This window comes from Flavobacterium sp. PL12 (genome assembly GCF_039123485.1).
GTDB classification, from domain to species: Bacteria; Bacteroidota; Bacteroidia; order Flavobacteriales; family Flavobacteriaceae; genus Flavobacterium; species Flavobacterium weaverense.
In genome coordinates this window covers 1-53,645 of record NZ_JBANDI010000028.1, presented here as the reverse complement: position 1 = coordinate 53,645, position 53,645 = coordinate 1, and the positions used below count along the sequence as shown (strand labels likewise).

Sequence of the window (53,645 nt, the reverse complement as noted above, 5' to 3'; positions counted from 1 at the left end):
TTAAAAAAGCGCTTTAATTTAATTATCGCACAGACACTAATTACTAATTTGTCATTCCGGAGGAATCTCAACAATTACTTATTTACAAAAATCAAAAGCAATGAGATGCTTCCAGCGTGACAAACTTTATAGATAGAATTTTTTTTTAAAGTATTTTACTTAGTTACCCAAGGTAATAAACTGGACTAATTTGTCATTCCGGAGGAATCTCAACAATTACTTATTTACAAAAATCAATAGCAGTGAGACGCTTCCAGCGTGACAAACGTTGTAGAGAAACTCTCTTTATAAAAGCGCTTTGATTTAATTAGCTGAGTTACAAACTAGACTATTATGTCATTCCGTAGGAATCTCAACAATTAAATTTTCATAAAACTCTATAGTAATGAGACGCTTCCAGCTTGACAAACGTGATAGAGAGAGTTTGTTTAAAAAAGTATTTTAGTTAGTTACCCAAGGTAATAAACTGTACTAATTTGTCATTCCCGAGGAATCTCAAAAATTACATATAGACAAAAATCAATAGCAATGAGACGGTTCCAGCGTGACAAACGTTGTAGAGAAACTCTTTTTAAAAAAGCGCTTTGATTTAATTAGCTGAGTTACAAACTATACTATTTTGTCATTACGGAGGAATCTCAAAAATTAGATATATACAAAAATCAATAGCAATAAGATGATTCCAGCGCGACGAACGTGATAGAGAAAGTCTTTTTAAAAAAGCGCTTTAATTTAATTATTGCACAGACACTCATTACTAATTTGTCATTCCGGAGGAATCTCAACAATTATTTATTTACAAAAATCAATAGCAATGAGACGCTTCCAGCGTGACAAACGTGGTAGAGAGAGTTTGTTTAAAAGTGTGCTTTAGTTAGTTATCCGAGGTGATAATCTGTACTGATTTGTCATTCTGGAGGAATCTCAACAATTACTTATTTACAAAAATCAAAAGCAATGAGACGCTTCCAGCGTGACAAACGTGGTAGAAAGAGTTTGTTTATAAAAGTGTTTTAGTTTAATTATCGCAACGACAAATTATCCTCTTTTTTCATTCCAGAGAAATCTCAACAATCACTTACTTGCAAAAATTATACTAAGACAACTAAAAAGTTATAATTACAATGAAAGAAAAACGAATTTCGATCTAAAACCTTACTTCTCTCCTTCCCATTCTGCGTAAAATTGAGATAAAAATCCTTGCATATAACGATGTCTTTCAGTAGCTATTTGCTTTCCAGTCTCAGTATTCATTTTATCTTTAAGTAAAAATAACTTCTCATAGAAATGATTAATCGTAGGTGAAGCACTCTTTTTGTATTCTTCCTTAGTCATTTTAGTATTCGGTGCGATTTTAGGATCGTAGATTGCTCTATTTTTGAAACCTCCATAATTAAACATTCTAGCTATTCCAATAGCGCCTAAAGCATCTAATCGATCTGCATCTTGAACAATATCTAATTCTTTAGAGTGGAACTCCTTTTCAAAATTTCCTCCTTTAAAAGAGATGTTTTCAATGATTTTTATAACATGATCAATTGTAGGCTGATCAGTATCTTCCGCTTTTAAAAATTCACGTGCTATTTTTGGACCAATAGTCTCATCACCATTATGAAATTTACTGTCGGCAATATCATGAAGCAACGCTCCTAATTGTACTACAGCAGTGTCACAAACTTCATTTTTAGAAATCAGTATTGCATTTCTATATACTCTTTCGATGTGAAACCAGTCATGACCACCTTCGGCATTTTCTAGTTTCGCTTTAACGAAAGATATTGTTTTACTTATTAAATCAGACTTTATCATTATTTATGTACTCTTAAAAAAAATGTTGAATTCTAAAGCTATTACTTTAAAATTCAACACTTAAATATTTATTTAGAACTCTAAAATTTATCTTATTACAGCCGGCTCTACCCATTTAAAAATATGAGATTCTTGCGGAATCACTAATCTTTCTGAAACTCTTGCCATTCTCGCTGGTAATTTCATTAAATAATCACGCGCTTTCTCTGCTTCGTCTGTTAATCCGCTCATTTTATCGATTTCCCATTTGTCAATCAACTTTTGCATAATATCAACATAATCTGCAGCGGTGTAAACACCAATTCTTTGAGCCGAATCAGAAAACTGTTCGAATGCTGAACTTATTTTCTCACCTGATTCTCTTAAGAAATGAGCAGGCATTACGATTTTAGCTTTCATCATATATTGAAAAGCAAGCATCATTTCACTTGGATCTACTTGAAAAATACGAGTTACAAATTCGCTATATGCATGATGATGGCGCATTTCGTCACCAGCAATCATTTTACACATTTTAGATAATTTGTTATCACCATATTTCTTAGCCATTTGTGCTACTCTATTATGAGAAACGTAAGTCGCTAATTCTTGAAAACTAGTGTACACGAAGTTTTTGTATGGATCTCTACCGGTTCCAATATCAAAACCATCATTGATAAGATGTTGCGTAGTCATTTCGACTTCACGCATATTGACACGACCAGACAAGTACAAGTACTTGTTTAATAAATCACCGTGACGATTTTCCTCACCAGTCCACTGTCTGATCCATTTAGACCAGCCGTTTCTTTCCACATTATCAATTCCATCAACATCCATTAACCACGATTCGTATGTTGGCAATGCTTCTTCAGTAATAGTATCTCCTACTAAAGTTACCCAGAAATCATATGGTAATTCTTTTGCAATTTCACGTAATTCTTTTACCTCATCAAAAAAAGTATCACTCTGAGAATCAGGCAAAAAATCTGTAGGCTGCCATATTTTTTCTACTGGGATTAGATACTGATCGACAAAGCTATCTACGTTTTTTTCTAAAAACTGCATTACTTCTAATCGAATATTTTTTATTGACATTATGTGTATGTATTAAATTTTTATTCCTTGAACAACTGCTTTTTCCGTAATTTCCATCAATTCAGAAAATTCATAATCTTTAACCGCAATTGGTTTATGTACTACAAAGGTAAGGCGATTTCCTAAACCTAAAGGGAAAAACCCATATTTTACTACTTTCCAGGAATTATTAATACTAACTGGAACAACATAAGCAGATGGAGCATATTTACATAAAATTTTCAAACCACTTTGTGCAAATTCTTTGGGTTTCCCGGTTTTACTTCTAGTTCCCTCTGGAAAAATAACTGCCGAACGATTATTAACTTCTATATATTCACCAAGACCTTTTATCGCTGGAATCGCTTGCTTAGGATCTTTTCGATCAATAAGAACTGATCCACCGTGGCGTAAATTAAATGACACACTAGGTATACCGCTTCCTAATTCTTTTTTACTTACAAATTTACAATGAAAACGACGAAAAAACCAAATCATGGCAATTATATCGTACATACTTTGATGATTTGAAACAAAAATTAACGGTACGTTTTTAGGAATACTTTCTATATTCTCAAATTTGTAGGTAGTGCCTAAAATATTAGTGCATCTCAGCAAGAAAAAATTAAGATAATCGACACTTACTTTGTGTGCGTGATAACCAAAAACATTAAAACAAACCCACTGAATTGGATGAAAAACAAGCAATGTCAGACCGAAAAATAAATAATAAATTACGGAAATAGGATACGAAATTATTTTTTGCATGCATTAAAAATTAACTGCAAAAGTAAGAAATATATTTTTAGCGCTATTTAAATCCAAAACAATATATCGACTCAGCGTTTAATTGTAACTTTGCTTTTCAAAAATTACGCCTTTTTTCTATCAAAATGAATTTCAAGTACCCAAAAAACGAAAAGCTAAAAAGTAAAATCACTATCGGTTTATTATTTACTGAAGGGAAATCAGTTTCAAAATATCCTTTGCGTTTAGTTTATAAGGCAGGTACTTTTGGCGAAGGCGAGAAAATTAAAATGGGAGTTTCAGTTTCAAAGCGAAACTTTAAAAAAGCAGTCGATCGCAATTATTTTAAGCGAATTCTCCGCGAAACTTATCGACTTAACAAACATTTATTGATTGACAATTTAGATCAACCTTATTCTTTTATGTTTTTTTATCAAACGAAAGACAGATTGTCTTACGATGAAATAAATACTAAAACGATTCAACTCTTTGAGAAATTCATAACTCAAAACTGTACTAAAAACTCTTTACAGAGCGAGCCGATTCCAGAAATCTAGCCAATCATTTATTACAATATCTAAGCATCTTAATTTGCTCGTTTCTTGGGCAAAATTATTCGTGATTTATTTCTAATTTAGTGTTTTCTAATTTAGTCCATAAAATCATGAATTTCTCCTTTCCAAAAAAAGTCATAATACCTATCGTAGCTTCTGGATTTCTATTTATAGGCACTAGTTTCAAAGATGATTTTTTTGAGATAGCTAAGCAAATCGAAATATTCACTACGCTATTTAAGGAATTAAATAAGAATTATGTAGATGAGACTAATCCCGGAGATTTAATGGACAAGGCAATCAAAGGAATGTTAGCAAGTCTAGATCCGTACACGGTTTATTTCAACGAGCAAGATGTAATGCGATTTAAAATAAATAATACAGGAGAATACACAGGCATTGGTGCTGTTTTATCTCGAAAAAAGGAGCAACTTATCATCAAAGAAGTTTACAAGAACTTTCCAGCAGACAAAGCAAGTCTAAAAGCAGGAGATGAGATTATTCAAGTAGGCGATATACTTTTATCAGAATATAAAGATGAGGCTTCAAATCTATTCAAAGGGACGAAAAACACTAAAATAGATATTAAATACATTAGACAAGGAAAAGTAAATACAACTCAAATTATTCTTGATGAAGTAGAAATAAAATCAGTTCCTTTCTTTGCAAAAATCGACGATAAAACGGGTTACATCGTTTTAGCTCGTTTTAATAAAAAAGCATCGCAGGAAACTAAAGATGCTTTGGAGCAATTAAAAAAAGAAGGTGCTGAACGAATTATTTTAGATGTAAGAGATAATCCTGGTGGATTGTTAAACGAAGCTGTGAATATTTGTAATTTATTTGTTGCAAAAAATGAAACCATTGTGACAACAAAATCGAAAATTGAAAAACATACTAGCACTTACAAAACTACTAAGGATCCTGTTGATACTCAAATTCCGTTAATTATACTTGTCAATGATCGCAGTGCTTCAGCATCAGAGATTGTGGCTGGTGCTTTACAGGATTTAGACCGTGCTGTTGTGTTGGGAAGTCGCAGTTTTGGAAAGGGATTAGTACAAAGACCAGTTGATTTAACCTTTGGTACCCAACTCAAAGTAACTATTTCGAGATATTACACGCCATCGGGAAGATGTATTCAAGCATTGGATTATTCGAAAAAAGATAAAAATGGTATGGCTATTAAAACTGACGAGAAGAATTTTAATGCTTTTAAAACAAGAAAAGGACGAACTGTTTATGATGGTGGCGGAATCCAACCTGACGTGGAACTTGAAGAAACTAAATCAAGTCCGATCACCAATGCATTACTCAGAAATGACGGAATTTTTAATTATGTGACCAGTTATTATTATAAAAATCCAAATCTAGGCGCTAAAATTCCCGTAATAACTGACGCTGACTATTCTGATTTTAAGCAATTCCTAAAAGCTCAAAAATTCTCTTTTGATACTGAAACGGAAATAGCATTGAAGAACACTTTGGCTGTAGCCAAAAAAGAAAAACTAGACGAATCCATTCAAGCCGAATACCAACAGCTATTATCAGCGCTTCAAAAAACTGAAAACAGTTTACTAGATAAAAATCAAAAGGAAATCAAAAATTTAATGGTCGATGAAATCATAAAAAGATATCAATATCAAGAAGGCTTATACCAATATTACATTCAAAACAATGCGGAGATTAAAAGAGCAACTGCACTTTTAGGAAATACTAACGCTTACAATACGATTCTCAAAATATAAAAATTATTCCTTGATCATCTCTATATGAGGAATATCATCTTCTAAATACATTTCGCTGGTTTGGACAAAGCCGTGACTTTCATAAAATTTTTTGAGGTACAATTGTGCGCCAATAGTAATTGCGCTTACACCAAAGTGATTTTGAATTCCTGCTATAGATTCTCGCATTAAATCGTGACCCCATTTTCTATCTCTGTAATTGGCAGCAACGGTAACACGACCTATTGATGCATTATCAAAACTAATACCGGGTTTGAATAGTCTGGCATGGGCAACAATTTTACCTTCAAATTCACCAGTAAGATGCAAAGCTAATTTGTCTTTACCATCAAGATCTAAATAAACACAGTTTTGCTCAACCACAAAAATTTCGCTTCTTAGTTGTAATAAATCATATAGTTCGTGAACAGAAAGTGCATCGAAAGGTTTAATGTTCCACTGTATAGCCATAGGTAGGTTGCGTTATAAAATGCAAATTAAAGAAATTTATAATTACCTTTTATTAATAGCAACTGATTTTATAATGGCTTCTAATTCATGCATTAAATCTCTCTTATCCTTTGAAGGGGCATAGCAAAAACCTTCTAACACTAAGATTCGATTATATTCAGGATCAATTATAGCATAATTAATAAAAGGACCAGACATGAAATCATTGTTTAATTGCCAAGTTCCTTTTGTTTCATAAGCTTCTTTTCCATCTTGATTGCTTTTAAAAAGGTACGGTGCATACGCTTCTTCAGTAAGCATATTTGTATTCGGTTCTTTGCCACTTATATATAAATTCCCAATAGAATCGCGCATTTTAACGATGCAGCTAATTAAATCTCCTTTACGATTAATAGTGTTTAGCGGAACTTGATAAATTAAAATGCTGTTATTTCCACCTATTATTTCCTTCTTCAACCACATGAAATTACTTTTTTGAAGAACATACACGTAACCAGTTGGGATTTGTACTGAAATATGAAACTTATTACCAATCACTTTAGGATCTATCAAAGTTTGGCTGTTGATTTTTTGGGTTTCCAAAATTTCACCTTCCTTAATAATCTGAATCATTTTTGGAGCGTTCTTTTCGATACAACTTATAATATCTGCTCCCGTTTTCCCTGAGATATGAAACACATTTTGAGGTGATGCGTATTGATCTTTACGGATTTCAAACTTGTTCTCTTCGGCTTTCTTCACAACGATTATTGCTCGCGTGTCAGTCATGAATCCTTCGAGTAGTTTTGTTGGATACTGATTGATGTTGAATAATGGTTCTTCTTGAGGCAAACCAATTACTGGTGAAGCAAATTTATTTCGAATGCTATCGCCAATATCTCCATTCCATAATTGATCATCAATGATGACAGAAATGGTGTTTATTTTTCCAACTGTTTTGCGAGGTAGCGCTTCATTTTCTTTTTTACAAGAAAATAATAACAGCGAAACAAAGAAAAATATAATATGGGTTTTATTCATAACTAATTTGCTAATAGATAAAACCCAAATTTATAGAAGTTTATTCTATTATCCGTTAATTTTCAACTTCATTCCAGGTTTAATGTCTTCACTGCGAATATCATTCCATTTTTTTAAGTCGGAAATAGTAATTCCAGGATATTTTTTAGCAATACTAAATAAAGAATCTCCTTTTTTAACGTAATAATCTGTTGCTGCTTTATTTGAAGCCGTTGTATTATTCGCTTTAGTTTTGAATGAATTCACTGTTGCTTTATCAGTTATAATTACAACCTCATCCTTAGCAACAATTAAATTTTTACCGACAGAAATAGTGTTATCCCGAAGTTTATTCCATTGTCTCAACTCTGCTAACGAACTTCCAAATTTAGTAGCGATTCCCCCTAAGTTGTCACCTTTTTGAACGGTATACTCAATATCTTTTCGCTCTTGAACTATTGCGATATCTTCTTTAGGACTCAACTCCTTTTTTGCTACTTGCAACGAAATTCCAAACTGCACATTTTCATTTGCGAGATTATTCCATTCTTGAATTTCAGCTACAGTAACATTATATTTTTGAGCAATACTACCTAAATTATCACCTTTTTGAACTACATAAACAGAAGCTAAATCTGCTGATGTAGCAATAGTTTTTTCTTCTTTGTTAGATTTTGATGCTACAGCTTGATTTTTCGAATTAAGCTCTGACGACGCATTATCAATTTTTATATCTTTATTGATAACTTTACTTGTAGTTTCTGTGCTAATAATTTTCAAATTTCTACCGTAAGCAATTGAGTTACTTTTAAGATTATTCCATTTTTTCAATTGAGAAATAGATACATCATATTTGTTTGCTACCGCACCCAAGTTATCACCTCGTTTAACTTTATAAAAAGTAGTTTTTGAAACCCTATTATTTTGATTTGAAGCGCTAGTTTTATTTCTTGAAGCAACTGCTTTGCTTGCTTGAAATGGTCTTTCGCGACCTTCTAATTGATATTGAGCATAGGCATAAATCTGATCTTCATTAGAAGCAAAAATCGCAATTTTATCTTGCGGCAATCTTAAATAGTGGTTCTGCTCTTTGTAAGATGGTACAACATTCAATTTATAAGACGGATTTAAAAGTTGCAATTGTGCAATGGGAACATCTAGTAAATCTCCTATTTGTTTAAAGGACATTTGTTGCTTGATCATAATAGTATCGGTCGCAAAATGTTTTATTGCTGCTCTTTGAGGTACAATCCCGTGTTCTTTATGGTATTCGTAAAGATACATCGTGGCTAAAAAAGCAGGAACGTATCCTTGAGTTTCCTTGGGAAGGTTTTTTCTAATGTTCCAATAATTTTTTTGTCCTCCAGAACGTCTTATGGCTTTAGATACATTTCCTGGACCTGAATTATAAGAAGCCAAAACTAAATCCCAATCGCCGAACATTTTGTACATATTAGTCATGTACTGAGTTGCGGCTGCACTAGATTTCAAAGGATCACTGCGCTCATCGACATAAGAATCAATTTTAAGACCGTATTGCTTTCCTGTATGATACATAAATTGCCATAAACCAGTAGCGCCCATTTTAGAAACTGCTTTTGGGTTTAAAGCGGACTCAACAACAGCAAGATATTTTATCTCTAATGGAACATTTTGTTTTGCTAATGCTTCTTCAAATATTGGGAAGTAATATTCTGAGACACCCATAAGTCGCTCAAAAGATTTTTTTCTATTCTTCAAAAATGATTTGATGATATTTTCTAATCCTTGATTGTATTCTATATTAAAAGGTGATTTAGCATCCATTGCCGCTAATCTTTCTTTTAAAAGATCTGTTGGTAATTCATAGTCAACGGAAGCATCAATATTTACGTTTTGAATATCCTCAGAAATGGAATTAAATAAATCTAAACTTACTAATTCGTTCATCCACAAACTGTCTACTCGAGAAGCTAATGCATTGTTTACAAAGGAGTTCTTAATAGAATCTAAATAGGATAATTTTGTTTCAAATTTCTCAGATACTTTACTTTCATAGCTTTCTTGCGAAAATAACTGTACTGATAACAATAGAAAAAACGATAGGGTGGTATTTTTTATACTCATAGTTTTACGATCAATGATCTATATTTCAAATGATTACAAAGCTCAATTTTTACAAACTTAGTAGCTTAAAACTAAAAATTTCTTTATTTATTGTTAAAAATGTAATATTTCGTTTATTTGTGCAGAAATTTCGACTGATTCTCTATAAAAATGTCATTAAACGAATAATTCAATATGTTTTTGAACGAAAAAACCTTAACAACAGAGTTATTGTTAAGGTTTTAAGAAACGTTTATGTAATTTATACTTTAAGAGCGCTATTTTTAAGTTTCTAAAAAGTAATTTGTGATTTCTTTTATAATTAATCTAAAATAGCTGCTATTCCAGGAAGTACTTTTCCTTCTAGCATTTCTAGCATTGCGCCACCACCTGTTGAAACATAGCTTACTTTATCTTCTAAACCAAACTGTTTTACTGCTGCCACAGAGTCACCACCACCCACAAGTGAGAAAGCGCCGTTAGCAGTTGAATCTGCTATAAAGTTTCCTAATTTAATTGTTCCATTAGCAAAATTTTCCATTTCGAATACTCCTAAAGGACCGTTCCAAAGAATCGTTTTTGAATCCATTATCACTTTTTTAAAGTTCTCTAATGATTTTGGACCCGCATCTAAACCTTGCCATCCGTCAGGAATTTTATCTACAGCTACAATTTGAGTTTCTGCATCGTTAGAAAAAGCATTGGCTGCAACAACATCAACAGGAATATGAATTTCAACTCCTTTTTCCTTGGCTAATCGCAAAATCTCTAGCGCTAATTCTTGTTTGTCATCTTCACAAATAGAATTACCAATTTTTCCTCCTAATGCTTTCACAAACGTAAAAGTCATTCCACCACCTATTATCATGTGGTCCACTTTATCTAGAATATTTTCTATTACAGTAATTTTAGAAGATACTTTTGATCCTCCTAGAACTGCTGTAACCGGTTTTTGACTGTTTTTTAAAACCTTATTTAAACTCTCAATTTCTTTCGACAATAACAATCCAAAACATTTTTCTTTTGGAAAAAACTGTGCAATAATAGTTGTTGAAGCATGTGCTCTGTGCGCAGTTCCAAAAGCGTCATTTACGTAAATGTCACCTAGCGACGCTAACTCTTTAGCGAAAGCAACATCTCCAGCTTCTTCTTCGGCATGAAAGCGTAAGTTTTCTAACAATAAAACTTCTCCAGATTTTAAATTTGAAACAGCACTTGAAGCTTCTTCACCAATACAATTTGAAACAAACTGAACTGGTACTCCTAATATTTCTGAAGTTGTTGATAAAATATGTTTCAATGAATACTTTTCCTCTACTCCTTTTGGTCTGCCTAAATGCGACATCAAAATTACACTTCCTCCCTGCGCAAGAATCGCATCGATAGTTGGTTTTGCCGCTTCAATACGTGTTGTATCTGTTACTTTGAAGTTTTCATCCAAAGGAACATTGAAATCAACTCTTATTATAGCTTTTTTATTTTTGAAATCGAAATCACTTAAAGTTTTCATTGGTTTGTTTTTTAGTTTATTTTCTTAGAAAGAGCAACAAATATAGAACTTTTAAATTATTTCATAAATTAAGGAAAAGCGTAATGAATACTTTTATTCAATGAAACAGGTTTTACTTAATTAACACACTTTGATAGTATCAATAAACCTGTTTTTAATTTAAAGAAAAGCTAGAGAAAACCTCATCAAATATACTACTCGAAAATCCATTCTCTGAATATTAAGCATACCTAAACTTTGGCACTAAAAATTTTAGACTAAGCCATTTTCTTATATCTTTGCTTTATGCAATTTTCAGAAATTTTAGGGCAAGAACACATAAAAAGTCATTTGACAAAAAGTGCAGATTTGGGAAGAATTCCACACGCACAATTGTTCATTGGACCTGAAGGGAGTGGTACTTTACCTATGGCGATTGCCTATGCACAATACCTTATTTGTGGAAATCAAAATTCTGAAAACTCTGGTTCGAATGCTGCCTGTAATCTAAAATTTGAAAAAACTTCACATCCAGATTTGCACTTTGTTTATCCTACAGTAAGTACTGAGGGCGTAAAAACTAAACCCAAAAGCACTGATTTCATTGCAGAATGGAGACGGTTTTTAGAATTAAATATTTATGGGAGCTTGTTTGATTGGTATCAAATTCTTGATGTAAAAAACAAGCAAGGTCTCATTAGAGTAGAGGACGCACAGGAGACCTTAAAATTATTAGCTTTAAAATCCTTTGAGGGTGGATATAAGGTAATGATTATTTGGATGGCCGATAAATTGAATATCGAAGCGTCCAATAAACTACTGAAACTGCTAGAGGAACCAACAGATAAAACTGTTTTTATACTTATTTCAGAAAGTGAAGAAGATATAATTCAAACCATTCGTTCCCGTTGTCAGGTTTTGCATTTCAATGGACTTCCTGAGAAGGTGATTGCTGATGCCTTAGTTTCTAATGAAGGAATAGATGCTAAAACTGCCTTAAAAACTGCTCACCAAGCACAAGGAAATTATAACAAAGCGTTGCAATTATTACAACCAGATAGCGAATCAACATTTTTTGAGAAATGGTTTGTGGATTGGGTTCGTGCTGCTTTTAGAGCTAAAGGAAACGCCGCAGCAATTCAAGACTTAATCCAGTGGAGCGAACAAATCGCTAGTTTAGGGAGGGAAACTCAGAAAAAATTCCTTCATTTTTGCATCGATATGTTTCGCCAAGCGCTGCTACTAAATTATCAAACGCCTAGTTTGGTTTATATTGAACCACAAGTAGAAAAGTTTAAGTTAGAAAATTTTGCACCATTTGTAAATGGAAATAATATAAACGATATTTTTAAAGAACTTTCTGATGCGATGTATCACATAGAACGCAACGGAAATGCCAAGATTATTTTAACCGATTTATCAATCAAACTCACTAGATTAATTCACAAAAAATAAAAAAATGAACAACATTACTTCCATATTGATTTTAATTTTTTTGGCTATTACCTTTTTACAATCCGGTTACGACAAACTCTTTAACTGGAAAGATAACGTAGATTGGTTAAAAGGTCATTTTTCAAAAACACCGTTAAAAAATCAAGTTCCTTTGGCTTTAGCCAACATTTTAGTTTTAGAATTAATTTCTGGGATTTTATGTGTAGTGGGATGTATCGAACTATTTGTTAATAACGGAAGAATTTTTGGCTTTTACGGAGCAGTTTTCTCTTGTATAACTTTATTAATGTTGCTTTTTGGACAGCGAATAGCTAAAGATTATGACGGCGCTAGAACAATTGTTATCTACTTCATACCAGCAATTTTAGCCGTTTATTGGTTAAACTAAAAATAAAATTAGAAAATAAAATAATTACATTGACAACTATAATGACACCAAAACATCCTTCAGATTCATTGACTATATTGACTGATTTAGTTTTACCAAGTGAAACAAATCCATTAAACAATCTTTTTGGCGGCGAGTTATTAGCCCGTATGGATCGTGCCGCTAGTATTGCTGCAGGAAGACATTCTAGAAGAATTACAGTTACAGCATCAGTGAATCATGTTGCTTTTAATAGAGCAATCCCTTTGGGAAGTGTGGTAAATGTGGAGGCCAAAGTTTCCCGATCTTTCAAGAGTTCGATGGAAATTTACATTGATGTTTGGGTAGAAGACAGACAATCCGGAAATCGTACTAAGGCTAATGAAGCAATTTACACCTTTGTTGCTGTAGATGATACCGGAAGACCAGTTGAAGTGCCACAATTAATCCCGCAAACAGAACTTGAAATACAACGTTTTGAAGCAGCCTTGAGACGCAAACAACTTAGTTTAGTACTTGCTGGAAAAATGAATCCGCACGATGCTACTGAATTAAAAGCTTTGTTTCTATAGCGTTCCCAAAGTAAGATGTTATATTTAATTTAAAAAAAATTTAAAGATATTTTTTGATTAAAAAAAGAAGTATTTTTACGAAAATATACGTTAATACACAATTAGAATTTTCAGGACAAATATTCATCCTGTCAGTTTCTTACAGTTATAAAATTATACAAAGAGATGAAAGAAAAGGTAAAAGAGAAGATGAGTACAGAAAAAGAATCAAAATTAAAAGCTTTACAACTAACGCTTGATAAATTAGATAAGACGTACGGAAAAGGTACTGTAATGAAAATGGGGGATAAAGCGATTGAAGAAGTAGAAACTATCTCTTCAGGATCTTTAGGAATCGATTTGGCATTAGGAGTTGGTGGATATCCAAGAGGAAGAATTATTGAAATATACGGTCCAGAATCTTCTGGAAAAACGACTTTGACTTTGCACGCAATTGCTGAGGCTCAAAAAGCAGGTGGAATAGCGGCTTTTATTGATGCTGAACACGCTTTTGATAGAAATTATGCCGAAAAATTAGGAGTAGATATTGAAAACCTAATTATTTCTCAACCAGACAACGGTGAGCAAGCTTTAGAAATTGCTGAAAACTTGATTCGTTCAGGCGCTATAGACATCGTAGTAATTGACTCGGTTGCTGCTTTGACTCCAAAAAGTGAAATTGAAGGAGAAATGGGAGATTCTAAAATGGGTCTTCACGCTCGTTTAATGTCACAGGCGTTAAGAAAATTAACGGGAACGATTAGCAAAACTAATTGTACGGTTTTCTTTATCAACCAGTTGAGAGAGAAAATTGGTGTAATGTTTGGAAATCCAGAAACTACAACTGGAGGAAACGCCTTAAAGTTTTACGCTTCAGTTCGTTTAGATATCCGTCGTTCTACTCAAATTAAAGATGGAGACAACGTATTAGGAAACAGAACAAAAGTGAAAGTGGTGAAAAATAAAGTGGCTCCGCCATTTAAAATCGCTGAATTTGATATCATGTACGGTGAAGGAGTTTCAAAAACTGGAGAGATCTTAGATCTTGCTGTTGAATTTGAAATCATTAAAAAAGCAGGTTCTTGGTTCAGCTATGGAGAAACTAAATTAGGACAAGGTCGCGACGCGGTAAAGTCTTTAATTAAAGATAATCCTGAATTAGCTGATGAATTAGAAGTAAAAATTAAAGATAGAATTAAAGAATTAGCAGAAGCGTAATAGCCTTTGAATGTTCATATTACAAAATGCTCGGAAAATTTCCGAGCATTTTTTTTGTCTTATTTTTCTAAAAAATTAAGGAAAAAGCATACTAATGAAGCAACCTTTCAATCTTGTAGTCATCTTCATTATGATTATTAACCTATAAATTTAAAAAATGAAAAATTTAAGATTAAAAGCAGTAGCATTAGTATTATTTGTAACGGCTGGTTTAGCTTCATGCTCAAACGACGATGAAACAGCGATTGTTACAAAACAAACTTTGGTAACTGAAGTAACTGGACCTACAGTAGCAAAAGTGAATGAAGAAATCACATTAGAGGTAACTTATGCTGTAGAAAGTAATTGCGATGTTTTTAATAATTATGTTGAAAAAACAGCTGAAAACACGACAACTATCGCAGTAGAAACTAGACTGGAAGGAACTGCATGCGAGAAGACTCCAGCAACAAAAAAAGCTACTTATAAATTCAAAGCTACAAAGGAAGGAACTCACATTATGAAATTCAAAAAATCAGAAACTGAATTTGTAACACAAACAATAATTGTAAGAGTTGCTTCATAATTCTCTTAAAGGAGGTTGTTATGTAATTAACAGCCTCCTTTTTTTTAAGACCTTTGCAAATTATATCACGTTCGAATTTTTTCTATAAAAAAGTATTTATTTGGCGCAACCTTTTATATGAAAGTACATCTATAAAAAACTGGGACCAATATTTTTCGAATAAACTCCCTTATTTATAAAATCTTAAATTAATAAAAATGAAAAAAATCGCACTACTTTTAGTATTAATCACAACTCTAGTAGGTTGTAGCCTTGACAATGGAGATAGAGATACGTACACTTACAGCGTACTTCCAATAGAAACTTACGAGCTTCCTGCTGCTTTTAAATTAGGTCAGGCGTATACTATTAAGTTAACCTATCAAAAACCTTCTGCTTGTCACATCTACCAAGGTATTTATTATGCCAAAGAATTAAATAAAAGAACAATCGCTATACAAGCAGCCGTAAAAGACAATCAAAGTTGCACTTCTGAAGTTCCCCCAATTTCTGAAGCTTCTTTTAATTTTACAGCGACTGCAACAGGTTCCTACATTTTCAAAATATACAAAGGAAAAGGTGCAGACGATAAAGATCTTTTTGAAGAGGTAGAAATTCCTGTTATTCAATAATTATAGTAGCATTCAGTGGCATTAGAAAAAATAATTGCAGATTGTAAAAAGAATCACCCCAAAGCTCAAGAACAATTGTACCAGTTGTTTGCTAAAAAGTTTTTTGGGGTGTGTCTTAAATATTCCCGTAATTATGATGATGCCCAAGACATACTACAAGATGGTTTTATAATTATTTTTTCAAAAATTTCACAATATAGTGGAAAAGGTTCTTTTGAAGGTTGGGCTAAAAGAATACTCATAAATACGGCCTTACAAAGATTTAAAGAAATTCGTTTTCTAGATGTTCTCGATGATTCTATCGCTGAGGTAGAACTAGAGTTAGATGACGACAAAATATCCCTTGATTATTTACTCCAAATAATCCACGAGCTTCCAGATCAATACCGAATTGTTTTTAGCTTATACGTACTTGATGGTTATTCACACAAGGAAATAAGTGAAATGCTAAACATCTCCACTGGTACAACAAAATCTAATCTTTATCGAGCACGATTGATTTTGAAAGAAAAAATTGAAAAATTAACAGAAGTTAAATTCGAATCATCGGCAAAATGAAAAACAATAAAAATATAGACCGATTGTTTCAAGAAAGATTTAAGGATTTTGAAACAGAACCTAATGAGCAGACTTGGTCAACGATTCAAGCGCGCTTAAATGATCAGACAAAAGAACGCAAAATAATTCCGTTTTGGTTTAAACTAGCGGGAATCGCTGCCGCACTCATTGTTGGCTTTTTTGTTTTGAACACTTTTTTCAGCACTACTATCATTCCTGAAAATAAAATCGTTTTAGATCCTGCAGCTATAAAGTCTTCTATTGATACTAGTGGCAGCGCTTCTGAGTCTTTAAAAGACAAAATTAAATCCACTCCTATTCAAAACAATTCTGACATTGTCGTAAACCAAACTAAAAACTTAGAGAAAGATGAAAACGAAACTGCAACAACTTTACAGGAAAAAATCATCTATGGTAAAAAGAAGAATCAAGCGAGTGCTACGGTTTATATCGGTAAAAATAATCCATCGTTAGGAACACTTTATATTACTACAAAATTAGGAGGTAAAACAAATACGCTGATTAGCGAAAATTCTGAAAAGATTTTAGATCAAAATTCTGAGAATGTTCTTAGAAATAAAAAAGGAAATTTGGCTACAGCCAAAACAGAACTTAATGAACAAAAGAACAATAAAGAAGAGCTTCCGAACGAATTAGAGGCTATTTTAAAGCTCAAAGAGAAAAAAGATATAAACGTAGTTACTGAAGTAAAAAGTAAATGGGAAATAACACCTAATATTTCAGCTATGTATCCCAATGCAAAAGTTGCAAACGTAGATCCACAATTTAATGAGAATGCTAAAAGTACAGAGAATATTATTGGTTTTGGAATTGGTGTAAATTACGCAGTTAGTAAAAGAGTCGCTATACGATCCGGAATTAATAAGTTTACACTTGGATTTAATACTAATAATGTCACTTACTCTCCAGGTCTAAAAAACACTTATTTAGCTAATGTATTTTACACTACCAATGCGATGATCGAAGTTAACAGCGTTGCAAGTGCTAATTCTTTAATGACATTTGAAAAAGATTTACAAAAAACAAACACAGGAACAATCAATCAAAAAATGGGATATTATGAAGTTCCTCTTGAAATTTCCTATACCATTTTAGATAAAAAACTAGGAATAAGTGTAATAGGCGGTATTAGTACTTTATTTTTAGATGAGAATAAAATATCATTGATCTCACCAGAAACAAATCTAAAATTAGGCGAGGCTAATAATCTAAATAAGGTCAATTTCAGCAGTAACATTGGACTTGGATTCAAATATAAGTTTGTAAAGTCATTTCAATTGAACTTTGAACCGGTTGTCAAATACCAACTCAATACTTTTTCTAACAATTCTGGTAATACTAAACCATTACTTATTGGTTTATATTCCGGAATTAGTTATCATTTCTAACAGATTCAAATTGTAATAATTGCTTAAATATTACCTCACGAACTTCTTCTCTGATTATTTTTCGATCGGCAACAAAACCCGCAGTTTCTATATGCTTGTGCATTTTAACACGCATTAAGCCCGGACTTCCGCTTAAAAATGTGTAGGAGAATCTTTTTTTATTATCTCCAAAAGTTATTGGAGCAATAGGAATTTTATGCTCTACTGCCAGACGAAATGCACCATCTTTAAAAGTATCTAACAGTATAGACTCATCATCAGGAACACCACCTTCTGGAAAAATACAAATGCTAAAGCCTTGATTAATTCTTTTTTGTGCGCGTTCAAAAACTTGCATTCTACTTTTAGAAGAACTTCTGTCCACTAAAATACAAGTGCGCTTGTAGAAAAAGCCAAATAGTGGAATTTTAGATAATTCTTTTTTACCTACAAAAACGAAAGGATTTCTCGTCACAGCGAGCATCAACATAATATCAGCCATAGAAGTATGATTAGCAACAATCATGTAACTTTTAAGATATTCCATGTCTTGCTCTTTATCTATTGTATAGCGAAAACCCATTCCAAATAGAATGAATTTTGCCCATATTCGAGCCATTTTAAAAAAGTAAGGATAACCACTTTCAGTTAAAATAGAAAGTACGAGAAAAGGAAACATAATAAGTATGGGAATGGTCATCAAAATATAAAACCAAATGCGCCAAAGTGTCCAAAAAATAATCTTGATTCCTCTCATAACGCCAAAAGTAAGAAATCAGAATATATAAAAGCACAGATTTTTAAAATTAGCGAATTTGCGGTAAAAATTAAAAAACTTCACGAACTTTGCGAATTAGAAAAATTTACAATGGCAAAAATACTTACAGGCGTTCAGAGTACAGGAACTCCACATTTAGGAAACTTACTTGGCGCAATCATTCCAGCAATAGCATTATCAAATAAACCGGAAAATGAATCGTTTCTTTTCATCGCTGATTTACATTCGATTACTCAAATAAAAAACGGTGAAACTTTACGTGACAACACGTATAGCACCGCAGCAGCTTGGCTTGCTTGTGGTCTTGATGTTAATAAAGTAGTTTTTTACAGACAATCTGATGTGCCACAAACAGCAGAATTATCGTGGTATTTAAGTTGTTTTTTCCCTTTTCAACGCTTGAGATTAGCACATTCCTTTAAAGATAAAGCTGATCGTTTAGATGATGTAAATGCAGGTTTGTTTTCTTATCCAATGTTGATGGCTGCGGATATTTTGCTTTACGATGCAGAATTTGTTCCAGTAGGAAAAGACCAATTGCAACACCTTGAAATTACTCGTGATGTAGCATCTCGTTTCAATCATCAAATGGGCGAAACATTTGTAATTCCTGAAGCCATTGTACAACAAGATGGTTTGCTAATTCCAGGGACTAATGGTGGAAAAATGAGTAAATCAGCTAACAATATTATCAATATATTTCTAGATGACAAATCGTTACGCAAACAAGTAATGAGCATAGAAACGGATAGTACGCCACTTGAAGATCCTAAAAATCCAGAAACTTGTAATGCTTTTGGAATATATAAATTGTTAGCGACCGAAGAACAATTAGCAACAATGACAGCAAACTATCTTGGTGGAAATTATGGTTATGGTCACGCCAAACAAGCTTTGTTTGAGTTAATTTGCGAAAAATTTAGAACCGAAAGAGAAAAATACAATTACTATATCAACAACCGTCCTGAGGTTGATGCTTTATTGAAAATAGGTGCTCAAAAATCAGCGACTATTGCTAATGGTGTTTTAGCCAAAGTTAGAGAGAAATTAGGTTACGAAAATTAATTTATAGCAATTTATGAGAATCCCTTTTTAGTATAAAAACTGGAAAGGGATTTTTTTGTAAATATCATTAAAAGTGGGTATTTGTTATGCGAATTAGATAGTATATTTTTGATAAAAAATGTTTTTAAAAACATTAACTTTAACAATTAAATCATGAAACAAACCACAAACCACAAACCACAAACCACAAACCACAAACCACAAACTATTAAACTATTTTGGTAAAACTGCATTATTTGTTTTAATATTATTTACAACAAGTAATTGTCAAGTCGAGGAAGAAGATTTACTTATATCTTTGCCTCAAAATATAAGTAACGCTAAAATTTGGTTAGAACAACATACTAATTTGCCACTTAAAACTAACCGTTTTTACAAAGGTGATATAGATTGGAGCGGAGCTTTTGAATTAGAACAAAATATTTACGTCCCACTGTTAAACTCAAATATAGTATTATCAAAAGATAACAATGTAGAATCTGAAAATAAATTTCCCTATTCTTTTCTCGTTTTTAATCAGGATGAAAACAAGAATTATAAAGTAAACTTAAAAGTATATGTTTCTAATGATGCTTTCAAAAAAGAAAAGTTACAAATATTATCATTACCTTCCATAACATTTGACCAACAAAATAAAGTAGTACCCAAGCTATTAAAAAAAAATACTACGTCAGCAAACTATAGATATGATGTAGCCCCAGAACCCGTATGTGAATGGTATGGATATTATGAATATTCTTATGACCCAAACACAAGGGAAACTACAAAAACGTTGTTACACGCATTTAAAATATGTAGTAGTGATTGGTCATGGGAACCTAATGTCGGTGGTGGTGGGAATAGTGGTGTCACAAAGCCGAATGATATAGCTATAGAAGATAAAATTGATGATTCTGAACTTAGCGGAAAAGCAAAATGTTTAAATGATTTACTTAATAAAAAAGGTGATTCTTTCGTTAAAAAATTATTAGCAAATTTTGAAGGAAAATCAGAATTTGATATTAAAATTGTTTCACAAGAAAAAGTTTTTTCTAAAGACGTGGAGGTTAACGGGAGAACATTTTATGACCCTAGTATAAGCAATGTAATCAACATACAAATTAGTATCAGTAGAACCGAAAATTATTCAGCATTAGAAAACGCGAGGATAATACTCCACGAATACATACATGCAGATATTACTCGAAAACTTTACACTATAAATAATCCGCCTGAAGACCAACCCGATTTTAAACAGACATTTGAAAGTTATCATAACCAACATAGTGCTATGGCAAATTTATATATAAATAGCATGGCTACTGCTTTGAAAAATTTCCATCAAAATGTGTTAGTTAATGATTATAACAATTATACCAAATATTATGATGAAGAGCCAAGTGAAGATTTTTACAACGCGTTTGCCTGGGGAGGTCTTAAAAATTCTGATGTAAAAGCTTGGATAGATTTAACAAATGAACAAAAAACAGCAATAAATACATTGGCAGAAAGGGCAACAAAATTATCGGGCATGTCCCATGTCTTGAACAATAATTCTAATTAATATGAAGCAATTAATAACTACAATCGTTTTTATAATTTCAATTTATTCCTACAGTCAAAATAAAGACACTTTGTTTTTCGCAATAGATTCAAATTATACGATTTCGCCAACTGTAAAAGCTAATATGCCTAATCTTAAATATAACGAATATATGGAAAAGATTAAAAAACAGAAAGAACTTACTCAAACAAACGGTTATATTTACTTTATTGGTAATGGTGTTTTAACAAAAGGTTTAAAACCCAAAAAAATTCATTCGATCAAGGAGTATATTGAAAACAGAAAGTTTTATTACGATGGCAAGTATAATGAAATAATTAATAAGTGGAAATTGCAGGATTCGTTGACGAATAAATTCATAATTTTATTCGTAAATGGTGAAGAATTCATACAGCCAAGAATACTTGAATACAAGTCGTACTTTCCAATAATTGAAAAAGAAAACCGAATTTTCAATAATAATAAAGACACTCTGTTTTTTAAACTTGAAAACGAAACGCTATATGAATCTAAGCATGAAGCAAAAAAAATTTACCTAAACCGATATCATTACCAAGGAGATGAAGTCTTTTATTTTAAAAAAAATAAAGAAATAAAAAACATGAAAATAAAAAAAACAATATCGTTTGACAAATTTGTAAAGTCATCTCAATTTTATAGTAAACATAATAATATGAATCTAAATGTTTATGGTCTTATTGAATATCTAAGCAATTATGTTATCATACTAGTCAATTCAAACAATAAAAAAACAGAATATATTCAAGTAGTCTCAGGATTTGAAATCGAATAAAATGTGAAAATTATTAAAAAACTATTAACCGTTTTTAATCTTATACCAATGATAGTATTCTGAGGTTAAAAAATAAAATACAATTACTAATAACCTTCCTGAAGTTGATGCTTTATTGAAAATAGGTGCTCAAAAATCAGCAACAATTGCTAATGGTGTTTTAGCCAAAGTAAGAGAAAAGCTAGGTTACGAAAATTAAGTTATAGCAACTTATGAGAATCCCTTTTTAGTATAAAAACTGGAAAGGGATTTTTTTGTAAATATCATTAAAAGCAGTTATTTACTGGGCGATATAGATTGTATACATTTGCTAAGCATTTTTAAGAAATAACATTAAATTTAACAATATAACAAATAACAAGAAATGAAAATACAGTTAATTTTTTTCGGTTATTTATTCTTTTTTATGGTTAGTTGTATATCGATGAATGATAAAAGTAGAATAACAGATGATAAACCAATCATCATTGTAAATGATTCCATAAGTGATAAACTGGTAGTGATTAATGATTTTTTAGACAAAAAAATTAAAAATTCTCCTCGTAAAATTATGTTAATGAGTCAGAAAATAAATACAGACATGACTTTACGAATACTGCGAGTTAATGATATTTATGCTGTGGACTCCTTAGCTAGAATTGTTGAAGATGACAAAACATTCTATAAAGAAGAAGAATGGGAAAAATCAAGAATAAAATACAGTAAGAATACTACTGCAGATATAGTAGATGTTAAAGGCAGAAGTAATGAATGTTGTTGGACAGCGGGTAATTTCAATGATAAAAATTTAGTTTTTGAAGAATTGAATATAGGTTCTACGGAATTTGGTAAAAAATACATTAGTAATCCAAATTTTTATTATTACTATTTCTCGGAACCGATATATTATCAAAATAAAGAATATCTTATTTTTACTATTTACGACGGATTTATATTTGATGGTTTGAGTGGTAGTTCAAAAATCATAATATATAAAAAGAAAAATGGAAAATGGATTCAAACTCATGAAGGCCTGCCTAATTGGTTTAGTTGAAAATATTATGTCTAGTAATTATTTAAAAAAATAATTGTTTCAACTACGATTTTGTGGAAAATCCCTTTTTAGTTTAAAAACTGGAAAGGGATTTTTTTGTAAATATCAGTAAAAGTTGGTATTTGACAAATCATATTTATAACTTATTTTTATCACAAACTATTTACTTAAATGGTATTAAATTAAACCTTAAATAATGAAAGAAATCACAAACTATTAAACTATTTTGGTAAAAGTGTTCTATTTGTTTTAATACTATTTACAGCAAGTAACTGTCAAGTCGAGGAAGAAGATTTAAGTATATCTTTACCTCAAAATATAAGTAATGCTAAAATTTGGTTAGAACAAAATTCTAATTTGCCACTGATAGTTAGTGCAGACAGAATAAGAATAGAAAATAATCGTATTGCCGAAGACAGTAATACTTCTAGAGGAACTGCCAATCCACAAGGAACTCCGTGTAAATAAAACTTTACGTATTATGAAAAATATAATCTATTTGATCTTTAGCATTTTATTACTATCCTGCTCGTCTTCAAAAATAGAGAAACAGGTTCTAAACGATTTCATGAATGAACAATTTATAAATAACTTCTCTTTTAGGGTTGTCATAAAACAACCAATTAGCCGCATCTTGCCTTCAGAATTTTATGAAAAAGCCTATGAAGATAGAAATATTCGTTTAGGAGATATGATAAGAATCCGTCCAGAGTCAAACCCTCCATTCGAGTGGCCTGTTGATACTATAGAATTAAAAAATTTAATTGAAAAATATAAAAATAATTCGATTAATCAATTGTGGATGAAAAGAGATTTTCATAGACCAAAATTCGAGTTAATTGACTCGAAAATAATCCAAGCAAATAGAAGTTCTGTTCTGGAGAGATATTTTGGAGATAATGCGTTGGAAATTTCTAAACCTATAGTTACTACAAACAAAAAATATGCATTTTTATTTTTTCGAATTTTTAATGTCGGAATTTATTTTGGTCATACAACATATAGTGCCATATTGATGGAAAACAAAAACAATAAGTGGAAAAAGATAGAAACTTATTCAGAATTTAACATAATTAATTAGAGAAAATCCAAAAGCAATCTTGGAAAAATTAAAAAACACTACAAACAATCATATTGCAGTTATTTTAAGAAACTATTATGCAAATAAAACTTGCAGTATAAGTTAAGCGACATTTTTGTAATTAACTTATAGCAACTTATGAGAATCCCTCTTTAGTTTAAAAACTGGAAAGGGATTTTTTTATATCGCCTCAAACAATTTTCCTGGTAATGGTCTAATTACTCCTTTCAATTCCATATTCAACAACATCCCTGAGATTTTATAAATTGGAAAATCGCAGCGCAAAGCAATAATATCCATTAGTTCTTTCCCTGTTTTCAACAAGTAATCATATACTTTTTGTTCATCATCTTCTAATGTTACAAACAATTGTTTTTGAACTGGCTTTGTTTTCTGTTCAATATCCCAATTTAAAATATAAACCAAATCTGCAGCGCTGGTGAGTACATTTGCTTTTTGGGTTTTAATCAAATTGTTGCAACCTTGACTGTATTTGTCGGTTACTCGACCAGGAACAGCAAACACATCACGATTATAATCATTTGCGATATTTGCGGTAATCAAGGAACCACCTCTATCGGCTGACTCTATCACGATAGTTGCTTCGCTCATTCCGGCAACAATACGGTTTCTTTTTACGAAATTCTCCTTATCCGGATTTGAAGAACTCCAAAACTCAGTCATAAAACCACCATTTTGCTCCACCTTTGCAACGTACTTTTTATGCGTTTTAGGATAGATTTGGTTTAATCCATGCGCCACTACTCCTATCGTTTGTAGATTATTTTCCATGGCGAGTTGATGGGCTACAATATCAACACCGTAAGCAAATCCGCTAACAATTATGGGATCTAATGGAGCCAAATCTTCAATTAGTTTACGGCAAAATTCAGTTCCATAAGAAGTAATTTGGCGCGTTCCTACAATACTGATTATTCTTCTATTTTTTAGGTTTATATTTCCTGATGTAAATAATAAAAGTGGTCCATCAATACAATGTTTTAAGCGTTCAGGATAATTTTCATTTTGAAAATGCGCTACATTGATATTATTGGTTTTTATATATTCCAACTCTAAATTCGCTTTATCGAAAACGGATTGATCTTTTAAATTTTTAAGAAGTACTGAACCTACTCCATCAATTCCAGCTAGTTGAGAAGATTTAGCTTTAAAAATAGCTTCGGCAGTTCCTAAATGTGTCAAGAGTTTCTTAGCCATAATGTCACCGACTCCATCAATTCTCTGCAACGCTAATAAATAAAATAGATCCTGCTCGTTCATGCTAATTATTTGAGTGTGAAATGTATAAAATTTTACGTGAATTGTTAATAAAAATTGTGAATAAAATTTTGATAACTATTTTGGTTGGCTAACTTTGTCAGTATGAAAATCGAACTATACATCGCGCAGCTATTATACCGTTATCAATGTGTAACTGTTCCTGGTTTTGGAGCATTTTTGACTGAGATTCAATCAGCTCAATTAAATGAAAGTTCGAATTCTTTTTCTCCTCCAAAAAAGAGAATTGCTTTCAATACTAATTTGAAAAGTAACGATGGTCTACTTGCCAATCATATTGCCTTAGCAGAAAATACGTCTTATGATTATGTTTTAAGCGCTATTCAGCATGAAGTTTTTAATTGGAAAAAAACATTAGAAGAAAATAGTGTGCTTGCGATAAAAAACATTGGAGATATTAGTTTGAATGCTGATAAAAACATGATTTTCACACCGTATGATCAAGCGAACTATTTGACGAGTTCTTTTGGTTTAGCTCCATTTGTTTCACCGCTAGTGAGAAGAGAAATCTTCGAAAAAGAAATTGAAGCAATTGAAGATGCTACTACAATAAATATGGTTCCTGAAGAAACAAGAACTTCAAATCCATACTTAAAATATGCAGCTATTTTTGTACTAGCACTTGGAGTTGCTGGAAGTGTTGGTTACCCAATGTACCAAAACCAAATAGCATCTGAGACAATTTTAGTAAAAACTGCAGTACAAAAACAAGTTCAAAATAAAATTCAGGAAGCAACTTTCTTTATTGAAAGTCCAGTTCCTGCTGTTACTCTTTCTATAAAATCTGATAAAGAAGGTAAAATGCCGTATCACATTATGGCTGGAGTATATAGAGAAGAAAAAAATGCCAATAGAACATTGAGAATTTTGACCCGTTTAGGTTACGATGCAAAACGCATTGCACCTAATAAAAATGGTTTTTATCCTGTTTTATATGGTAGTTATCCAACATTTTCGGAAGCAGAAAAAGCAAAAAAAGAAATTAACATCAAGCACAATCCTGAAGCTTGGATATTGATCGAATCGTTATAGTATATAAATTACAATTTAAAAACACCCCAAATAGCATTTAGCTTTTTGGGGTGTTTTTTTAGAATAAAACTTAGAGGAAGATTCAATTATTCATTTTATCATTAGAGAATATTAAAATGAATTACGATTTGCACTTTGTTATTGCCTTTAAAACATGTTAGTTCTTTTAAAATTTTAAATCCTAATTCAAACTCGCTTTATACATTCTCGCTTCGTTCCACGTGAATTTATCACTATTTTTCTCCATTAGTGCATTCAGCGATTCTTCTCTATAACCTTGAAATGCTTGCACCAAAGTCTGAATTTTATCCTCAGGTAAAACTTCAGATATAGAGACTGCTTTTGTCTGTATTAATTGCACAAAATGGGAATAAATAGTTTGCTTAGTCAGTACTCTAATGGTTGCGATATCATCAATAGATTTTTTATCCACCCACAATTCATAAGTTTCTTGAACGGTAGATTTTTTAGGAGCTTTTGCTTTTGTTTTTTTAGAAGTGTAGCGCTCTATATCTTTATCATCATCAATCAAAGTTATATTCACTTTCTTGAATTGCTCTTGAATAGAAGAGGTTTTTCGGCTGATGTATTTCTTAATCTCGTCGGATGTCAGCTTCTCTTTCGAAATAGTTTCTCCAGCTACGACAGTTTCGATTAATAACTTGGCTTTCATTAATTGTAAAACAGCTTTAGTTTGCCAATCTTCTAAAACAACCAATTCATCGTAATATGATTTAGCTTTCTTGCTTCTTTGCACTTCTTCAATTTTCCAAAGTATTTCAAATACTAATTCGTCCATTGGTTTAAAAAAGTAACTAAAAGCTGCATCAATACGTTCTGACACATGATGTAAGTCGACAGTTTCTTGACTAAACAGTTTGTTTAATTGTGCAATAAATTTTTTAGATGGATCCAGAAGTTGTGCCATAATATCCATTTGCTTTGCAGCCCAAAGCGCCTGTTTAGATTTTACAGAGCTTTCACTATTTTCATTGTAACTAAATTTATGATTGCGCCATTCTTGGGCTAAATCAGTCCAATTAAAACTACTAATCAAATAGTTATGAATAAAATTCTTAGTTTCAAAATGCAGCGCATTCGCTAAAAAGTCATCAGTAGCTTTATTAAGCGAATAGTCCATTACATCTTGATCATTTGAAATGCCGTTCATTCGAAGCGGAGAAAGCAAAATAAGCCCTTCTAACGAGCGCAAACGAGAAAGAGCAACATATGCTTGTCCGGGAAGAAAAACTTGAGAAACATCAAGCGCTGCTTTGTCAAAAGTTAATCCTTGACTTTTATGCACCGTAATAGCCCAAGCTAATTTAATAGGATAATGAACAAATGTTCCTAAAACTTCTTCTTCAATTTCCTTAGTAGTTTGATCTACTTTGTATCGAATGTTTTTCCATTCATATTTGTCAACTTCGATAGTTTTATTCTCTTCTGGAAAATGAACTAAGATTTCCTGACTTGCTAGAGACTTTATAAGTCCCATTTTACCATTGAAGTAGTTTTTATCTGCGGATAAATCATTTTTAACAAACATCACCTGCGCTCCTACTTTCAATTGTAATTTTTCTTCTACTGGGAAAATTTTCTCCGGAAAATCACCAACGATATCTGGAGTATAAAAAACTAAATTTCCTTGTAAATCTTGCAAAGCCTGCGCATTCATCGTATCCGCTTTGTTATTATGCGTGGTAAGCGTAATATAACCTTTATTAGCTTTTAAATCAAAGTCGGGTTTTACATATTTATTTAACGTTTGAATATCTTGTTGCGAGATCTGGTTGTTCCTTAGATTGTTCAACACCGAAATAAAAGTATCATCCGTTTGTCGGAATATTTTAGATAATTCTATATAAAGTGGAGGGTTTTGTTGTACAACATGTGAATGAAAAAAGAACTTTCCACGATAATAGGTTTTCAATGTTCGCCATTCTTCATCGCGAATAACTGGTGGCAATTGCAGTAAATCACCAATAAATAAAACTTGAACGCCACCAAAAGGCATAGGTTTCTTGCGTACCGATTGCATCATGTAATCCATGGCGTCTAGTAAATCAGAGCGCAACATACTAACTTCATCAATAATTAGTAATTCCATATTCCGAATCACTGATTTCTTCAATCCACTCATCTTAAAATGACGGCGCAAAGTAGCTTTAGTCTCAAATTTAGTACTATCAGAAAATTGTGGAGCAGAATTATCAGGAATAAATCCACCGAATGGGAGTTGGAACATAGAGTGAATAGTCACTCCACCTGCGTTTAAAGCAGCGATTCCTGTGGGTGCAACAACTACAGTGTTTTTATGTGTAGTTTGGATAATCTCCCTTAATAAAGTCGTTTTTCCCGTACCTGCTTTTCCAGTAAGAAAAACAGAACGATGTGTTTGATTGATAAAACGTAAAGTGTAAGCAGCGGCTTCTGAAATTGTTTGCATTAGGCGTGTAGATATGTAGCTAAAGTATTGAAAATTAGATTTAAAACTTTCTTTTTACCAAAATAATTCTGTTGTAACTGAAATCGACTTAGCCCCGATAGTCCCGAAATTTCGGGAGAAATCCTTGAGCTTTTAAAATTGAATTTTTCTAGCCAGAAAAGAGCGACTGAAGGAAGCTCCTTTTATGGGTTAGAAAAAACAATTTTTAAACGAAAGATTGTAATGCATAGCGGGAAATAGCTTCAAAAAAAAACCTTCAATCTAAAATTAGATGAAGGTCTTTTTACGAATTAATATAAAAACTTATTTTTTTACTTCTTCTTTTTTCTCAGCTAACTTGTATTTGTCGTTCAAAGACTTAATTACTTCTTTTGTTATGTCAAATTTATCTTCAGCATATAGAATTGAAGCAGCGTCACCAGTACCGTAGATGTATGCATATCCTTTTTCTTTACCGTATGATTTGATGAATTTTTTCACACCGCTCACTAAAGAATCCATTTCTTTACCGCTTTCTTGTTGCAATTCTTGAGATAATGCTTGCTGAGCATATCCTAATTGTTGCTCTCTTTTTTGCAATTCAGCACCTTTCTTTTGAGCCCATTCTTGACCGTTTGCTTGTGCTTGCGATTGAAAGCTTGCTGCTTCTTGCTTGAATCTTTTTATCTCAGCATCAAGTTGTCTTCCTTTTTCTTCAGCCTTAGACTTATATTTTGCTTCAAGGTCTTTTGCCTCTGTATATTGTTTCATTAATTCAGAAGTATCTACGTAAGCAGTTTTTACTTCTTTAGCTGCTTCTGCAGGTTTGTTACAAGCAACCATTGAAATTGCTAATGCGATAAATAATAATGCTTTTTTAGTCATGTCTTTAATATTGAATTTTTGGTAATCTTAAATTTAATTTTCTTGCGTTTTGGTTTTTTGTACTTGTGACAAAAATATAAAAAAATAGACAGTATTGGTTAAAACTTTAAAAAATGCTATTTATTTATCATATAAGATTTTATTATCAGTTTAATTGATATTATCACTTTTTGCTATTATAAATGGCTTTAATATCCTTAGAATAAAGAATTATTTTAAAAATTCCAACCAATAACTTGTTTAGCGCTATAATTACTTCTTAAATGCTTTTAAAATACGTTTTATTTGTTTTTAAGAACGTAAATGTGTGATGAATACTCAAAATTCTGTTTTGCCTTCCAATTTGACTGTAATCCAATAAAAAATGCTTTTATAAAATTCATTCTTCCAGTTTTGTATTTTTCTGAAAGTAGGCTCACATAAAAAGAATCAAATTTCATAGGAAGTACTTTTACTAATTCCATATCCTCTTTAACGAATAATTTTTTTATAGCCGTTTTAGAGAAATGCCAAAAGTGAATTGGTACATCGTAAGCAGCCCAGAATTTTCCATATTGTTTTGCATCGAAAGATTTGAAATTTGGAACAGCAATTATAAGACTTCCATTAGGTTTCAGTAAACGTTTCAATTCTTTAATTTGACAGTCTAAATTAGGAACATGTTCCAAAACATGCCACATTGTAATTACGTCAAAAGAATTGTTTTCCAATTCACTTGTTTCCTCTACAAATGATACTCCTTTAACTTTCGCAATTTCTTTAGCTTTTTCACTTGGCTCTAATCCTACTATACTCCATCCATTTTCTTTAACAACTGATAAAAAATCTCCCGTTCCGGCACCGATATCCAAAATACTTCCTTTAGAAGGTTGCAATGAATTAACCAAATTTAATTTATTTTTTAAAGCGATAGTCTTAATAAAATGATAACATTTTTCAAATAAAGTTCTTTTACTATCCGTGTGCGAAATATAATCAACGCTCTCATAATACTTTCCCAAGTTCTCTAGACTTGGCTGCGGATAAGTGATTAACATGTCCATCTCTTCATCGTGATACAATTCAAATGTCTCTTGAGATACAGAGTAATCTTTAACCGTTAAAAAATGTTTCTTATTTGAAGTGTCCATTAATTAATATTACTTTTTATAAATTTATTTTAAACTAAATCCTTAACAAAATTTAGTTGCGTTCGGGATTATTTTTCTTTTATTTTCGAATCTTGTAGCAATACCTAGGGTTAACGCAGTAGTTTCACGTGGAACAAAAATCAGTCAGCAGTGCTCAGTAGAAAGTTTTCAGTAAATATTGCCGCAAATTCTATTTTCATTATGCAGATTCAAATTCATTGTAATTAGATACAATAAAACTGCACACTACAAACTGAACACTGAACTCTTACTATCTTCCCATATAAATCAACAACACTGAAACGTCACTTGGCGACACTCCACTTATTCTTGAAGCCTGAGATATTGTCACTGGACGAATCTTGCTCAACTTTTGCTTTGCCTCTATTGACATCGATTTTATTTTATCGTAGTCAAAGTTTTCTGGAATTTTTACATCTTCAAGTCTCAACAACTTATCAGCATTATTTCTTTCCTTCTCAATATAACCAGAATACTTCACCTGAATTTCTGCTTGCTCAATTATCTCCTGGTCTAAGTCATTTTCAGCGATGTAATTTCTAACTTTATCAAATTTCAACATATCGTCTATATCGATCTGTGGACGGGAAAAAACTTTAAACATTTTATCTCCTTGAGTAATTAGTGCTGTTTCTTTAGCTTCTAATATCGGATTTGCTTCGGCAACAGACACACTAGTGTTTTTGAAAAATGAAACCATTTTTTCCGATTCATTCAATTTGTGCTCCATACGTCGTAAACGCTTTTCAGATGCTAAACCAATTTCGTAAGACATAGGAGTCAATCTAAAATCAGCGTTGTCTTGACGAAGTAAGGTTCTATACTCAGCGCGAGAAGTAAACATTCTATACGGCTCTTCAGTTCCTTTAGTAATTAAATCATCGATCAAAACCCCAATATACGCTTCATCTCTTTTTAGAATTAGTGGCGCTTTTTCATTCACTTTTAAGTGTGCATTGATTCCAGCCATTAGCCCTTGGGAAGCTGCTTCTTCATATCCTGTAGTTCCATTTATCTGCCCTGCAAAATATAATCCTTCAACTAGCTTTGTTTCTAATGTATGTTTTAACTGCGTAGGTGGAAAGTAATCGTACTCAATTGCATATCCTGGACGAAAGAATTTTACGTTTTCGAAACCAACAACCGTTCGCAATGCTTTAAATTGAATATCCTCTGGAAGCGAAGTTGAAAATCCATTTACGTATACCTCACAGGTTTTCCAACCTTCAGGTTCTACAAATAATTGATGTCTTTCCTTATCTGCAAACCGATTAATTTTATCTTCAATGGAAGGACAATATCTTGGCCCAAGACTTTTGATTCGACCATTAAACATAGGCGAACGATCAAATCCTTCTCTCAAGACATCATGAACGGCTTGAGAAGTATAGGTCATATGACACGACCTTTGGTGAATCAATGGTGATGTTACATCTGAATACGAAAACTTATCTGGTCTCGCATCGCCTTTTTCTTCATTCATTTTAGAATAATCCAAAGAACGACCATCCACTCGTGGAGGTGTTCCTGTTTTCATTCTACCAGATTCAAAACCCACAGTCACTAAATCCTCGGTAATTCCGTAGGCAGCACTTTCACCTGCTCTACCTCCACCGAATTGTTTTTCACCAATATGAATTAACCCATTCAGAAAAGTTCCATTAGTTAACACAACCGATTTTGATCGAATTTCCAATCCTAATGAAGTGCGAATACCTTTTATTTTACCATTATCAATGATAAGTCCTTTTACCATTTCTTGATAGAAATCTAGATTTGGAGTTCCTTCTAGCATCATTCTCCATTCCTCAGCAAAACGCATTCTATCACTTTGAACTCTCGGAGACCACATTGCTGGACCTTTGGATTTATTCAACATCTTAAACTGAATTGCAGTTCTATCTGAAACAATTCCTGAGTAACCACCAAGCGCATCAATCTCTCTAACAATTTGCCCTTTTGCGATTCCACCCATTGCTGGATTACAAGACATTTGAGCAATATTTTGCAAACTCATTGTAACCAATAAAGTTTTTGAACCTAAATTTGCGGCTGCCGCCGCAGCCTCTGAGCCAGCGTGACCGGCGCCAACGACTATAACATCATATTCCTCTAAAAACATCTTCTTGTATAGTTTAACCCTTGTGAATTGTACGGGTTGTAATTTTGAAATCTAAATCATTTGTTCCACGTGAAACAAAAATATGTAGTGTGAAAATTGAATGATGTTCCACGTGAAACATCACTTGTGCTATTTCCGATTTTAGGACTATTGTTCCACGTGGAACAGAGCGATTTTTTCATCTTCCTTCTTTCGCATCAGCGCTTCTTCGTCTTCTCCTTTATCTTTATAACCGCAGTAATGTAAAATGCCATGTGCTAAAACACGCTTAATTTCTTCCTCAAAAGTTACGTTAAAGTCAATGGCATTGTCCTTAACTCTTTCGACAGAAATAAAGCAATCACCGCTTATCTCATTTCCCATTGTGTAATCAAAACTAATTACATCTGTAAGTGTGTCATGATTAAGATACTCAACATTTATCTTATGTAGATATTCATCATCACAAAATATGTAACTTATCTCTCCCTCCTTTTTATTCTCTGATGCAATAACAGCAGATAACCATGAAGCAATACTTACTTCGTTTTCTAAAATAAAATCTGTTTCGTAATTAAAATTGATCATTTTTTATTGAAATATTCTTGAACCTTTTGATTAAAATTCGAGCGCAAAGGTAACGATTGTCTGTTTAATATTTCTATACTGTTTAAATAATCTAACAATGCAGGTGGCAATGTATTAGATTGATTGTTAAACTCCTTTCTATTACTTTCAGATTGTCTTTTATTTTCCTCCCCTTGCTGCTGTAATGCTGTATTTAATTTTAATAAATCCTGCTTGACATTTAGCATTCTCTGAAGCGTTTCGTTTTTAAATCCTTTGTTCAAAAGCTCCTTTTCTATTTGTTTCATTTGCTCCAAAGCACTTTGCCCATTTCCACCAATTCCTTGTTTGTTTAGCTCTTTTTGCAATGCCTCCCGCAATTCCTTTTGCTGCTTATAGATTTCCATGATTGCCTCAGCATCTCCTTCTCCGTCAGAGCCGCCTTTTCCATTCTCACCTTGCTGACCTTGTTTGCCTTTTTCTCCCTTCTCACCTTCACGCGGTTTCTGACCTTTTTTCATTCCATCCTTCATTTTCTCTTCTAATCCTTGCTGTTTCTTAATGATATCTGGCAATTGCATACCTTGCCCCTGTCCAGGTTTAGGACTACCTGAACTTTTACTAGACATTTGCATCTGCATATTATTTAAGATGTCACTTAAGAAATCTGCCAACTTATTAGCAGCAGAAATCGTGTACTGTTGATGTGATATGCCTTTAGGTACTTGCGCATCTGTCAAGCTAGATAAAGATTTAACAACATTGTAAATAACATTACCTATTTCCTTAGTTATATCTTCCGCAATCTTCGGGTTTCGTAATGACATCGTAAATAAACTATCATCAACGTGTTTAAACTGCAGCTTTAAATCTTGCTGGATTTTAATGTTTTTATTAAATGCTGGCGAACCTGATCTAAACTTTTTAAACTGTTTCATTAAATCCTCTTGCGATAACGAAAAAGCTAATAGATTGTCGAGAACTTGACGCAGCATTGCAACATCTTCTTGCAACTGTTCCATCTCTCCTGCATCCATACTTTCAGCCATTTTTTGAGCTATTTCCTTCATCTTCTTAGCGGCACTTTTCTGGCTAGGCTTCGCTTTATCTTTTCGATCATTTTTTAATTCCTCACTAGCTTTCTTTAAATCTTCTTCTACACTTTTTTGTTTATCATTATCATTCGGTAAATCAAGTGGTGCTTTTAAATCTTTGTTGTCTTTCTTTAAATCCTTTAACTCTTCTTGAATCTTGTTAAATGCGGCATTAATCTCGTCTTGCTTATCGACCTTATTATTTTGTTCACTGTTTGATAATTCCTCCTGCTTTTTAGAAAGTTCATCTAACTTTTTACCAACTTGTTCCGCCTTTTTCTCGACATAAAACTTCTTAGTTAATTCTACTAGCTGCTCTAAATTCTTACTTTGGTTTTTACTGTTTTGTTTAAATTTCTCCAACTTAGACATTAGTTCTTCGCTTTGAATTTTATCATTCAGTTCTTTTAATTCATCTAGAAGTTTTTCATTTTTTTCTAAATCTTGTTCAGATTTATCCATTCTGTTTTTAAGCTCCTCCTTCATTTCATCCTTAGGAGTAGTTTTAAATTTGTCTAAATTCTCATTCATTTTTTTTGCAAATTCTTTCATCATTCCATCTTGCTTCAACTGACGTTTAATGAAATCATTTACTTTTTGTTGATCTTTAAAATCTAAAATTAATTTCTCCTTACCGGTTTTTTGCAACTTCTCCATTTCTGAAATTTGCTTGTCTTGATTCTTCAATGACTTTTCCATACTATTGATGTTGTCGTTTTGCTGTTGCAGCAATTCATCTTCTTTTTCAACATCAGTAGAAATTCGATTGGAAAAAATAGTTGACTTACTACTTTTATAATTATGTATCACATCATTATCAAAAACTTCAAAATAATAGTCATATGAAACACCCTGCTCGACTGGCAGATTACTTGGAAAAGAAAATACAAACTGATCAAAAGAACTATCCTTTATTGCAATTGTTCCACGCTTTACTGATTGTGGTTTACCACTTTGATAATAAACAACTTGCAATTTTGAAAGACCATAGTCATCAGCAACTTGACCTAACACATAATTCTTAGCAACCTTTAAACTGTCGGGAGCATTGTTTGCAGTAATCGTTGGATATTGATCTTTTACAATTGAAAGCTGATAATTAAGTTTTTCGTAGTTTTTTACGTTACTATTAGAAGTAATTATTTGATAATCTGTATTTTGGAATACATTTTTAGCAATCGTAAATCCCTTACTAGTGTTTGTAAAAGGACGTTTTACATTGTCAGTAATCCAATCCGCATTTTGAGTTGCCGAAGTTGTCATATTCCAAGTTACGCGCGTACCTTCTGGAATTACAGCGTTTCCAGTTCCTTTAATAATCTCTGCTTTCTTATTCAGATAACTTGGAAAGTTAAGGATCATTTCAAAATTTGCAATAGATGGAACTTCAACAACTTTAAGCTCATAATCTTTAGAAGAAACTTTATTTCCCTCCACGTGGAACAAAACATTATTTAAAGGTCTCGCAATTTTAAATTCAAATTCTCCCGGCTTTACAGTTTCCATATAATAACTTTCATCATCGATAAAAATAACTGCGTTCTCTGGAACAATACTTCCTTCTGACTTTATTCGAATAAGAAAGTCTTTGCCTTGCTCCGTTTGAAGACTTGAATTCATCAGCACGAATTTAAAAGGAGCTGGTGGAAGAAAAACAGAGTTGAAATGAACTACTCTATTTAAACTTTGAGAAATCACACTACTATTACCTGATAGATAGAATATCGCAATTAATAGTATAGGAATAAGAGCTAGTGGAAAGTATTTCTTATTCGCTTTAAAATTTATAGCACTGCTAAATGGTACAGGTTGCAATAAACTAGCTTTTTGATCAATCGATGCTATGAGAAGTTCAGATTTTACATCGTCATTATTCTCATTAGATAATTGCAAAAAATTAGTCAATTTATCATTTACCTCTGTGAAATGATTACCAATGATTACTGACGCCTGATTGTAATCAATTCCCTTTTGAAGTTTGAATAACTTAAACATTGGAAAAAGAATAAAACGAAAAAGTAAATAGAACTCTACAAGTATAAAAGTCCAAAATAATATGCTTCTACCTATTGGCTTAAGCCAAAGAAAATATTCAACAAATAGTGTAAATAGTAGATACAACAACCCAAGACCAATAAAGAAAATTGATCCTCTTATTAATTCGTTAGTATAAAACTTCCTTATGAAAGCTTCTAATTTTAAATAAACAGAATGTTGGTGGTCCACAATAGTTGACAATTATTTATAACCAATAAAAGTAATATTTTTAATTAGATAATAAACCAATATAATAATGAGAAAATTAGCTGAAATAAATTGCTGTCAAATTTCACTTATTTTTAAATTGATACATTGAAAACGTATCTTTGCACAAAATTTACAGCAATGTCTAAACAAGTTCGTGTGCGTTTTGCACCAAGTCCAACTGGACCTTTACATATTGGCGGAGTACGTACCGCTTTATTCAATTATTTGTTTGCAAAAAAAAATAATGGCGTTTTTTTCTTAAGAATTGAAGATACAGATCAAAATAGATATGTACCAGGAGCCGAGGAATATATTATTGAAGCATTAGAATGGTTGGGAATATCACCTGATGAAACTATTGGTAAAAATGAAAAATTTGGACCTTACCGTCAAAGCGAAAGAAAAGATTTATACCAGCAATATGCTGCTGAATTAATTAAATCGGGTAATGCTTACTATGCTTTTGATACGGCAGAAGTACTAGATGCTGCAAGAAAAGAAGAAGAAAATCAAGGTAAAACATTCATATACAATCATCATAATAGAGAAAAACTAGATACTTCATTAGTAATTTCTCCTGAAGAGATTGCAAAAAGAATCGCCGACGGTGCAGCTTATGTTATTCGTTTTAAAACACCTGTGAATGAAACTTTGCATTTACATGACATCATTCGCGGCGACGTAAAATTTGAAACAAGTCTGCTAGATGATAAAGTTTTATTTAAAAGTGACGGAATGCCAACGTATCACTTAGCAAATATTGTTGATGATCACTTAATGGAAACTTCACACGTTATCCGTGGAGAAGAATGGTTGCCATCAATGCCTCTACATGTTTTACTATATAGAGCATTTGGTTGGGATGCACCTGAGTTTGCACATTTACCGTTAATAATGAAACCTGTTGGGAATGGAAAGTTATCTAAACGTGATGGAGATAAAATGGGCTTTCCAGTATTTCCGTTAGATTGGGAAACAGAGGAAGGAATATCTTCAGGATATAGAGAAAAGGGCTTTTTTCCAGAAGCGGTTATCAACTTTCTTGCATTATTAGGTTGGAACGATGGAACTGAAAAAGAATTATTCAATCTAGAGGAATTAGTTGAATCCTTTGATTTAAATAGAGTTCATAAAGCAGGAGCCAAATTTGATCCAGAAAAAAACAAATGGTTTAACCATCAATATTTAATCAGACAGGACGATTCTCTTTTGGCGAAAGCCTTTGCTCCTACTCTTATTGAAAAAGGTATTACTATATCTGACGATAAGCTGACTAAAATTGTATCCCTAATTAAAGAACGTGCACATTTCGTTTCTGAGTTTTGGGAAATGAGTGATTTTTTCTTTGTGGCTCCAGCAGCTTATGATGAAAAGGCATCTAAAAATTGGAAAGTAGAAACACCTGCTCTAATGCAAGAACTAATTTCTGTTCTTGAAAAAATAGAAGAGTTTACTTCCTTAAATATCGAAACGATTGTTAAAGAGTGGATGACAACTAATGAAATTGGAATGGGTAAAGTAATGCAGCCATTTAGATTGAGTTTAGTGGGAGCTTTAAAAGGTCCTCACCTATTTGACATTGTAGAACTCATAGGAAAAGAGGAAACAATAAGTAGACTTCAAAAAGCAATTACTTCATTATAGAAAAGCAAAGCCCTGAAAAATTCAGGGCTTTTTTTATAGTTGGAAATTAAATTAGTAGATAGTACTCCGTAAATCGCTTTTAAATTATAATCACGAATATTATCGTTTAAATTGACAAACGTGTTATCAACTCAATTTTGATACGAAAAATTTGCTTTAAAACGCCGAATTCCAAAAGTGATACTTACAGTAGGATAAAAATTAAACTTGGAAAAATCGAGAATATATTGAACAAGTAATTTGGTTCAGATATTGCATTCATTTCATTATCTCTACAGCTTTTAAATTTACCATTTACTTGCAAAATGGGTCCAAACTCTGTACTAAAATGATTTTCAATTAAATTATAACTAGCTAATAATGCAATTTGTTCGGTGGCTAATTCATAATTTACTTTTTCTCTTACTAACAGTACATCACTAGTAGATACAGAATAATTATGTTCGCTAAAATGTACGCTGTAAAGTAAATCACAATTCTCATAAAAATTCTCAATCATTTAGAATCCAGCGATTCATCCCATTTTAAAATTCACTTAAACGTTTAAAATGTTTAAATTATAACAATTAATTTCATCAATTATACCAATTCTTTTAGAGTCTTGATAATTATTCTGAGCGACGACTGCTACACAAAAAAAGATAAAAATTAACGTAATTGTGTTCTTTCTCACAATAGTGGAATTTATGAACAAATACCTAAAGATTTTTCGTAAATTGTCAGTTAATTTTTAACTAAAATAAAAAAACAGTATGGACATTGCACTAATTATTCTGCTCGTATTAGGTTTCTTCATCTTACTATCTTCGTTTTTTACCGTAAAGCAACAAACTGCTGTGGTTATAGAACGTTTTGGGAAGTTCCTAATCATCAGACAATCTGGTTTACATTTAAAAATTCCTGTAATAGATCGCATCGCAGGTCGAGTTAATCTTAAAATCCAACAATTAGATGTGATTATCGAAACAAAAACTAAAGATAACGTTTTTGTGAAACTTAAAGTTTCAGTTCAATTTATGGTTGTTCAAGAAACTGTTTACGATGCTTTTTACAAATTAGAATATCCACACGACCAAATTACCTCTTACGTTTTTGACGTTGTTCGTGCCGAAGTTCCAAAATTGATATTAGATGATGTTTTCGAAAGAAAAGATGATATTGCTGTAGCAGTAAAAAGAGAATTAAACGAGGCTATGACTACGTATGGTTATACGATTATCAATACTCTTGTAACTGATATTGATCCAGATATTCAAGTGAAAAACGCGATGAACAGAATTAACGCGGCTGATAGAGAGAAAACAGTAGCTGAATTTGAAGCAGAAGCATCAAGAATTAGAATTGTAGCTAAAGCAGAAGCAGAAGCAGAAAGTAAAAGATTACAAGGACAAGGTATTGCTAATCAAAGAAGAGAAATTGCTAAAGGACTTGTAGAAAGTGTTGACGTTCTTAACCGCGTTGGTATTAACTCTCAAGAAGCATCTGCTTTGATTGTTGTAACACAGCATTATGATACGCTTCAAGCTATTGGTGCTGACGCTAATTCTAACTTGATTTTATTACCTAACTCTCCTCAAGCTGGTAGTGACATGCTAAATAATATGATTGCTTCATTTAGCGCATCTAATCAAGTAGGTGAAATGATGAAAATAAGAAGTGATAAAAATAATATCAAGAAGGAAAACAAAACGGATTATAGATTGCCGGAAAACCCAGCAAATCATGATTTAGAGGACTAAAATACTCTATACATTAAATAAAAAAAGAGGCTCATGAGCCTCTTTTTCTTTTTGCAAACCAATCTTTTACAAAAGGAATTGCTTTATTAAGTACAAATGGAACTGATGCTGATACAATTGCTCCATAAGGGATCACTGAGCTATAAGTTCCTATTAAGTCACTTACAATATTTTGAGGAGTAAAATTTTCTTTCGTTTTCTTCACTCCAAAAACTAATTTCTGATAACTAATTTCTTTTTCAACCTTTAAGATTTCCAGCTCCCTATCAATTTGTGCATAGGAAGTATATTTTTTATTTTCCATAATTTAGTCGTTAAAAAATATTTCCGAAAATTTCTCTAAAATTGGGCCTTCTACAATTTTGTCTTTTACTAGAAATAACAACCCAGTGATCACTAGATATATTCCACCAATAATTAAAAAACCTAAAGGATAGTTATCAATCGATTTACCAATCGCTAAAGCTCCAGCTATCGAACAAAATAATAAAACCATACTCAAGCAAACAAATATCAATGAGAATTTAAGAATCATTGTAGTTGATTTCATAGCGACCTTGAAACCCCATAACTTATAATAAGAGACATTTGTATTGATATACGAATGAATCTGTTCTTGAATTTCTTCAGTATTTTCTTTTAATTCTTCAAAAGCCATTTATTTCATTTTACAATTAATAGATCAAGAAAATCTAAATTACTTTTGAAGCTTAGCATTCTGCTTTTTCAAATCTGATAGTTTATCTTCTAAAAAAGAAATAACTTCTTCTGTTTTATGACTCATGTTTGAAACTAAATCTTGGTAAGTATCTTCTAAATCAACTTTTGCAGTCGATAATTTGTTACTCAATTTTGTAGATACAGAATCAAATTTACCTGTCACATCACTTTTAGCATCATCATATCCGTCCTTTACTTTCTTTCTAGTTTTTGAACCTTTATCTGGAGCATATAAAATTCCTATTCCTGCTCCTACTAACACTCCTGCTAAAACAGCAATCATTGTATTCCCTGTATTTTTCGACATAATTATATAGTTTTAATTTTTCTTACATAAAATTACAAAATTATTAACAGTAAGTAGTTAACAACTCGTTAAAGTGCAAATAATATAAAGGAAAAGTAATTAGAAGCTATATTTTGATCACTTTTAATTGTTTTTGAATAAGTAGTTGTAAAGATTGAAAAAGCGTCTTATATGCCATTTATAGGCGTCAGTTTTGATAAATAAATATTATTAAAAGCTTAATAAATATAACTATTTATTATAATAGAAAAAAGCTCTCAAATTGAGAGCTTTTAATAAATATTGTAATTAGTAATAAAATATTCTTTACAATTTTAAATGTGTCAATAATTGCAACACTTTTTCATTTTTTTCATTTTTTTTCAAATCTTGTAATTGATTTTCTAGAAGACTGAAATTATTTAAATCTACTTGCAAATTTTCAATTGCCAAAATTCTTACGGCAGCTAATTGACTTTTCAACGACATCGTATATAATTTTGTCAATGACTCTTCCTCAATATCTTTTACTTTAACTTTATCAGAGTGATGCAAAATCAAATTAGAGAAAAGTAAAGCATTGTTATCGTTCTTGATATTTTTTATAATTGTTTGAATAATCAAACTGTAATTATCAATACTTTTTATATTTTCAATTATTGAATTTAAAATCAAAGATGCATTGCTTTCGTCTTTTTCTTTCACATATTTATTGATTTCCTTTTGCGTATTCATCAATAAATTTTCCTCTTTTTTACCTTTTTCTTCCCAAGCGTCTTTTAAACCAACCGTTTTATTAAATACAATTTTATCCTCGGTAGTATCATTATCGACATTAAAATAACCTAATCTCTGAAATTGAAATTTCTCTCCTGCTTTTGCAGTTGCTAGACTTGGTTCTACAAATCCTTTGATGATTTGCAATGAATTTGGATTCATAAATTCTAAGAAGTTCTTCTCTTTATGACTGTCAGGAGCCTCATCTATAAACAGTCGATCATAAAGACGAATTTCAGCCTCTATAGCATGTTTTATAGTAACCCAATGTAATGTTCCAGCCACTTTTCTTTGACTTGCTTCACTCCCACTACCACTCCTACTGTCTTCATCATAACTAACATGAATTTCAGTAATATTTCCAGCAGCATCTTTTACCACGCTTTCACCTTTAATAATATAAGCATTTTTGAGTCTAACTTCTTTTCCTAAACTTAGACGGAAAAATTTAGCAGGCGCTTCTTCTAAAAAGTCTTCCATTTCAATATATAATTCTTTCGAAAAAGGAACTTGCCTAAAGCCAGCACTTTCATCTTCCTGATTGTTTTCAGCTTCTAACCACTCCTCTTTATCATCAGGATAATTAGTAATTACTAATTTAATAGGATCTAAAACAGCCATTACTCTAGGTGCTGTTTTATTTAGATCTTCACGCAAACAAAACTCTAAAAGCGAAAAATCAATAACATTTTCTCTTTTGGCTACGCCAATAATATCACAGAACTTTCGAATAGAATTAGCCGTATACCCTCTTCTTCTTAATCCTGAAATTGTAGGCATTCTTGGATCATCCCAACCATTAACAATGTTTTCTTGAACTAATTGTAATAACTTACGCTTACTCATTACAGTGTAATTCAAGTTTAAACGCGCAAATTCATACTGGTGTGGCCTAACTTTACTCTCATCATAAATCTGGTCTAGAAACCAATTATAAAGTTCGCGATGCATCACAAATTCTAAAGTACAAATCGAATGTGAAATCTGTTCCATATAATCTCCTTCACCGTGTGCATAATCATACATTGGGTATATGTTCCATTCATATCCCGTTCTATGATGATGACGATGCAAAATGCGATACATTAAAGGATCGCGCATCAACATATTAGTTGATTTCATATCAATTTTAGCACGCAAAACATGACTTCCTTCTGGATAATCACCATTTTTCATCGCTTCAAATAATGTCAAATTTTCCTCGATAGATCTATTTCTGAACGGACCATCAACACCTGCTTGTGTTGGAGTTCCTTTTTGAATAGCCATATCTTCAGAAGATTGACTATCAACATATGCTTTGCCATTTTTAATCATCCCTACAGCCCAATCATATAATTGCTGAAAATAATCAGAAGAATATAATTCTTCTGTCCATTCAAAGCCAAGCCACTTTAAGTCTTCTTTAATTGCGTCAACATATTCCTGTTCTTCCTTAGCAGGATTAGTGTCATCAAAACGAAGATTTACCGGTGCATTATATTTTAGTCCTAAACCAAAGTTCAAACAAATCGATTTCGCATGTCCAATATGTAAATATCCATTTGGTTCTGGCGGAAAACGAAAACGTAATTTAACTTGAGGAAAACCATTGGCTAAGCTGTCCTCAATGATTTGTTCTATAAAATGGAGTGATTTTTCTTCGGTTGACATAATTTTTCTTAATTTTAGCAAAGATAAAAAATAGAAAACACAAAATGGGAACTATAAAATTAAAAAATATTAGAACATATTCTTATCACGGTTGCTTGATCGAAGAAGGTAAAATAGGTTCTGATTATATTGTTAATTTGGAGATTAAAACTGATTTAAGAAAATCATCTCTTACTGACAATTTAAAAGATACTGTAGATTATGTTCTTTTAAATAGCATTGTTGTTGAGGAAATGGCCATTCGCTCTGATTTATTAGAACATGTTGCACACCGCATTATTACTAGAATATTTAATGAAATACCAGAAGTTTCGAGAATAATTGTAGCAGTTTCAAAATTGAATCCACCTATAGGCGGTGATGTTGAAGCGGTTACAATTGAAATGGAAGAGTACAGATCATAATATTTAAATTACTTTTTAAAGATTCCGAAATAAATTTAAATTTTCAAGGGTTTAATTTTTAAAACTTAAAGTTTTTAAGTACTTTTGCCATCCAATCAAATAAGGCGTCGTGGCCGAGTGGCTAGGCTGGGCTCTGCAAAAGCTCCTACTCCGGTTCGAATCCGGACGATGCCTCAAAAACCTTCAAGGAAACTTGGAGGTTTTTTTATGGAAAATAATGAATAAAATTAAATGCCGGTTCTCCCGAAGCGTAGGGACGGACGATGCCTCAAATACCTTCAAGGAAACTTGGATGTTTTTTTATGGAAAATAATTATAATTTCTTCTTTTTTATTGCTTTTTTAAGGACCAACATTGTCATGCTGGAAGCATCCCTACTACCTTACGCAAATGTGTTGAGACGCTACCAGCGTAACAAATAGAATAGAAACAATAATAATCTTATCAAGCGCATTTTAGATTTTAAAAGTACAATTTTCAGTACCAACATTGTCATGCTGGAAGCATCCTTATTACGTTGCTCAAATGTTTTGAGAAGCTTACAGCGTGACAAATGTAATAGAAACAATAATAATCGTATGAAGCGCATTTTTAGATTGTAAAAGTGCAATTTCCAGTACCAACATTGTCATGCTGGAAGCATCCATCGTACGATGCTCATATATGTTGAGACGCTTCCAGCGTGACAAATGTAATAGAAACAATAATAATCGTATGAAGCGCATTTTTAGATTGTAAAAGTACTATTTCCAATACCAACATTGTAATGCTGGAAGCATCCATCGTACGATGCTCATATATGTTGAGACGCTTCCAGCGTGACAAATAGAATGGATTCTCTAAACACTAAAAATTTAATATAGTTCACTTTATAAACTTCTAATTATATCAGATTTTTAATTACTAACATTGTTATGCTTGAAGAATCCCTCCTACGTTGCTCATATTTGTTGACAAGCTTCCAGCGTGACAAATAGAATAGATAAAATAATAATCGTATTAAGCAGATTTTTAAATTTTAAAAATATATTTTACAGTATCAACATTGTCATGCTGGAAGCATCCCTATTATGTTGCTCACACTAGTTGAGACGCTTCCAGCGTGACAAATAGAATGAGTTCTCTAAACACTGAGAATTTAATAAAATTCACTTTGTAAACTTATAAATTACAGTGTATTTTACATTACAAACATTATTAAGCTGGAAGCATCATTTTTCTAATACTCAAACTTGCTGAGACGCTTCTACTTTGACAAATGCAATAGAAAAATAATAATCCTACAACATCTACAATAAATAAATAAAAAGTATCCTATCCAATTAAAAAAACAAAAAATCCTAATTCTGAATTTCAATTCAGAATTAGGATTATATTAATTATAGACTTTTAAAAAATCTTATTTATCTATTTTGTCAAAGGCATGTTTTACCATTTCTTTTTCTTTTGGGAACCAACCTTGAGTAATTAAAACCGTTCCAAAAACCATCAAAACTATGCTTATTCCTTTTTTAATTTTTAATATATTTATTGGTGTTAGCTTATTTTTTAACTGTTTAGCTAATATTATTTTAATACAGTCAACAGCTAAATAGGATAAAATAACAGTTATAAAAAAGGTAAACATTCTAGATGTCTGCATTTCTAGCTTAGGTCCTACTGAGATAATTACTGCTAACCAAAATCCAAGAACTCCAATATTAATTATATTCAAAAAGAAGCCTTTTACAAATAAACTACCGTAGTTCTTTTTTATAATTTCTTTGTCAATTAAATCGGTATTAATCTTCTGTTCTTTTTTTAATTGAATGAATGAAATTATACCATAAGCTAACATTAAAACTCCGCCAAAAATAAAAAGAGCGGGTTGATCCTTTAAACTTTGGATCAATCTAAAACTTCCTAAATAAGCAATTGCAATAAAAACTATATCTCCTAAAATAACACCTAAATCAAAAACTAAGGCTGCTCTAAATCCTTTTATTATACTAGTTTCTAGTAAGATAAAGAAAACAGGCCCTATCATAAAACTTAAGAATATTCCCCAAGGGATACCTGCTAAAATATCGTTTATCATTAAAATTCGAAATTAATTACCAACAAATTTTTGGTAAAATACTAATTTTTTTCTGTAATAGTTCCACCAATAAAAACTTCTTGATTTATCTGTTTTGGTTTACCATAAATATAAATTGAACCTCCAGCTTTTACTTTCGCATCAACTAAAGTACTAGCATTTACTTCTGATTCTCCTCCAGCGGCAACAGTAATAGTTGTTTGAGAGGTCTTTAAATCTCTTGCATTTAGAATACCACCAGATGTAATGGTTACGTTCTGATTTGTAGCTTTTCCAGATATAGAAATAATTCCTCCAGCATTAGCTTTCACAATCACTTTATCTACGTCAAGATCAATATTAATTTCTCCCCCAGATTTTGCGTTCAATTCAATACTAGTTTGCTTAAAATCATCTTCACTGGAAATATAACTTCCTTCGCTAACACCAATACTTTCAATGTTTTTAAAGTATAATTTTACAAGGATATCGTTACCAGATAACAATTTAGGAAATGGCATTCTAATTTTTAAATCACCGTTCTTGTTTAAAGTTTCCACTTCTGAGGCGCGCGCGCCAGTGATTGTTAATTTATTTTCGTCAGATGAAATTAAAATAACTTTGATTTTATCAAAGACTTTTACTTTATCAAAATCTCCTAAATTTCTATTAACTTGTGCATTTGTAAACTGAGCTAACAATACAAATGCAATAATAACTACTTTTTTCATTTTTCTATTTTAATGGTTCCTCAACTCTTCGTAAGAAATTAAAATCCAATTGTTTTTTAACTAAATCAGCATTTTTTACCTTAACGTAAATTTCATCTCCCAACTGCAATAATTTACCAGAAGTCTCACCTTTTAATGCATATTGTTTTTCATCAAATGTGTAATAATCATCTTTGATATCTCTAATTCTACACATTCCTTCGCATTTATTTTCGATAATTTCGACATAAATACCCCATTCAGTAACACCAGAAATAACACCCAAGAATTCTTCATCTTGATGATCTTGCATGTATTTAACTTGCATGTATTTGATTGAATCACGTTCTGCATTTGTCGCTAAACCTTCCATAGTTGACGAGTGTAAACACTTTGTTTCATAAGTGTCTTCATCCACAGATTTTCCGCCATCTAAATAATGCTGTAACAATCTGTGTACCATAATATCTGGATAACGACGTATTGGCGAAGTAAAATGAGAATAATAATCAAATGCTAAACCATAATGTCCTATGTTGTCTGTAGAATATTTAGCTTTACTCATACTTCTAATGGCAAGTGTGTCAATAAGATTTTGCTCTTTTTTACCATTTACCTGCTCCATCAACGCATTTAATGACTTAGAAATATCACCTTTATTACGGAAATCAATTTTATAACCAAACTTCGCTATAACGGTTTGCATCGCTATTAATTTATCTTCGTTAGGTTCATCATGAATCCTATAAATAAAAGTTTTCTTTTGTTTACCAATGAATTCTGCCACTTTCCTATTAGCTAAAAGCATAAATTCTTCAATAAGATGATTTGCATCTTTTGAAACTTTAAAATAAACGCCTTGAGGTTCTCCATTTTCATCTAAGTTGAACTTCACTTCTACTTTATCAAAAGTAATTGCACCTTCAGCCATTCTCTTTTTACGTAAAATTTTAGCAAGCTCATCTAATTTAAGCGTCGCTGAGACAATTTCTTCTGAAACTTTATAAGAAGCTCCAGTAATGGAAATATCCTCTGGAATTACGTCGTCTTTAGTCTCAATGATGTACTGAGCCTCCTCATATGAAAATCTTTGGTTCGAATGAATAACTGTTCTTCCAAACCACTGATCCATCACTTGAGAATTTTCGTTGATTTCAAAAACAGCAGAAAATGTATATTTCTCTTCATTTGGACGTAAAGAACAAGCAAAATTCGATAGTACTTCTGGTAACATTGGTACTACTCTATCTACTAAATAAACAGAAGTAGCTCTTTGATAGGCTTCATCATCGAGTATTGTACCTTCTTGCAAGTAATACGAAACATCGGCAATATGAATACCAATTTCGTAATTTCCATTATCTAATTTTTTAAATGATAACGCATCATCAAAATCCTTAGCATCTTTTGGATCTATTGTAAAGGTTAATGTATCGCGCATATCGCGACGTTTTGCAATTTCAGTTTCTGTTATTGTAGTATCAATTTTTTGCGCAAATGTCTCCACTTCAATAGGAAATTCTGATGGTAAACCATACTCAGCAAGAATCGCGTGGATTTCAGTATCGTGTTCACCAGGTTTTCCAAGCACTTTAATTACGGAACCAAAAGGACTATCGGCTTTAGTAGGCCAATCTTCTATATGAACTAAAACGACATCACCTTGCTCTGCCTCTCCTATTTTATCCTTTGGAATAAAAATATCAGTATACATTTTTGGATTTGCAGTGGATACAAAAGCAAAATTAGCTTGAATATCAATTACTCCTACAAAATCAGTTTTGTGTCTTTCTATAACTTCAATAACTTCGCCTTCCGGTTTTTTACCTTGTCTTTTGTTATAGACATAAACTTTTACAATGTCTTTGTCTAAAGCGTGATTTAAATTATTCGTTGGAATAAATACATCTTCCTCTAAATCAGCGCATACAAAATAAGCCGTTCTACGACCAGTCATATCTATTTTACCTTCGTAATAATCCTTACTTACGGCCTTAATTAAATACTTTCCTGGTTCTGATTCAATAATTTTATTTTGGGCAGCTAGAATTTTCAAATCTTTAATAATTTGATTTCTGCTTTCTGTATCGTCTAACTCGAGCTTTGCTCCTATTTGTTTATAATTGAATGCTTTATTAGCACTTTGCGATAATATTTTTATAATTTTATCAGAGAAATCTTTCCCTTTTTTTATCGGCTTTCTTAATCTTTTACTCATAAATTCTTTTCTTAAAAGTCTAAAATTACAAAATACTAAGCTGTTACAGCTAAAGAGGTGACATATTTAAAGAAAATATAACTTTGAAGATAAATTGTATCTTTATAAAAAGAATAAAATATGGAAGAATTTAAAACAGTTGCAATATTTAATTACTCACATGAAATTGTTGTATTAAAGCATTTATTAGAACAAGAAGGAATAAGTTATTTTTTTGAAAATGAAATCATGTCTTCTTTTGCGCCAATGTACTCAAATGCTTTGGGAGGAATTAAACTAAAAATACATCCTAACGATTATGAAAAAGTGCAACAGTTGTTAGACAATCTAAATAACAATTTGAAAATCGTTTAAATTTTATATTCTTCGAATATTATTTTTTTGAAAGTTTTATTTTTTGAAAGTTGTTAACATATATTAATATAAACAAAAAGAAAAATTAAATTTAAAATCTTTCTTGGTTGTTATTATAGCTTGTTAATAGTAGCAATAAATATATTTTAAAATGTATTGAAGTCAAGTTAAAAGATGTTATCGCGACTTATCAACATAGTTATATTGTAGTAATGTGCTAGTTTTTAAAAGGTTTTGAATTTTAGTTAACAATGGTTGATAACCGTTTCAATATTCAAATTGTAAATAACTTCAACTATCGTTTTTTGTTAACAACATACTATTTAGTAATGATAACTATTCTAAAAATTCAGCAAACTAAATTAGGATTTTCAATACCCGTTTTGGATTAGTTTTTTTTTATTTATGGACCTAAAAAAGTTCTGATATTCTATCTCAAGTTATTAACATAAAATGTTAATTTAAGGTTAACTGAATATCAGGCAATTAGCTTTTACTATTAACAATGTAAAATTTTAACAATTTTATTTTATAATCTCTACTGATTCTCAGCTAATTATATATATTATTAAATTGTTAACAACTCATAAACTTATGGTTATGTGTTAGTTATGAAGTAAAAAATCAGTTGTGTTTTTTGATTTAAATAAGCGTGATTTATATATCATATAATAGATATACTTTAATTAAATTTGCACCACACAACTTAAAATACATAGTATGAAAATCTCGATAGGAAATGATCACGCAGGACCTGAATACAAAAAAGCGATTGTTGAAATGCTTCAAGCAAAAGGATTTGAGGTAACTAATTATGGAACAGATTCAGCAGCTAGTGTTGATTATCCAGATTTTGGACATCCTGTTGCCACAGATGTTGCTGAAGGTAAAGCTGATTTTGGAATTATCATTTGCGGAAGTGGAAATGGAATTGCAATGACTGCAAACAAACATCAAAAAGTTCGTGCAGCTTTATGTTGGATTAAAGAGATTGCAGCTTTAGCACGTCAACACAATGATGCAAACATAATTAGTATTCCAGCGCGTTATACTTCGATTGCACAAGCAGTAGAAATGGTTGATACTTTCCTAACTACAGATTTTGAAGGTGGAAGACATCAAACAAGAGTTGATAAAATTTCTTGCTAAAAATTAACTTATCACTTATTAATATATAGAAAGCTTAGTTTCAAACTGAGCTTTTTTTTTATGCACTTTTTTTGAGTAAAACATAATTGAACAATTTTTTAAAAAATCATCATTTGTAATTTTCAAAAATCTGTACTTCTTAAAGAAAATAAAAATATAATACCATTACTACAATTTGAATTAAAGCTATTGCCCAAAAGCGAAGTAAATAACTTTTTTTTGATGTTTTATGTCTAAAAAAAAGCATTGCGATTCCTGAACCAATTGTTCCTCCTAAAACAACTAAAATTAAAAGAGTATTTTCTGAAATTCGGCGTTTTCTATTCTTAGCTAAAGATTTATCGTATCCAATTAGCGCAAAGGCACTTAAATTTAAAACTACGAATAAGAATAATAAAGCAATCATTTAACTCAATTTAACTTTCAAAGATATTATTTTAGCGAGGTGATTTCTTTAAATACTATATCAATTATATAAAATACTAGATTTTAAAATGACGAACATCCAATTCATATCAAAGTACGTTGTGATTGCTGCGATAAACATTCAAAAAACAGTGCAATTATTAGCAGAAGATTGTACTATTCCTTTTATTTCTAGGTATCGAAAAGACACAACTGGAAATCTCGATGAAGTTCAAATTGAAAATATAGCGAAGTTCCAAAAGGAATTTGAAACAATAGTAAAAAGAAAAGTAGCAATTTTAAAATCTATTGAAGAACAAAACGCATTAAGTCCAGAACTAAAATCAAAAATTGAAAATAGTTTTGATTTGCAAGAAGTAGAAGATTTTTATCTGCCATTTAAAAAGAAGAAAAAAACAAGAGCAGATGTCGCACGTGAATACGGTCTTGAACCCTTGGCTACGATTATAATAGCACAAGGTAATGATGATATAGATTTTATTTCTACCAAGTACTTAAATAAAAACGTTGCAAATGAAGATGCTGCTCTACAAGGCGCGCGCGATATAGTTGCTGAATGGATTAACGAAAATATTTATGTTCGTAAACAATTACGACGATTATATCAAAGAAAAGCGAGTATTACTACAAAGGTTGTAAAGTCTAAAAAAGACGATGAAAATGCTCAGAAATTTAATCAATATTTTGAATGGACAGAGCCTTTAATTAAAACTCCTCCTCATCGCTTATTAGCTATGCTTAGAGCTGAAAATGAAGGTTTTGTAAAAATGAAAATTGAAGTTGATACTGAGGAAGCTTACGATTTAATTGATGAAATTGTTTTAAAAAAGCAAAGTAATTCAACTTCTCATATGCAGCTTGCTATTGAAGACAGTTTTAAGCGCTTACTTAATCCTGCCATTTCAAACGAGAGTTTACAAGAGGCAAAAGTTAAGGCTGATGCCAATTCTATTCAAGTATTTGCTAATAATCTTGGGCAGTTGTTATTAGCACCACCATTAGGCGAGAAACGAATTCTAGCAATTGATCCAGGTTTTAGAAGTGGTTGTAAAATTGTTTGTTTAGATGAAAAAGGCGATTTGCTGTACAATGAAACAATTTATCCACATGCACCTCAAAAAGAGGAAGTAATGGCGATGAAAAAGATTCGCTCAATGGTTAATTCTTATAAAATTGATGCAATATCTATAGGAAACGGAACGGCTTCACGCGAAACAGAGTTTTTTATTAAGAAGATTGCATTTGATAAACCGGTTCAAGTTTTTATTGTTAGTGAAGCGGGAGCATCAGTATATTCAGCATCGAAGATAGCGAGGGATGAATTTCCTAATTATGATGTAACGGTTCGTGGTTCGGTTTCTATAGGGAGACGACTATCAGATCCATTAGCTGAATTGGTAAAAATAGATCCTAAAGCAATTGGCGTGGGACAATATCAACATGACGTAGATCAAAGTAAGTTAAAGGAAGAGCTAGATAATACTGTAATTCGCTGTGTGAATTCTGTTGGAATTAATATTAATACCGCGAGTAAACATTTATTGAGTTACGTGAGTGGAATAGGAGAGAAGCTAGCAGAAAATATTGTACAATATCGATCTGATAATGGACCTTTTACTGATCGAAAGCAACTCAAGAAAGTCCCTAGACTTGGTGAAAAAGCATATCAACAAGGTGTTGCTTTTATTAGAATTTCAAATGCTAAAAATCCATTAGACAATTCAGCTGTTCATCCAGAAGCTTACGGAATTGTTGAAAAAATGGCGAAGGATTTAAAATTAACTGTGAATGATTTAATAGCTAATCCACAAAAAACAGCGTTAATCAAACCAGAAAATTACATTACGTCTGAGATAGGTTTATTAACTTTAAAAGACATTATCAAAGAATTAGAAAAACCAGGATTAGATCCTAGAAAATCTGCTAAGGTATTTGAATTTGACCCAAATGTTAAATCTATAAAAGATGTAAAATCAGGAATGATTTTACCTGGAATTGTCAATAATATTACCAATTTTGGTTGCTTTGTAGATATTGGTGTCAAAGAAAGTGGCTTAGTTCACATTTCACAGCTAAAAGCTGGATTTGTAAGTGATGTTAATGAAGTAGTTAAATTACATCAACATGTTCAAGTAAAAGTAACAGAAGTGGACGAAGACAGAAAAAGAATTCAGTTGACAATGATTATATAAATCCAAAAAAAGTCCAAATCACATAAGATAAACTGATGTAATTTGGACTTTTTTAATATTGAAAGTAAAGAAATTTATTCTTTTGTTTCTTCTTCTTTTTTGACAACTGTCTGATCTTCTTTAGAAGCGTTTTTGAATTCTTTAATTCCGCCACCTAAACCTTTCATTAATTCCGGTATTTTTTTACCTCCAAAAAGTAGTAAAACAACAACGACAATTAAAATCCATTCTGAACCACCAGGCAACATCCCTAAAGTTATAGTTAAAAAGTTCATGTTTTCTATTTTTTAGAATAAGGTACAAATGTATATAGAATAACCTAACGGAATATTATTTTGCTGCATTTATTTGGTTTCAAAAGCGTTAAAAATTTATTAAAATAAAAATGCTTGCATTACTGTGACACCAATACTTGAGAATACAATAAACCACATTAATTGTTATATTTGTTTAATAATGTGAATCAAGGGTTGAAAAAATGACAAAAAAAGAAAGAAATAACTTTCAAATAATTAGTTTAATAGTCTGAAAATCAGTATATTTAAAGTGTATCCTACGCACATATAAACA

The 53,645-nt window shown here is 31.7% G+C and carries 47 protein-coding genes and 1 tRNA gene; 23 read left to right on the top strand and 25 right to left on the bottom strand.

Annotated features, from left to right (window positions below; all coding sequences use genetic code 11):
• Positions 1-1,155: 1,155 nt before the first annotated feature.
• From RCH19_RS12745 to RCH19_RS12735, 3 genes are all read right to left on the bottom strand, one after another.
• On the bottom strand, positions 1,156-1,809 hold the full coding sequence (locus RCH19_RS12745) for an HD domain-containing protein (RefSeq protein WP_343023540.1): 654 nt from the start codon (positions 1,807-1,809) through the stop codon (positions 1,156-1,158).
• 87 nt (positions 1,810-1,896) lie between these two features.
• Complete coding sequence (locus tag RCH19_RS12740) at positions 1,897-2,886, bottom strand: acyl-ACP desaturase (RefSeq protein ID WP_343023539.1); 990 nt, start codon at positions 2,884-2,886, stop codon at positions 1,897-1,899.
• Between the two features lie 12 nt (positions 2,887-2,898).
• Complete coding sequence (locus RCH19_RS12735) at positions 2,899-3,633, bottom strand: lysophospholipid acyltransferase family protein (RefSeq protein ID WP_343023538.1); 735 nt, start codon at positions 3,631-3,633, stop codon at positions 2,899-2,901.
• A 125-nt stretch (positions 3,634-3,758) separates the two neighbouring features.
• Here RCH19_RS12735 and RCH19_RS12730 point away from each other — a divergent pair, with 125 nt between their 5' ends.
• On the top strand, positions 3,759-4,169 hold the full coding sequence (locus RCH19_RS12730) for a ribonuclease P protein component (RefSeq protein ID WP_343023537.1): 411 nt from the start codon (positions 3,759-3,761) through the stop codon (positions 4,167-4,169).
• Between the two features lie 107 nt (positions 4,170-4,276).
• The gene (locus tag RCH19_RS12725) at positions 4,277-5,914 is read left to right on the top strand and encodes a S41 family peptidase (RefSeq protein WP_343023536.1); all 1,638 of its coding nucleotides are present in this window, start codon (positions 4,277-4,279) and stop codon (positions 5,912-5,914) included.
• A 3-nt stretch (positions 5,915-5,917) separates the two neighbouring features.
• Here the strand turns inward: RCH19_RS12725 and RCH19_RS12720 are convergent, their stop codons facing one another.
• The 4 genes from RCH19_RS12720 to RCH19_RS12705 form a co-directional block, all read right to left on the bottom strand.
• On the bottom strand, positions 5,918-6,364 hold the full coding sequence (locus tag RCH19_RS12720; RefSeq protein ID WP_343023535.1) for a GNAT family N-acetyltransferase: 447 nt from the start codon (positions 6,362-6,364) through the stop codon (positions 5,918-5,920).
• Between the two features lie 42 nt (positions 6,365-6,406).
• Positions 6,407-7,384, bottom strand: coding sequence for a DUF4837 family protein (locus tag RCH19_RS12715; protein ID WP_343023534.1), 978 nt, complete (start codon positions 7,382-7,384; stop codon positions 6,407-6,409).
• A 48-nt stretch (positions 7,385-7,432) separates the two neighbouring features.
• Entirely contained in the window at positions 7,433-9,469 is a 2,037-nt protein-coding gene (locus tag RCH19_RS12710) for a LysM peptidoglycan-binding domain-containing protein (protein WP_343023533.1), read from the bottom strand.
• Positions 9,470-9,770: 301 nt separating this feature from the next.
• A complete protein-coding gene (locus RCH19_RS12705) occupies positions 9,771-10,958 on the bottom strand; it encodes a phosphoglycerate kinase (protein WP_343023532.1) in 1,188 nt (395 codons plus the stop codon).
• Positions 10,959-11,243: 285 nt separating this feature from the next.
• Between RCH19_RS12705 and RCH19_RS12700 the strand changes: the two genes are divergently transcribed.
• The 8 genes from RCH19_RS12700 (at position 11,244) to RCH19_RS12665 (ending at position 17,671) form a co-directional block, all read left to right on the top strand.
• Positions 11,244-12,392, top strand: a complete 1,149-nt coding sequence (locus tag RCH19_RS12700; RefSeq protein WP_343023531.1) for a DNA polymerase III subunit delta' — start codon at positions 11,244-11,246, stop codon at positions 12,390-12,392.
• A gap of 4 nt (positions 12,393-12,396) precedes the next feature.
• The gene (locus tag RCH19_RS12695; protein WP_121924700.1) at positions 12,397-12,780 is read left to right on the top strand and encodes a DoxX family membrane protein; all 384 of its coding nucleotides are present in this window, start codon (positions 12,397-12,399) and stop codon (positions 12,778-12,780) included.
• Between the two features lie 41 nt (positions 12,781-12,821).
• Positions 12,822-13,331: an acyl-CoA thioesterase gene (locus RCH19_RS12690; RefSeq protein ID WP_121925093.1), complete on the top strand. Its 510-nt coding sequence runs from the start codon at positions 12,822-12,824 to the stop codon at positions 13,329-13,331.
• 189 nt (positions 13,332-13,520) lie between these two features.
• Entirely contained in the window at positions 13,521-14,528 is a 1,008-nt protein-coding gene (gene recA / locus RCH19_RS12685; protein ID WP_121925094.1) for a recombinase RecA, read from the top strand.
• A 157-nt stretch (positions 14,529-14,685) separates the two neighbouring features.
• The gene (locus RCH19_RS12680; protein WP_343023530.1) at positions 14,686-15,093 is read left to right on the top strand and encodes a hypothetical protein; all 408 of its coding nucleotides are present in this window, start codon (positions 14,686-14,688) and stop codon (positions 15,091-15,093) included.
• A gap of 197 nt (positions 15,094-15,290) precedes the next feature.
• Positions 15,291-15,704 (top strand): hypothetical protein, encoded by a 414-nt coding sequence (locus RCH19_RS12675; RefSeq protein ID WP_343023529.1) that lies wholly within the window; start codon positions 15,291-15,293, stop codon positions 15,702-15,704.
• 15 nt (positions 15,705-15,719) lie between these two features.
• Positions 15,720-16,262 (top strand): RNA polymerase sigma factor, encoded by a 543-nt coding sequence (locus RCH19_RS12670; RefSeq protein ID WP_343023528.1) that lies wholly within the window; start codon positions 15,720-15,722, stop codon positions 16,260-16,262.
• Positions 16,259-17,671: a hypothetical protein gene (locus tag RCH19_RS12665; protein ID WP_343023527.1), complete on the top strand. Its 1,413-nt coding sequence runs from the start codon at positions 16,259-16,261 to the stop codon at positions 17,669-17,671. Before RCH19_RS12670 ends, RCH19_RS12665 begins: the two co-directional genes overlap by 4 nt.
• Here the strand turns inward: RCH19_RS12665 and RCH19_RS12660 are convergent.
• Positions 17,655-18,407: a lysophospholipid acyltransferase family protein gene (locus tag RCH19_RS12660; protein WP_343023526.1), complete on the bottom strand. Its 753-nt coding sequence runs from the start codon at positions 18,405-18,407 to the stop codon at positions 17,655-17,657. The two genes, RCH19_RS12665 and RCH19_RS12660, sit on opposite strands and share 17 nt — an antisense overlap.
• Before the next feature lie 111 nt (positions 18,408-18,518).
• Between RCH19_RS12660 and trpS the strand changes: the two genes are divergently transcribed.
• The 5 genes from trpS to RCH19_RS12635 all read left to right on the top strand — a co-directional run bounded on the left by trpS (position 18,519) and on the right by RCH19_RS12635 (position 23,943).
• Positions 18,519-19,493 carry a tryptophan--tRNA ligase gene (gene trpS, locus RCH19_RS12655; RefSeq protein WP_343023525.1) on the top strand — a complete coding sequence of 325 codons (975 nt, stop codon included), beginning with the start codon at positions 18,519-18,521 and terminating at the stop codon, positions 19,491-19,493.
• A gap of 298 nt (positions 19,494-19,791) precedes the next feature.
• Complete coding sequence (locus RCH19_RS12650; RefSeq protein WP_343023524.1) at positions 19,792-21,036, top strand: hypothetical protein; 1,245 nt, start codon at positions 19,792-19,794, stop codon at positions 21,034-21,036.
• Between the two features lies 1 nt (position 21,037).
• The gene (locus tag RCH19_RS12645) at positions 21,038-21,829 is read left to right on the top strand and encodes a hypothetical protein (RefSeq protein WP_343023523.1); all 792 of its coding nucleotides are present in this window, start codon (positions 21,038-21,040) and stop codon (positions 21,827-21,829) included.
• Between the two features lie 364 nt (positions 21,830-22,193).
• Entirely contained in the window at positions 22,194-22,862 is a 669-nt protein-coding gene (locus RCH19_RS12640; protein WP_343023522.1) for a hypothetical protein, read from the top strand.
• Between the two features lie 481 nt (positions 22,863-23,343).
• The gene (locus RCH19_RS12635; protein ID WP_343023521.1) at positions 23,344-23,943 is read left to right on the top strand and encodes a hypothetical protein; all 600 of its coding nucleotides are present in this window, start codon (positions 23,344-23,346) and stop codon (positions 23,941-23,943) included.
• A gap of 180 nt (positions 23,944-24,123) precedes the next feature.
• Here RCH19_RS12635 and dprA read toward each other — a convergent pair whose 3' ends face one another.
• Positions 24,124-25,224 (bottom strand): DNA-processing protein DprA, encoded by a 1,101-nt coding sequence (gene dprA / locus RCH19_RS12630; protein ID WP_343023520.1) that lies wholly within the window; start codon positions 25,222-25,224, stop codon positions 24,124-24,126.
• A gap of 102 nt (positions 25,225-25,326) precedes the next feature.
• Here dprA and RCH19_RS12625 point away from each other — a divergent pair, with 102 nt between their 5' ends.
• A complete protein-coding gene (locus tag RCH19_RS12625) occupies positions 25,327-26,274 on the top strand; it encodes an SPOR domain-containing protein (protein WP_343023519.1) in 948 nt (315 codons plus the stop codon).
• A 181-nt stretch (positions 26,275-26,455) separates the two neighbouring features.
• Here the strand turns inward: RCH19_RS12625 and RCH19_RS12620 are convergent, their stop codons facing one another.
• From RCH19_RS12620 to RCH19_RS12595, 6 genes are all read right to left on the bottom strand, one after another.
• The gene (locus RCH19_RS12620) at positions 26,456-28,723 is read right to left on the bottom strand and encodes a helix-turn-helix domain-containing protein (protein ID WP_343023518.1); all 2,268 of its coding nucleotides are present in this window, start codon (positions 28,721-28,723) and stop codon (positions 26,456-26,458) included.
• 303 nt (positions 28,724-29,026) lie between these two features.
• The gene (locus RCH19_RS12615; RefSeq protein WP_343023517.1) at positions 29,027-29,587 is read right to left on the bottom strand and encodes an OmpH family outer membrane protein; all 561 of its coding nucleotides are present in this window, start codon (positions 29,585-29,587) and stop codon (positions 29,027-29,029) included.
• Positions 29,588-29,868: 281 nt separating this feature from the next.
• Positions 29,869-30,717, bottom strand: coding sequence for a class I SAM-dependent methyltransferase (locus tag RCH19_RS12610; protein WP_343023516.1), 849 nt, complete (start codon positions 30,715-30,717; stop codon positions 29,869-29,871).
• A gap of 271 nt (positions 30,718-30,988) precedes the next feature.
• Entirely contained in the window at positions 30,989-32,860 is a 1,872-nt protein-coding gene (mnmG, locus tag RCH19_RS12605) for a tRNA uridine-5-carboxymethylaminomethyl(34) synthesis enzyme MnmG (protein ID WP_343023515.1), read from the bottom strand.
• A 147-nt stretch (positions 32,861-33,007) separates the two neighbouring features.
• Positions 33,008-33,427: an rRNA maturation RNase YbeY gene (gene ybeY / locus RCH19_RS12600; RefSeq protein ID WP_343023514.1), complete on the bottom strand. Its 420-nt coding sequence runs from the start codon at positions 33,425-33,427 to the stop codon at positions 33,008-33,010.
• Complete coding sequence (locus RCH19_RS12595) at positions 33,424-36,495, bottom strand: hypothetical protein (protein ID WP_343023513.1); 3,072 nt, start codon at positions 36,493-36,495, stop codon at positions 33,424-33,426. The genes ybeY and RCH19_RS12595 overlap by 4 nt, the downstream gene beginning before the upstream one ends.
• Before the next feature lie 390 nt (positions 36,496-36,885).
• Here RCH19_RS12595 and gltX point away from each other — a divergent pair, with 390 nt between their 5' ends.
• Positions 36,886-38,391 (top strand): glutamate--tRNA ligase, encoded by a 1,506-nt coding sequence (gene gltX, locus RCH19_RS12590; RefSeq protein WP_343023512.1) that lies wholly within the window; start codon positions 36,886-36,888, stop codon positions 38,389-38,391.
• 184 nt (positions 38,392-38,575) lie between these two features.
• On the opposite strand, the gene RCH19_RS12585 is transcribed toward gltX, so the two are convergent.
• The gene (locus tag RCH19_RS12585; protein WP_343023511.1) at positions 38,576-38,890 is read right to left on the bottom strand and encodes a hypothetical protein; all 315 of its coding nucleotides are present in this window, start codon (positions 38,888-38,890) and stop codon (positions 38,576-38,578) included.
• A 253-nt stretch (positions 38,891-39,143) separates the two neighbouring features.
• Here RCH19_RS12585 and RCH19_RS12580 point away from each other — a divergent pair, with 253 nt between their 5' ends.
• Positions 39,144-40,130, top strand: a complete 987-nt coding sequence (locus RCH19_RS12580; protein ID WP_121924721.1) for an SPFH domain-containing protein — start codon at positions 39,144-39,146, stop codon at positions 40,128-40,130.
• 31 nt (positions 40,131-40,161) lie between these two features.
• Here RCH19_RS12580 and RCH19_RS12575 read toward each other — a convergent pair whose 3' ends face one another.
• The 4 genes from RCH19_RS12575 to RCH19_RS12560 all read right to left on the bottom strand — a co-directional run bounded on the left by RCH19_RS12575 (position 40,162) and on the right by RCH19_RS12560 (position 43,566).
• Complete coding sequence (locus RCH19_RS12575; RefSeq protein WP_343023510.1) at positions 40,162-40,434, bottom strand: DUF6327 family protein; 273 nt, start codon at positions 40,432-40,434, stop codon at positions 40,162-40,164.
• 3 nt (positions 40,435-40,437) lie between these two features.
• The gene (locus tag RCH19_RS12570; RefSeq protein ID WP_121924723.1) at positions 40,438-40,788 is read right to left on the bottom strand and encodes a phage holin family protein; all 351 of its coding nucleotides are present in this window, start codon (positions 40,786-40,788) and stop codon (positions 40,438-40,440) included.
• Positions 40,789-40,827: 39 nt separating this feature from the next.
• Positions 40,828-41,157 carry a YtxH domain-containing protein gene (locus RCH19_RS12565; RefSeq protein ID WP_343023509.1) on the bottom strand — a complete coding sequence of 110 codons (330 nt, stop codon included), beginning with the start codon at positions 41,155-41,157 and terminating at the stop codon, positions 40,828-40,830.
• Between the two features lie 306 nt (positions 41,158-41,463).
• A complete protein-coding gene (locus tag RCH19_RS12560; protein ID WP_343023508.1) occupies positions 41,464-43,566 on the bottom strand; it encodes a glutamine--tRNA ligase/YqeY domain fusion protein in 2,103 nt (700 codons plus the stop codon).
• A 44-nt stretch (positions 43,567-43,610) separates the two neighbouring features.
• Here RCH19_RS12560 and folB point away from each other — a divergent pair, with 44 nt between their 5' ends.
• Complete coding sequence (gene folB / locus RCH19_RS12555) at positions 43,611-43,970, top strand: dihydroneopterin aldolase (protein WP_121924726.1); 360 nt, start codon at positions 43,611-43,613, stop codon at positions 43,968-43,970.
• A gap of 103 nt (positions 43,971-44,073) precedes the next feature.
• Positions 44,074-44,144: transfer RNA gene (locus RCH19_RS12550), tRNA-Cys, on the top strand.
• Positions 44,145-45,369: 1,225 nt separating this feature from the next.
• On the opposite strand, the gene RCH19_RS12545 is transcribed toward RCH19_RS12550, so the two are convergent.
• From RCH19_RS12545 to rnr, 3 genes are read right to left on the bottom strand one after another with little or no spacing between them, the layout of a single operon-like run.
• Complete coding sequence (locus tag RCH19_RS12545) at positions 45,370-46,047, bottom strand: LysE family transporter (protein ID WP_343023507.1); 678 nt, start codon at positions 46,045-46,047, stop codon at positions 45,370-45,372.
• Positions 46,048-46,088: 41 nt separating this feature from the next.
• Positions 46,089-46,757, bottom strand: a complete 669-nt coding sequence (locus tag RCH19_RS12540) for a head GIN domain-containing protein (RefSeq protein WP_121924728.1) — start codon at positions 46,755-46,757, stop codon at positions 46,089-46,091.
• A 4-nt stretch (positions 46,758-46,761) separates the two neighbouring features.
• The gene (gene rnr / locus RCH19_RS12535; protein WP_343023506.1) at positions 46,762-48,954 is read right to left on the bottom strand and encodes a ribonuclease R; all 2,193 of its coding nucleotides are present in this window, start codon (positions 48,952-48,954) and stop codon (positions 46,762-46,764) included.
• A gap of 120 nt (positions 48,955-49,074) precedes the next feature.
• On the opposite strand from rnr, the gene RCH19_RS12530 reads away from it, so the two are divergent.
• Positions 49,075-49,308, top strand: a complete 234-nt coding sequence (locus tag RCH19_RS12530; RefSeq protein WP_121924730.1) for a DUF2007 domain-containing protein — start codon at positions 49,075-49,077, stop codon at positions 49,306-49,308.
• Between the two features lie 720 nt (positions 49,309-50,028).
• Positions 50,029-50,457, top strand: a complete 429-nt coding sequence (gene rpiB, locus RCH19_RS12525) for a ribose 5-phosphate isomerase B (protein WP_343023505.1) — start codon at positions 50,029-50,031, stop codon at positions 50,455-50,457.
• Positions 50,458-50,596: 139 nt separating this feature from the next.
• Here the strand turns inward: rpiB and RCH19_RS12520 are convergent, their stop codons facing one another.
• Positions 50,597-50,863, bottom strand: coding sequence for a DUF1294 domain-containing protein (locus tag RCH19_RS12520; protein ID WP_343023504.1), 267 nt, complete (start codon positions 50,861-50,863; stop codon positions 50,597-50,599).
• 88 nt (positions 50,864-50,951) lie between these two features.
• Here RCH19_RS12520 and RCH19_RS12515 point away from each other — a divergent pair, with 88 nt between their 5' ends.
• Positions 50,952-53,075 carry a Tex family protein gene (locus tag RCH19_RS12515; RefSeq protein WP_343023503.1) on the top strand — a complete coding sequence of 708 codons (2,124 nt, stop codon included), beginning with the start codon at positions 50,952-50,954 and terminating at the stop codon, positions 53,073-53,075.
• A 74-nt stretch (positions 53,076-53,149) separates the two neighbouring features.
• On the opposite strand, the gene tatA is transcribed toward RCH19_RS12515, so the two are convergent.
• Complete coding sequence (gene tatA, locus RCH19_RS12510; protein WP_121924734.1) at positions 53,150-53,350, bottom strand: twin-arginine translocase TatA/TatE family subunit; 201 nt, start codon at positions 53,348-53,350, stop codon at positions 53,150-53,152.
• Positions 53,351-53,645 lie beyond the last annotated feature (295 nt).

Bases quoted from the DNA above. Each gene is read 5' to 3' on its own strand.
- RCH19_RS12745 (WP_343023540.1), bottom strand. From the start codon at position 1,809: ATGATAAAGTCTGATTTAATAAGTAAAACAATATCTTTCGTTAAAGCG.
- RCH19_RS12740 (WP_343023539.1), bottom strand. From the start codon at position 2,886: ATGTCAATAAAAAATATTCGATTAGAAGTAATGCAGTTTTTAGAAAAA.
- RCH19_RS12735 (WP_343023538.1), bottom strand. From the start codon at position 3,633: ATGCAAAAAATAATTTCGTATCCTATTTCCGTAATTTATTATTTATTT.
- RCH19_RS12730 (WP_343023537.1), top strand. From the start codon at position 3,759: ATGAATTTCAAGTACCCAAAAAACGAAAAGCTAAAAAGTAAAATCACT.
- RCH19_RS12725 (WP_343023536.1), top strand. From the start codon at position 4,277: ATGAATTTCTCCTTTCCAAAAAAAGTCATAATACCTATCGTAGCTTCT.
- RCH19_RS12720 (WP_343023535.1), bottom strand. From the start codon at position 6,364: ATGGCTATACAGTGGAACATTAAACCTTTCGATGCACTTTCTGTTCAC.
- RCH19_RS12715 (WP_343023534.1), bottom strand. From the start codon at position 7,384: ATGAATAAAACCCATATTATATTTTTCTTTGTTTCGCTGTTATTATTT.
- RCH19_RS12710 (WP_343023533.1), bottom strand. From the start codon at position 9,469: ATGAGTATAAAAAATACCACCCTATCGTTTTTTCTATTGTTATCAGTA.
- RCH19_RS12705 (WP_343023532.1), bottom strand. From the start codon at position 10,958: ATGAAAACTTTAAGTGATTTCGATTTCAAAAATAAAAAAGCTATAATA.
- RCH19_RS12700 (WP_343023531.1), top strand. From the start codon at position 11,244: ATGCAATTTTCAGAAATTTTAGGGCAAGAACACATAAAAAGTCATTTG.
- RCH19_RS12695 (WP_121924700.1), top strand. From the start codon at position 12,397: ATGAACAACATTACTTCCATATTGATTTTAATTTTTTTGGCTATTACC.
- RCH19_RS12690 (WP_121925093.1), top strand. From the start codon at position 12,822: ATGACACCAAAACATCCTTCAGATTCATTGACTATATTGACTGATTTA.
- recA (WP_121925094.1), top strand. From the start codon at position 13,521: ATGAGTACAGAAAAAGAATCAAAATTAAAAGCTTTACAACTAACGCTT.
- RCH19_RS12680 (WP_343023530.1), top strand. From the start codon at position 14,686: ATGAAAAATTTAAGATTAAAAGCAGTAGCATTAGTATTATTTGTAACG.
- RCH19_RS12675 (WP_343023529.1), top strand. From the start codon at position 15,291: ATGAAAAAAATCGCACTACTTTTAGTATTAATCACAACTCTAGTAGGT.
- RCH19_RS12665 (WP_343023527.1), top strand. From the start codon at position 16,259: ATGAAAAACAATAAAAATATAGACCGATTGTTTCAAGAAAGATTTAAG.
- RCH19_RS12660 (WP_343023526.1), bottom strand. From the start codon at position 18,407: ATGAGAGGAATCAAGATTATTTTTTGGACACTTTGGCGCATTTGGTTT.
- trpS (WP_343023525.1), top strand. From the start codon at position 18,519: ATGGCAAAAATACTTACAGGCGTTCAGAGTACAGGAACTCCACATTTA.
- RCH19_RS12645 (WP_343023523.1), top strand. From the start codon at position 21,038: ATGAAGCAATTAATAACTACAATCGTTTTTATAATTTCAATTTATTCC.
- RCH19_RS12640 (WP_343023522.1), top strand. From the start codon at position 22,194: ATGAAAATACAGTTAATTTTTTTCGGTTATTTATTCTTTTTTATGGTT.
- RCH19_RS12635 (WP_343023521.1), top strand. From the start codon at position 23,344: ATGAAAAATATAATCTATTTGATCTTTAGCATTTTATTACTATCCTGC.
- dprA (WP_343023520.1), bottom strand. From the start codon at position 25,224: ATGAACGAGCAGGATCTATTTTATTTATTAGCGTTGCAGAGAATTGAT.
- RCH19_RS12625 (WP_343023519.1), top strand. From the start codon at position 25,327: ATGAAAATCGAACTATACATCGCGCAGCTATTATACCGTTATCAATGT.
- RCH19_RS12620 (WP_343023518.1), bottom strand. From the start codon at position 28,723: ATGCAAACAATTTCAGAAGCCGCTGCTTACACTTTACGTTTTATCAAT.
- RCH19_RS12615 (WP_343023517.1), bottom strand. From the start codon at position 29,587: ATGACTAAAAAAGCATTATTATTTATCGCATTAGCAATTTCAATGGTT.
- RCH19_RS12610 (WP_343023516.1), bottom strand. From the start codon at position 30,717: ATGGACACTTCAAATAAGAAACATTTTTTAACGGTTAAAGATTACTCT.
- mnmG (WP_343023515.1), bottom strand. From the start codon at position 32,860: ATGTTTTTAGAGGAATATGATGTTATAGTCGTTGGCGCCGGTCACGCT.
- ybeY (WP_343023514.1), bottom strand. From the start codon at position 33,427: ATGATCAATTTTAATTACGAAACAGATTTTATTTTAGAAAACGAAGTA.
- RCH19_RS12595 (WP_343023513.1), bottom strand. From the start codon at position 36,495: ATGTTTAAGTTATTCAAACTTCAAAAGGGAATTGATTACAATCAGGCG.
- gltX (WP_343023512.1), top strand. From the start codon at position 36,886: ATGTCTAAACAAGTTCGTGTGCGTTTTGCACCAAGTCCAACTGGACCT.
- RCH19_RS12585 (WP_343023511.1), bottom strand. From the start codon at position 38,890: ATGATTGAGAATTTTTATGAGAATTGTGATTTACTTTACAGCGTACAT.
- RCH19_RS12580 (WP_121924721.1), top strand. From the start codon at position 39,144: ATGGACATTGCACTAATTATTCTGCTCGTATTAGGTTTCTTCATCTTA.
- RCH19_RS12575 (WP_343023510.1), bottom strand. From the start codon at position 40,434: ATGGAAAATAAAAAATATACTTCCTATGCACAAATTGATAGGGAGCTG.
- RCH19_RS12570 (WP_121924723.1), bottom strand. From the start codon at position 40,788: ATGGCTTTTGAAGAATTAAAAGAAAATACTGAAGAAATTCAAGAACAG.
- RCH19_RS12565 (WP_343023509.1), bottom strand. From the start codon at position 41,157: ATGTCGAAAAATACAGGGAATACAATGATTGCTGTTTTAGCAGGAGTG.
- RCH19_RS12560 (WP_343023508.1), bottom strand. From the start codon at position 43,566: ATGTCAACCGAAGAAAAATCACTCCATTTTATAGAACAAATCATTGAG.
- folB (WP_121924726.1), top strand. From the start codon at position 43,611: ATGGGAACTATAAAATTAAAAAATATTAGAACATATTCTTATCACGGT.
- RCH19_RS12545 (WP_343023507.1), bottom strand. From the start codon at position 46,047: ATGATAAACGATATTTTAGCAGGTATCCCTTGGGGAATATTCTTAAGT.
- RCH19_RS12540 (WP_121924728.1), bottom strand. From the start codon at position 46,757: ATGAAAAAAGTAGTTATTATTGCATTTGTATTGTTAGCTCAGTTTACA.
- rnr (WP_343023506.1), bottom strand. From the start codon at position 48,954: ATGAGTAAAAGATTAAGAAAGCCGATAAAAAAAGGGAAAGATTTCTCT.
- RCH19_RS12530 (WP_121924730.1), top strand. From the start codon at position 49,075: ATGGAAGAATTTAAAACAGTTGCAATATTTAATTACTCACATGAAATT.
- rpiB (WP_343023505.1), top strand. From the start codon at position 50,029: ATGAAAATCTCGATAGGAAATGATCACGCAGGACCTGAATACAAAAAA.
- RCH19_RS12520 (WP_343023504.1), bottom strand. From the start codon at position 50,863: ATGATTGCTTTATTATTCTTATTCGTAGTTTTAAATTTAAGTGCCTTT.
- RCH19_RS12515 (WP_343023503.1), top strand. From the start codon at position 50,952: ATGACGAACATCCAATTCATATCAAAGTACGTTGTGATTGCTGCGATA.
- tatA (WP_121924734.1), bottom strand. From the start codon at position 53,350: ATGAACTTTTTAACTATAACTTTAGGGATGTTGCCTGGTGGTTCAGAA.